Consider the following 57,671-nt stretch of genomic DNA (forward strand, 5'->3'; position numbering starts at 1 on the left):
GCGCCGCGATCGGGATACGACAGGTAGCCAATCCAGCCGCCGCCCACCGCGTGCGGTTCCAGCGTCCGCGATCCCGGCAGTGTCGTGAACACGTCGTCGACGTGCACCGGCCGCACCGACAGGCTCGGCGCGATCACCGCCAACGCACCGAACCATTCGCCGGTCAGCGCGGCCGGCGGCGGGAGACCGAGCCGGGTCGTGGCGTCACCGACGGCGCGCAGCACCTGGGGTGCGGCGCCAAGATCGCCGAGCCGGTCGATGCGCACAGCCCTAGCTTGACAGAGCGGCGGGCGTTCGCATCCCCGGTATCGTTCGCCGGTGAGATGGTGGCGACCCGCTGCACCCGGCTACGCCGCGTTTGCGATCGCCACGGGTCCGATGGTGGCGACCCGCTGCACCCGGCTACGCCGCGTTTGCGATCGCCACGGGTCAGCCGCGGCTGATGTCGCGGGCGGTGGCCAGCGCCGCCAGTTTGCGCGGGTTGCGCATGACGTAGAAGTTGGTGATCTTGTCGTCGGCGATCTCCACCGTGATCACGCCTTCGAGTTGGTCGCCCAGGTAAAGCAACACCGCCGGGGCGCTGTTGCAGGTCACCATCTCCACCCGCAGCGCCCCCATGCCCACGGCTCGGCGCATCAGCCCGGCGAACGCCCGGGCCACCTTTTCGGCGCCGACCACCGGACGACGCGCCGCGCTCACCAGACCGCCGCTGTCGGCCGTCCAGGTGGCGTCCGGGGCCAGCATCGTCATCAGCGCTTCCACGTCACCGCCGGCCGCCGCGGCCAGGAACTGCGTGGTGATCTCGGCGGTGCGCTCCGGGTCTACCGCGTCGAAGCGCTTGCGCCGGGCCCGCACGTGCTCGCGGGCCCGGTGCGCGACCTGTCGCACGGTGGGGGCCGGCTTGCCCACCGCCTGAGAGATCTCGCCGTAATCGAAGCCGAACACCTCGCGCAACACGAACACGGCCCGCTCGTCGGGACTCAGCGTTTCCAGCAAGACCAGCATCGCCATCGAAATCGACTCCGCAAGAACGACATCGGCGGAGGGGTCCTGCTCGTCGAGCAGCAACGGCTCGGGCAGCCACGGGCCCACGTACTCCTCGCGCCGGCGGGCGTCGGCCCGCAGCGCGTTGAGCGCCTGGCGGGTGACCAGCTGGGCCAGGTAGGACTTGGTGTCGCGCACCGTCGCCAAGTCGACGGCCGACCATCGTAGGTAGCTGTCCTGCAGCACGTCGTCGGCCTCGGTTGCCGAGCCCAGCATTTCGTAGGCGATGGTGAACAGCAGTGGCCGCAGAACGGTGAACCGTTCTGCGTGCTCACTGCCGCTCGGTGTGTGGGTCATCGCAGCGCGGCCTGCTCATCGGCCGGCGACTGCGCGGGCCGCTTGCCACCCTTGAGCCAGAGATACGAACCGGGCTTGGCCGCCTCGCGCCGGATCGCCCACAGCGTGCCCTTGCAGATCGTCTCCTTGAGCGACGCCGCCGCCCGGCCACCGAGGAACATATTCACCGGCGTGTCATCGGTGCGTGCCAGCTGGAACGTGGCGTGCGAGCGGCCCAGGCTGATGCACTGTCCGACGAACGCCTGGCTCAGCGCCGCGGGCGCGTCCCCGGCGATGCGGCTGAGCACGGTGTTGGCCGCCTGGGCGCCCATTGGCCCGGCGGCCTGGCAGCTCATCCGCAACGGCTGACCGGACGGCGCGGCGGCGTCACCGGCGGCGACGATCCGGTCGTCGTCGATGCTGGTGAGGGTTTCGTCGGTGAGCAGCCGGCCCAGCGGGTCGGTGCGCAGCCCGCTGCGTGTGGCGAGATCGGGCACGGTGAATCCGGCCGTCCAGACGGTGGCCGCGCTGGGCAGTACGGCGCCGTCGGTGAGCACGACGTCATCCCAGCGCACCTCGGCCACGGCGACGGACTCCAGCACGGTGACCCCCAGGCGGCGCATCCGCTTGGCCACCGAGCGCCGGCCCCGCCTGCTCAGCGACGGACCGAGAACGGGATCGCAGACCAGGGTCACCGGGCGTCCCTGCTCCGCCAGCTCGGAGGCGGTCTCGATGCCGGTCAGGCCGCCGCCGACGACGGTGACGGGTGCGGGCAGCGGCAGATCGGTGAGCGCGTAGTGCAGCCGCTGCGCGCTTTCCAAGTCGGCGACCGAATGAGCGAACTCGGCGAAGCCCGGCACCATCGAGGGCATCGCGCCGGTGCTGCCCACGGCGTAGATCAGGTAGTCGTAATTCAGCTCGGCGCCCGAGGTCAGCAGGATGCGCCGGCCGGCGGGCTCGATGACCTCGACCGTGTCGACGATCAGCCCTATCCCGGCGCCGAGCAGCGTTGTGTAATCGGCGGTCGCCGTGCCTGTGTCGGCGACCAGCTGGTGCAACCGGATGCGTTCCACGAAGACCGGCCGGGGGTTCACCAACGTGATGTCGATGTCCGGCCGTTGCCGCAGATGGTTAGCGGCCAGCGTTCCGGCGTATCCGCCGCCGACAACGACGACATGCGTTTTCTTGGGGGCCACCTCGGTCATGGCTGTCTCCTATTCGTGAGGTCCTGTGCCCTTGAGACACCGCGGGCCGGCCGAGCGTGACAGCGTCGCCCGCAATTGTGACCCGTCTCACTGCGCTCGCGTCGGCGCAATGGGTTGGTTGCCCGCAGCACCCTCGCTGAGCTGCAGCGGAGCGATGCCGGGGCGCGCGTGATACGCTGCGCTACGCCAATTCGTGGCCCGGCCCCGAGCCGGATACACGCACCAGACAACCCGTGAAACGTGGGCCACTTCAGTGCGCATCGGTGTGTATTGGGAGAAGCAACCTTGACGACGACCATTTCTGCGAGCAGCCGCGGGCCTTCGTCGCGGGGCGTGTCGTCGGGCGCGATCTGACGCCGTGACGATGTTGTGCTCATTGAGGACAAGCGCGCTCGCCGCTGTCGTGTGCGTGGCGCTGGTGTTGAGTGGATGCGGCGGCAAGAACGACCCCGGGCCACTGTCCGCGATGGTCAGTCCGGCCATCCCGCCCACCGCCCAGGAGATACCCAACCCCCTGCGCGGCCAGTACGAAGAAATGATGAATCCGCTTTTCCCGCAGGGGAATTCGGCGCAGCAGCGATACTCGTCCTGGCCCGCCTCCTACGATGCCAGCTTGCGCGTCTCGTGGCGGCAGCTGCAGCCGGTCGATCCGCGCACGCTGCCCCCCGATGCGCCCGACGACCGCAAGTTCGATTTCAGTGCGATCGACGACGCGCTGGCCAAGCTCGGGGCTCGGAACATGCGCCTGACCCTCGGCGTGTACGTCTACAAGTCCTGTTGCAACGACACCTATTCGGACAACACCAACATCGCGATTCCGGACTGGATGCGCCCCTTTGCCGCCAGCTATCCCGCCCCGGCGAAAGGCTCGGCCCCGGGCGTCACCCAGGTGGTGCCGAACTTCAACGACCCCGACTACCTCAACGGCGTCAGTCAACTGCTGGCCGCCCTCGGTCGTCGCTATGACGGCGACGAGCGACTCGGCGTGTTCGAGTTCTCCGGATACGGCGACTTCGGCCAGAACCACGTTGCGTACCTTCGCGATTCGCTGAGCGCGCCGGGACCCGCGCCGGACGACAGCGTGGCAAAGCTGGGCTATTTCAGCCAGTTCCGCGACCAGAGCATCACCAAAGCCTCCATCGCGCAGTTGGTCGCGGCGAACGCGAACGCTTTCCCGCACACGCAATTGGTGGTGGCCCCGCAGAATCCGGAGATCGTCCGCGAATTGTTCGCCGGCGACGTCACCAAGAAACTGGCCGCGCCCGTTGGCATCCGCGCGGATTGCCTCGGTGTGCAGGCGCCGTTGCCGGAATGGGCCGACGCCAGCGACTCGCATTACGTGCGCTCCAACGATGCCGTCGTCAACGCGATCAAGCAGCGGCTCAGCTCCGCGCTGGTGATCAGCCAGTGGTGCCGGTTGCCCAACGGCGCCGACCCCCGGTCCTACTACGAGAAGGGCCTGCACGACGTCATCAGGCATCACGTGTCGATGACCTCGAGCGCCGACTTCCCCGACCGGGATGCGACCTCGGCAATGGATCCCAAGCTGTTTCTGCTGTGGGCCAAGGCCAATACCTCCGCCGGCTACCGGTACTCCGTCGAGGCGAAGCCGGGATCGCAGTCCATCGGGGGCAAGGTGGCGACGATCTCGGTGGCCTGGACCAACTACGGCGCGGCGGCGGCAACCGAGCACTGGGTCCCCGCCTACAAGCTGGTGGACTTCTCCGGAGCGGTGGTCCGCACCCTGCCCGCGACGGTGAATCTGGCGAAGCTGGTGCACGACGAGACCAGCCAATCGCGCGAGGAACCGGTGCCCGAATCGTCGAGCGAGTCGGTGCACGTCGACGTGACGGGGCTGGCGCCCGGTCACTACACGTTGCGGGCCTGTGTCGAATGGCAGCAACACAAACCGGGCGCCTCGCACGTCGTCAACTACGCGCCCATGGCTTTGGCCCGGGACGGCCGCGACGGCTCCGGGCTGTACCCGATTGCCACACTTGACATCCCGAGCGACTCGGCTTCAGCAAACGCTCAGTGACGTCTTCGCGACGTCGCGATGTTCGTTCGCTGCGCGTTTCATAACCCCGGATGGGCGGGGCCGTGCGTGATACCGTTCTCGAACGGATTTCGGCCTCCCGAGCTGGCGGGTCGGAATTCAACCAGCAAACGACCGAGCGAACCGTCGAGAAATGCGCGGGCACCCCAGCGGGGACCCACACAGGTTAGTGTCCCGTATCGGAGGACTCCGTGCCACGCAGCCTGAACCTGGTGGTCACCTCCGTCGCCACGCAGCTGATGGAGGCCACGGCATCCACGGCCGCCGCGGTCAGCGAAAAGGTGCTCGCGCAGCTCGTCGAGCAGTTCGATGTGGACGCCAGCTTCCTGCGCCGCCACGACAACGATGCTGCGGCGTCGGTGTTGGTGGCCGAATGGCCGCGGCGCACCGACGGCATGGATCCGGACTTGACGGCCGCTCTGCACTGGGACGGCGTCGAGTCGGTGCTCGCCCAATGTGAGCGAGACCGGAAACCCGTGGTGACGCGGCCGGATCGGCCCGACGGGCGGGTCCGCCGGTCGCTGAGCCGGGGCAAAGCACCCGCGTCGCCCTCGGTGGCCGCCGCGCCACTGGTGTCCAGCGATGCGTGCACCGGCGTGCTGGGCTTCGTCAAGGTCGGTGCCCGCAAGTGGAAGCAAGAGGAGATCAACACGCTCGAGGCGGTAGCCGCCCTGTTCGCGCAGCTCCAAGCGCGCATCGTTGCCGAAGAGCGGCTCCGCTATCTCGCTGAGCACGACGACCTGACCGGTGTGTACAACCGCCGGGCGCTGGTCGCGCACCTGACCGAACGCCTTGCCGCGGGCAGTCCCGGTCCCGTCGCGGTCTTCTACCTCGACCTGGACCGGCTCAAGCCGATCAACGACTACCTCGGTCACGCCGCGGGTGACTGGTTCATCCGGGGCTTCGCCCAGCGCATCGAGGAGTGTGCGGGAACGTCGAGCATGATCGCCCGGCTCGGTGGCGACGAGTTCGTGGTCATTCCCGACCAGCCGATGACGTCGGAGGCCGCCGAGGCGTTCGCGCGTCGCCTCTCCACGATGCTCTGCGATCGGCTGACCATCGGCGGCCACCTGATCAGCAGGACCGTCAGCATCGGCCTGGCGGTGGGCACACCCGGGTCGGACAACTGCGCCGATCTGCTCCGCCGAGCGGACGAGGCCGTGCTGACGGCCAAGCGGGCCGGCGGCAACCAGACCGCGGTGTCCACCGATGACATGGCGCTCAAGCGGGCCTTTCGCAACGACATCGAGCTGCACCTGCAAGGCGACATCGAAAGCGAAGGCCTGCTCCTGCATTACCTGCCCGAGGTCGACTTGTGGACCGGCGCCATCGTGGGTGCGGAGGCGCTGGTGCGCTGGCGGCACCCCGTCTGGGGGCTGCTGCTGCCCGACTCGTTCATCGGTGTGGCCGAATCGACCAACCTGGCCGCGGAGTTAGGCGGGTGGGTCATGCGCAGCGCCTGCGCCGAGTTCAGCCGGTGGCGCGCCAACGGCGTCGGGCACGGCGCCATGCTGCGCATCAACGTGTCGCCCATTCAGCTGATCAGTCGTGGCTTCGTGGAAAGCGTCGCCGACACGATCGGCGAGTTCGGTATCGATGCCGGATCGGTATGCCTGGAGATCACCGAACGCGCCGTGGTGCACGACATCGAAACCACCCGAAACACCTTGTCGGAGCTCAAGGAAGTCGGCGTGCAGATCGCCATCGACGACTTCGGCACCGGCTATGCCGTTCTGTCCCACCTGAAGTCCCTCCCGGTCGACATGCTCAAGATCGACGCCGGGTTCGTGCGTGACGTGGGCACCGACGCCGGCGACCTGGCCATCGTCCGCGCCATCATCGGGCTCGCCGAGGCGTTCGGCCTGGAAGTGGTCGCCGAAGGCGTCGAGACGCCCGCCGCCGCATTGACTTTGATGCAACACGGGTGCCACCGCGCGCAAGGCTTCCTGTTGTCGCGGCCGCTGCCCGGCAACGCGATGGAAGCGTTGCTGTCCGCGCGGTGGATGCCGATGCCGTTTCTCGCCGATCGCGAGTCGTCGTCGCTGGGCTCGATGTAGCGACCGCACAGATCGCGGTCGCCGCTCAGAGATCCCTGGGCAAGAAGACGAAGTTGTTGACGTAGATGCCGTGGCCGGCCCAGCCGTCCTCCCGGCTGCCGACGTTGGCCGGATCCTGATGCCGGGCCGGGTCGAAGTCCGTTATGGTCCGCCGAACGCCATCGAGATCGAAGTAGCCGGCGTAGCCGAGTCCGGCCAGCAGCCCGGTGATCTCGGCGATGGCGTGGGGATGGTGGCGTTCCTCGGCTTCGACGACAATCGCCGGTCGGTTGCGTGCGAGCGTCTGTGTGGCGCCTTGCAATACTGCGAGTTCGTGGCCTTCGACGTCGATCTTGATCAGGCCGATGTCGTCGAGACGCAGGTCGTCGAGGCGCTCGACCGGGACGTCAAGGCTGCGAATTTCGTCCCCACTGACGTCGGTGAGTTCGTTGCCGGTGTCGATAGTGCTTCGGCCCGGCTCGGATTCGACCACCCGCATGGCGATCCTGCCGGGTTTGTCGGACAGCGCCACCGCCTCCACCTGGACCGGGGCGCCGACGGCGCCGAACATCGATGCCAGATCGTGGGCCTGCGCCGGCCGGGGCTCGAACGCGATCACCGATCGCGACGACGCCAACATCGCGATCGTGAATTCGCCGAGATCGGCTCCGATGTCCAGCGAGATCCGGCGTGGATCGCACAACGACGCCACCAGCTGGATGTCGGGCCGCGATTGACCCAGACGTTGCAGGATGCGGAATCTGCGCTGCCAGAACAGGCGCGGTGCGAGTTTTTTTGCCGCGGGCGCGAGCCGACGTTTGGCCGAGCGTGCGACAGACATCTGCGACGATCTCCTGCCCGATATGCGGAGCCATCAGCTTAGTCGATGCCGGGCGCGCACCACGCGCCACGCACGGTGGGTGCCAAGTTTCACGGTGACGACGTTTTGGATGGGAGCCCGGATTTGCCGATGCGCTCCGGGGTTGGGCGCTACCCTGTTGTCACCCTTGATATCCCGCGACGACGTGATGTCAGGCGACGGCCGATGACCGCCGCGAAACGCGAACCGCCAGAGAGGTAACAGTCGATGCATGTGATGGACACGGTGCTTTCTGGGCGGCGCATGCCGACGCGGTTCATCACCTGCCGCGAGCCGGTGCGGCCGGACGCGGTTTAGCGCGCACTATGGTCCGGACAATGAGAAAGAACGTATTTGTCGTTGGCGTGTGCGTGGCGCTGGTGCTGAGCGGGTGCGGTCATCGCGGTGGCTTTGAGCCACTGACCGCGATCGTCAGCCCCGCCATAGGGATGTCTGTGCAGGACGTACCGAATCCGCTACGCGGCCAGTACGAAGATCTCTTGCAACCGCTGTTCCCGCAAGCCAATCCCGCGCAGCATCGGTATCCGGCGTGGCCCGCGTCGTCTGACGCCAGTCTGCGCATCCCCTGGCGGCAGTTGCAGCCGACCGATCCGAGCACCCTGCCGCCCGACGCTGCTGACGATCGCAAATTCGATTTCAGCGCGATCGACGATGCGCTGACGAAACTGGCCGGTCGCAATATGCGCCTGACGCTGCGGGTGGTCGCCTACAACTCCTGTTGCGACGCCGTCTATCCGAACAACACCAACATCGCGATGCCCGACTGGATGCGCTCGGCGGCCACCAACTACACCGGTCCACAACGATATTGGTGGACAGCCGGTGTGACGCAGGTCGTTCCGAACTGGAATGACCCGAATTACCTGAACGCGTTCAGCCAGCTGTTGGCCGCGCTGGGCCATCGTTACGACGGCGACGAGCGGCTGAGCATTTTCGAGTTCTCCGGTTACGGGGATTTCAGCGAGAACCACATCTCGTATCTGCGTGACACGCTGGGCGCACCGGGGCCCGCCCCTGACGAGAGCGTCGCAAAGCTGGGGTATTACAGCCAATTTCGTGACCAGAACATCACCGCCGGATCTATTCGGCAGCTGGTCGCGGCGACGGTAAACGCCTTCCCCCACACCCAATTGGTGACGACGGCGCTGAACCCGGAGATTGTCCGTCAGTTGATCGCCGACGACGTCACCAAAAAGCTGTCCGCGCCGGTGGGTATCCGCGCGGATTGCCTGGGAGTCCAGGATCCGCTGCCCGCGTGGGCGGAACGGGATGGTTCGCATTATGTGCAGTCGAAGGATCCGCTAGTCGGCGCACTCAGAAACCGCATGGCCTCGGCGCCGATGATCACCGAATGGTGCCAGCTCCCCCAGGGAACCGATCCGCGGTCCTATTACCAAAAGGGCCTCAACGACGTCATCAAATACCACGTGTCGATGACATCGAGTTACAACTTCCCGGCCGTGGATGCGACCGCGCCGATGGACCCGGCGCTGTATCTGCTGTGGGCGCAGGCCAACGTGGCCGCCGGATACCGGTATTCGGTCGAGGCGCGGCAGGGCTCGCCATCGGCGGGCGACGGGAAGGCGACGCTGACCGTCAACTGGACCAACTACGGCGCCGCCGCCACCACCGAGAACTGGGTCCCGAGCTACCGGCTGGTCGACTTCCTGGGGACGGTGATCCGGACATTTCCGTCGACCGTGGCGCTGAAATCCCTGGTCCACGAGCAATCCGCCGACGGCTCCCATGAGCCGGCCCCCGCCTCGTCCACCGAGTCCGTTGACATCGACCTGGCGGGCCTGGCGCCCGGGCACTACACGCTGTGCGCATCGGTGGACTGGCAGCAGCACAAGCCCGGCGCGTCACACGTCGTGAACTACCCGCCCATGCGGCTCGCGCGCGACGGGCGCGATGGCGCCGGATGCTATCCGGTCGCAACCCTCGACATGCCCCGCGATGCTCCCCATCGCGCCCCCTGACCTTGCACAACAGGATCAACAGGCACACCAGGTCACCGGCACGGTCCTCGACCACCTGCCCGGTAAGGCGCGACGCCGATTCCGGCAAAGCCTGAGTGAAGATGCTGCATAATCTGCATTGGGTATGCGCGTCCGGCGCGAGGAAATCTAAATGACGCTATTCGCGCCATAAGCTTGGAGAAAGGTTGCCAGCCGATGGATTTCCGTACCTTTGTCCGGATTCTCGGGGCGCACTGGAAACTCGCGATCACCGCGCTGCTGGCCTGTACGGTCGGCGCCGCCTTCGTGACGGCCCTGCAGACGAAGCACTACCAGTCCTCGGCCACGGTCCTCATCTCGTTTTCCGGCGCAACCGACCTCAACGAGTTGTACAGCGGCACGGAGGCTGCCCAAGAACGGCTGTCGTCCTACGCCCAGATCGCCGGCGGACATATCGTGGCCGAGCGCGCGATCCGCCAGCTTCAACTTCCGATGCGGACCGATGATCTGCTGAGTCAAACCCAGGTGAAGTACACCCCGAAATCGGTGCTCTTCACGATCAGCGTCAAAGACACCGACCCCGCCCGCGCCGCCGCCTTGGCGGGCGCCATGGCCAATCAGTTCAGCGCGGTCCTGCCGACGCTCAGCCCGGCTCAGGGTCCGAGCGGTGTGGTAGCACCGGTCACCGCGGGAGGCAGACCCGATGCTGGCGAGGCGACGACCCCACCGGTTCCGCCGACGGGGGTGCCGGGCGCGTTACAACCAAATGGCAAGCCGGTGCCTGGCGCCCATGCGACGACGGTCGAGCCGCCCCGCGTGCCGTCCATTCCGGTTTCGCCGGTACCGATGCGAAACATGTTGATCGGGTTCATCGCCGGTGTGCTTCTTGCCATCGCGGTCGCGCTGACCCGCGAGGCCGGCGATCGCACCGTGCGCACCCGCGCGAAGCTCGAAGAACTCTCGAACTTGTCCGTTCTGGCCGAGCTGCCCGGAAAGCGCGGTGGGACTCCGCGGTTCGGCACCGACAGCGCCTTCGACGACGCCGTGCGGGGCATGCGTGCCCGGTTACTGCGGGCGGTGGGACCCGATGTCCGCCGGGTGCTGGTGACGGGGCCGTTCGGTGGCGAAGGAACGACGACGACAGCGATGAACCTCGCGCTTGCGCTCGCCGAAATAGGCGAAGATGCCCTGCTCGTCGAGGGCGACAGTCGCCGACACGTGATCGCCGGTCTGCTCAGGGTCGAATCGGGGGAGGGGCTTGCCAGCGCGCTTGCCAATCCCGACGCCGCCGCTCAGGTTGTGAAGCCGACGCCGATTTCGAAGCTGTACGTTCTCGCGTCTCGGTCCGCTCGTCGCGAGAGTTTGCCGCCCAGCGCGTATCTGCCGGAAGTGATCGACCGGGTGCTGCAGGGATTGTCGTCGCGGTTCGATCGGATCGTGGTCGACGGACCGCCGGTGCTTGCGACGGCGGATGCGGGCCTGCTGGCCGGCGCCGTCCAGGCCACGGTGCTGGTGGTTCGGGCCAAGCGCACGACCGCCGACGAACTCCAGGACGCATTGACGGCCTTGCGCGCGGCCGGCGCACAGGTTGTCGGCACCGTGCTGACCGATGCCCGCCAGTCGCTGCACATCAGGGCCGCGGACCGCGCCTACCGGTCGAAGGTCAGCAGGCCGGCGTGATCCCCTACCTGCGGGCACGTCATCGCCTGGCAGTGGATGGGGCCCTGCTGGCGATGTTCGTGTTCGGGTGCTTCGTGTTCGGCATTCTTGCCGTGCGTCGAACCACCGAGGGGGTGCTGCTGACGGCCGCGTTGTTCTGCGTGGTCGTGTACTGGGTGAAACCCGAAGGGATGGTAGGGGTCACGCTGTTCGGTGCCTTCGCGGCATTGCCGGAAGGCCTGCACGTCGGCAAAGTCTTTGGCCCGCTGACGATTTACGCCTACCACCTGGCTGCGATCCTCGCGATCTGCTACCTGATCCAGTCCGCGCGACCACGGTCTTCCGATTTCCTGCTGCCGGGGATCCTGGTGGTGGCGGTGCTGTGGTCCGCTGCCACCGGGTTCGCCACCGGAAATCCGGACCTGACGGTGACCCGTGAAGCGACCACCATGCTCGAGATGGCCCTCGGCTTCGTCCTCGCGTTGTTGGTCGTCTACAGCGGCCACGTCAAATGGTCGATCCGGGTGATGATCGTCATTCTGTGGTTTTCGGCGGGCATGGCGATCGTGAGTTCGCTGTATGCCATCCGGTTGGCCGGTCGGGCGGAAAGCCTGGAGGGGACAACGGGTGCCGGCCAGGCCGTGCGCATCATCCTCTCCACCCAGACGCCGGCCACCGCGGTCCTGAGCGCGCTCGTCGCCGCGCCGATCGTCGGCCGTGTCAGGCCTATGGCGTATCTCGCCTTAGGCCTTCCCGCGCTGAGCATTTCGCTGCTGTCCTTCTCCCGTAACACGCTGATCTCCATGGGGGTGGCGGCCCTGGTCGCATTGCTGGGCAGCATGAGTTGGGCGGCCGTGCGGCGGGCGGTCGCGGCCGCCACGGTCGGCGCGGCCTTTGTCATTGTGACGGTGCCCGGGTCGCTGTTTTTGCTACAGCGATCGAAGACCGGGGCATGGCTCGCCGACCAGTACGTCGCGTTCAATCAGCGAGTGCTCGGCGGGGTCACGTCGAGCGCACTCGCGGTCGACGATTCGGCCCTGGAACGACTCCGGGAAATCAATCTCCTCAAGGAGACCATCGCCCAGGCCCCGTTCTTCGGCCATGGCCTGGGCTACGTGTATCAGCCGCCGACCGGGGACGACGAATTCCACCGGTACCTCTATCCCGCCTATTCCCACAACTTCTACCTGTGGTGGTTGGCCAAGGCCGGGACGGTGGGCATGGCGGCCTTCGTCCTGTTCGCGCTCACTCCGGTGATCCTGGCGCTGCGTTGTGCCCCGGCACCGGCGAAAATCAGTGCGGCGGTGGCCGCGGGCCTCTTGGCGATATCCGCCGTGTGGCCATTGCCGGAGATGCCGATGGACGCCTTGGGGTTGGGCATGGCGCTGGGGGCGGCGATGGGGTACGCCGGCCTACGGCGCCGGGGTGTGGAGGGCAGCCGGCTCGAGGACAACCCAGCGCCGGCACCGACCACCACGCCCGACCCAACTCGTGACGCCAGGGCCGGCGTGGTCACTTCCCCTTAGACGAGCTTGGCCAACATGATCGCAGTGACACACGTGGGGCCCGACATGTACAGCATCGGCGGGACGCAGTCCGTGATTCGGGTGATACGCGACAACAAGATTGGCGCCGACGACATCCGCGTCCTGTCGACGTGGAACGGGGACCGCCACCTGAAGAACCTGTTTCTCACAGCACGCGCGGGGATTTCACTGGCCCGGACCCCTCGTCGCACCATCGTGCACTTCCACATCTCCAATGGCGGGGCCTGGCTGCGCGAAGGACCGTTGATCCGCTTGGCCAGGGCCAAAGGCTTGCGGGTGATCGTCACCCTCCATGGCCCCGACTTTCCCGACTTCGCCAGGTCGCGGCCCCGCTTCGTGGGCGCGACGTTGAAGCGGGCGGACCATGTGATCTTGTTGTCGGAGGAAGCGCGCGCCGCCGTCGCCGAGGTGGCGCCCACGGTGCGGACCGCCGTGGTGCCGAACCCGATCGCGGTCGACCGTGATGCGCCCGGGGCTGGCTCTACACCACCGGTCGCGCTCTTCGCGGGCACCGTTGGCCTTCGGAAAGGTGTCGACAAACTTGTCGCGGCCTGGCGGCTTCTTCTTGCCGAGGGCATCGAAGGCCGTTGTCGGATAATCGGTCCCATCGACGACTATGCGCCGCCCGAGACGGAACGGCTGACCGTCGAAGGCCCGATCCACCCCGACGCGGTCCGCGCGCTGCTCCGCTCGGTCCGGGTGGTCGTGCTCCCGTCGTTTGCGGAGGGGATGCCGATGATCCTGACCGAAGCCCTGGCCGGCGCGCGCCCGTTCGTGGCTACACCCGTCGGCGGTACTGCCGAGATTGCGCCCGACCCGGGCATGCTCGTCCCGGTCGATGACGTGCCCGCGTTGGCGCAGGCGATCGGTCGATACCTGCGCGATCCGGCGCTGGCCGAGCGTGATGGACTACGCGGTCAAGAGCACGTTGCGGCGACACGGAGCCCCGAAGTCATCGACGCCGAGCTCCGCCGGATCTACCTGGGCTGCGACATTGCGGCGGGTTGAGCTCCAGGGACCGCAATTGGCGGTCAGCGCAATCGGTTTCGGATGCGGCGCACTGATGCAGTCGCCGTCCCGCAAGGAACGGATGGCGGTGCTCGCCGGCGCGGTGGACAGCGGCATCACCCACTTCGACACCGCGCGGATGTACGGGCTCGGGATGGCCGAGGCGGAGCTGGGGTTCTTCCTGCGCACACTCGACCGCGGCAGCGTGACCATTGCCACCAAGTTCGGCATCGATGTCGGCGGCGCGGCGCGGCGCCTCGGCCGGTTGCAGGGCCCGGCACGCGCACTGCTGAAAAAGGCGCCCGCGCTGCGCCGTATCGTCAAGCGGCAGCAGGCGCCGTCGGCGACTGCGCGGGCGTATGACGTGGCCGTCGCGGCACGCAGCCTTGACGAGAGTCTGGCGGCGCTCGGCGTCGACTACGTCGACATCCTTTTCGTCCACGCCCCAAGGCCTCAGGACACTGTCGCCAGCGACGAACTCCGCGAATTCTTTGAGCGGGTGAGCCAACAGGGAAAGATTCGCGCCTGGGGCGTCTCGCAAGACGAGGGGCTCGAGGTCGACTTCGTCCGCGCATTCGCGCCGCGGGGAGTCAGCCAGCTCCGCAGCGACTTGCTCAATCCTTCGCCGCGACCCGCCGATATCGCATTCGGTGTGCTCGACGGGCCGTACCGGAGGCTTTCCGGCGCCTTACTTTCGGACCCTGGATTGGCAGGACGCTGGCGCGAAGCCCTGCAGATCGATCCGCTGGCGCCCGGTGTGCTGCCCAGGCTGATTCTCGCGTCGTCGGCCACCGCAACGGGTTGCCGCGCAATGCTGTACAGCACCACCAGGCCGCAGCGGGTCGCCGAAGCCGCGACCGCCGTTTCCTCGCCACCCGATGCCGAGACGGTGACGCGGTTCCTCGCGCTCGTCAGGGAGTTTCGAGAGGGTGCGGCCGCGTGATTCGCGACACGAAGGACTTTGCCACCGGCACGACGATCGAGACGGACGTGGTGGTCATCGGGGCCGGCCCGATCGGTATCGCGACCGCGCTGGAACTCGTGGGTTCGGGCGTGCAGGTGGTCCTCATCGAAAGTGGTCTCGAACGCAATGACCCTGCGGCACAAGCGTTGTCGATGTTCGATTCGCGCCACGACGACTACTTCCATTCGCGTAGCGAGCTGACGGTCCGCCGCCAGGTCGGGGGAACCTCAGCGCTGTGGGGAGGACGCTGCCTCAAGTTCGACCGGGTCGATTTCGAGGCTCGACCCGTTACCGCGCAGGCGCCGTGGCCGATCGGGCACGACGATGTCGAGCCGTATCTTCAGCGGGCCTGTGACTGGGCCGTGTGCGGCCGGGCCGCATTCAATGCGCGCGAGATTCCCGAGATTGCGCATCGCGATTTGGTCGGGGGCCTCCCCGACGGCGACGTGCGCACGACCGACCTTGAACGCTGGTCATTACCAACCCGTTTCGGACGCCACTACCGCACGCGGTTGCGAAACACGTCCCTTCTCACACTGTGGACCGGCCTCACCTGCACCGAGATCGTGACGACTGCGGCCGGTGACTCCGTCGACCACCTGGTGGTCAAGGCACTGAACGGCGATGAGGGGAGGGTGGTTGCGACCGACTACGTCATCGCGACCGGGGGTTTGGAGGCCACCCGTTTGCTGCTGGCTTCTGATCGCCATCACCCCGGGGGGTTGGGGAATGCGGGCGGGCACCTAGGGCGATGGTACATGGCGCACGTCGAGGCCCGGGTCGCGCGCGTGCAGTTCACCACGGACGCTGTCATCCATGGATACGAGCGGGACGGGGAGGGGGTCTATGTTCGCCGGCGCTTCACCTTCGACCCACACCTGCTGCGCGAAGCCGGAATGCCGAACGCCGCAGTCTGGTTGGTGAATCCACCGATCAGCGACCCGAGTCACGGAAGCGGAATCCTGTCGGGTGTTTATTTGACGCTGATCTCGCCGGTCGGCCGTTTCCTGCTCGCGGAGGCGATCCGCGAGGCGCACACGAAGACGGACGGTTCGCCACGGATCCTCGCGCACCTGGGCAACATCGTGCGCGACGCGTTCGCCTCGATCCGGTTCGCCATCGCGTTCTGCTACGCACGGTTCGTCCGCGGGGGCCGCAAGGCGCCCGGGTTTTTCGTGAAGAGTGCCGACAATCGCTACCTGCTGCAGTACCACGGCGAGCACCTTCCGCACTGGGAGAGTCGGGTCGAGCTGACCGACGAACGAGACGCCCTCGGCATGAGGAGGATTCGCACGCGTATGCACTTCTCCGACGCCGATTACGCGAGTGTGCGCAGGGCCATCGGCGCAATCGATGAACACCTTCGCCGCCACGGTGTGGGATGCGTGGAATGGCTGGTTGACGATGTCGAGGCCTCGGTACGTGCCTACATGCAGAAGCGAACCGGTTTCCACCAGGCGGGAACCACCCGGATGTCGACGTCACCGGAAGGCGGCGTCGTGGATCCGCACCTGCAAGTCCACGGCGTTCGCGGACTCTACGTTGCGAGCACCTCGGTTCTGCCGACATCGAGCCAGGCCAACCCGACACTGCTCGGGATCGCGCTGGGTGTGCGGCTCGCGGAGCGTTTGGCCAAAACGCGGATCGCCTGTCCGTCAACGGATTCAAGATAGCCGGGCGCACAGATTACGCCGGGACCTGCCAGAGCTCGTCGATCAGGGACTTCGTCTGCCGGATGTTCGCACGGCTGGATGCGCCGAAGACGATCGAATGGATCTGCGGCTGGCCGCAGACGTACTCGATGGCCTCGCGGGGCGGGATCGCGCCCGAGGCGAGCACCGACATCGCGACCAGTCGGCAGCGGCGCTCTCGGATGGTCCTCTCGTACAGCTCTATGCCGCCACACATCCGGAAGCCGATCTTGTTGAAATTGGCGCACACAACCGGATTCTCGATCCCCTGGCCATCGAGGGCATCGAGGAGGCGCGGCAGATTCATGGTGATGAAGCCCGGCTCGGCGCCGTACTTGAGCTTCACGTGGTCAGCAAAGAACCGGAAGGCCTCGTTCATCCCGAGGCCGAGAAGCAAGTCGGTGACGACGTTTTGGATGAAGATGACGGGCGTGGACAGTCCGGCGAACATCTTCATCTCGGCATCGACCAAAAGCTGCATGATCGGCTCGATGTCCTTGCCGGCGATGGCCACCCCGCCCTTGAACATCGACTTGACCGCCCCATCGTCGGGCAGGAACTTTCGGAGCGCCTCGACCATGCCGAACTCGGTCACGGCGTTGGCGTACTTGTGGGCGTACGGCATGCACGGATAGAAGACATAGTCGGGGTATCGGATTCGGTTGGCGCGGAAATGATCGCAGATTTCGGCGACGCGATCGTGCGTCGTGCACACGAACGTGCGGATGCCTTCCTGGTACGCCGCGTCCAGCGTCGCCAGCACCGGCGGGAGGTGCTGAAACCGTATCGCCTGGGTGCGCGCTTTCTCCTCGGACATGTGGTTGACGCCGAAGAACTGGTTGTCGCCGAAAAGCACACGGTCCATGGTCACGACGCCCTCGAGGTGGCAAGCTTCCTGATGCGCGCAACGATCTCGCGCCGCAACGAGCCGCGCGGTGATCCATTCACGGCCGCCGGTGGCGGTAGGGGGCCCGCGCCGGCTGCGCCACCGGTGATCATGTCGACCACCCGATCGACGTCGAGCGCCGAGCGAAACGTGTTCTCGCCATTCACCCGGTTGTTCTTGATGCTCTGCGCGAAATAGTCGATCTGCGCCGAATACTCTTCACCCCGAAGGTAATACCAGACCTCGTCGGTGAGATCGGTGGTGTACCGGATCGTCCAGCCCGCCCCCAGATCGGGAAGCCCGGGGTGCGTCTCGCGCAGATAGATCTGGCATTCCTGCCGATCGGCGACGACGCGGCCGTTGGTTCCCCACACCGAGACCTTCGTCGACATCTTGCGAAAGCTCTCGTCGCTCCAGTTCACGCAGAGCTGGCCGCTTGCGCCGTTGTCATAGCGCATCGTGCAGTAGACCTCGTCGTCGACGTCGCGCGAGAAGACGCTGTGGCGGACGACTCCGTCGACCGAATGGGGCACGCCCGCGATGAAATTCATCAAATCGATGGCGTGGCAGGCGTAGTCGTAGAGGGCGCCACCGCCTTCGGCTTTCACGCCGCGCCACGTGCTTCCCTTCGGGCGAAGGACCACTGGGCCGTACGCCTCGGCGCGCACGTGGTGCACCTGCCCGAGCGCGCCCGACGCGACGATTCGTGCCGCCTCCTGGAACGCGCCGATGAAGCGGCAGTGATAGCCGACCTGCGTGACGAGCCGATTGCCCTCCGCCAGTGTCACCAGGCGCTCGCCGTCGGCGACATCGAGGACGAACGGCTTCTCGCAGAAGACGTGTGTGCCTCGGGCAAGGGCCTTTTCGACCATCGGCGCATGCAGCCGCGACGGAACGGCGACGACAACCGCATCAACCTTCGTCTGGGTCAGCATCCGATCGAAATCGTCGTAGCAATCCAGACCGGTGTATTTGGCCAGGATGTCGCGCATGTAGCCGGCGGAGTCACACACGCCGACCACGTCGAGGTCCGGGTGCGTACGAAGGATGGCAAGGTGCGAAAGACCCATCTTGCCCAGGCCGACTATGGCCGTTCGAATCATCGTCCGTGCCTTTACTCACTCCGAGTGCCGCATCGGCAACGTGTACGGCCCGCCAACAAGGTGGACGTTAGCATCCGGTCGCAGCATCATCGCGAAATCTGCTCGATCTCTTTGCCGTCGGCAACCGGGCGGCGGCCACGACGGGAGTTAGTCTTTTCAACACGGTCTCGGTTATGCCGTCGGCCGCTGCACAGCACGACACTTGACATCGGGACCGTCGCGACGTTGCCGGGAGATTGGCACGCGCCTCAAGCGAGGGAAGACATGGGCCGGCTGCTCCTCATCGCGTCCTCCGGTGGGCACATTTACGAAATGTTCTGCCTGCGGGAGTTCTGGCAGGACAAGGATCGGTTTTGGGTGAGTTTCGGGACCGCCGACGCGCGCTATCTGCTGCGCGACGAGCGGGAGGTCTATTGGGCCGCGCACCCGACGGTCCGTAACGTGCCCAACCTGCTGCGCAACCTGGTGCTGGCGCTACGCCTTCTGATCCGCCACCGCCCCGCCATGATCTTGACGACCGGATCGGGCGTAGCCGCGCCCTTCCTCTGGTTGGCCTGGCTGCTGCGGATTCCCGCCGTGTTCGTCGAATCCATCACCCGCATCACCGAGCTTTCGCTCACCGCCCGCATGGTGAAGCCGTTCGCCTCCCGCTTTCTGGTGCAGTGGCCCGAGTTGGCCGACCGGATTCCCCGCACCGAATATCACGGGAGGATCGTGTGATCTTCGTGATCATGGGGATGGAGGTCCATCCCTTCGACCGGCTGGCGCGCGCGGTGGACGAGCTGGCGCGCACGAATAGGGTGGGGGAGGACTTTTTCGTGCAGCTCGGAACCTGCAAGTTCGAGCCGCGCCACGCCGCGTTCGAGCGCTTCCTGTCCTTCGGGGACGTCTGCACGCATATCCGGCGGGCCTCCGTCGCCATCACCCACGCGGGCGCCGGATCGGCACTGTTGTGCATCGAGCAAGGGAAACATCCCGTGCTCGTGCCGCGTCGCTCGTCGCGCGGAGAGCACGTCGATGAGCACCAGCTGCCGTTCGCCGAGAAGTTGGCGGGTGCCGGGCTGGCGACCGTGGTTCGGGAAACAGGCGAACTCCCGGCGGCCATCGCGGCGACGCGGTCTCGATCGGCGCCGCCCGATGCGCTGGGCCGGGCCCGCGAGCTGACCGGGTGGCTGGAGACGTTCTGGCAAGGCCTCGCCTGAGCAGCCCGTCACCGCCGACGATCCAGCACCTCCGCGATGACGTCCAAAATGCGCACGGCGACAAGGTCAACGGCGCATCGGTGCGCGTAGTGGCGTGCCGCGTCGGCCCCCAGCCGCGCCGCGGTCACCGGATCGGCCAAGAGGTCGAAGGCGGCGGCGAGCCCGGCGACGTCGTCGACGCCGACCGGGGCCAGACCCGGCGGCTGGTATTCGGGCAACGCGCCGGCGGTCGACACGATGGGCATGACGCCCAGCTGCATCGAAAGCGACTGCACGCCGCTCTGTGAGGCGCGCCGATAGTGGGCGAGCGACCCTTTGGCGGCGGCCAGCGTGGGGATCACATCGGCGTAGCGGAAGCTGCCGTTACGCCAGCGCGTGTGTTTGGGCAGGGCTTCGGCGTCCAGCGACCCGCCGCCGACGAGCACCAGGTTGTCGCCGCGCCAGCCACCGCCCACCACGTGCCGCTGCCAGGCCGCCAGCACGACATCGACGTTCTTGTACGGGTTGAGCCGGCCGAACATGACGAAATCCCGGCGTTGTTCGGCCCCCACGAACGGCGGAACGCGGTCGAGATCGAGGTCGCTGGCCAATGGCACGACATGCACCGGCGTGCCCACGACATCGCGGCGAGCCGAGACCGCGGCCGCGACATAGTCGCTGTAGGTGATGGTGGCGGCCGAGCGTGCGGCCCAGCGGTCGAACACGGCACGTTCGTAGGCCGGCGTCAGCTCGTGGGGGTCGTGCGGCCGATCGTCGTGCACCACCTGGATACGCGGCGTCCGCCCGGCCAACGCGATCCAACGTGGATCCCGCACCAGTTCGGCGATCACGACGTCCGGCCGGAATCTGCGCACGCGGCGCCAGGCTTTCAGGGCCGGCGGCCAAGACGCTGCCGTGCGAAAGCGCGGGTCGAGTACCAACTCGTACTCGCGCGCGGCGTCGGACTCCGGATGCTGATCGGAGGTCACCAACAGCACGTCGGCGCCGTGGCGCAGCAGCGCTTCGGCCTGCACCCGCACCGCCGGTCGCGTCCACGGCGAAAGCCACAGCACCCGCGGCGAATTCACAGTATCGCCCCGATCGCATCCAGGTAGGCATCGGCCATCGCCTCGACCGTGTAGTGCTTGCGCATGCGCTCGTAACCGCGTTGTCCGACCGACGGCAGCGCATCGGGGTCGGCCATGATCCGGGTCAAGTGTTCTCGCCATCCCGACACGGAGACGGGCTCGACGAGGAATCCCGCGCCTCCGAAATCCAGCATCTGCGGAACGGCGCAAATCGCCGACGCCGCAACCGGCACCGCCCGGGCCATCGCCTCGAGGATCACCACCGGGAAGGCCTCGGAGCGGCTGGGAACACACAGCAGGTCCGCGTCCGCCAACGCGGGGCCCGGCCCTGCCGACCATCCGCGCCACTGGACACGATCGCCCAACTCCGCGGGTGTGCGCGCCTGCAGCCTCTCCCGATCGGGCCCGTCACCGAAAATCGACAACCTCCATGGCATTCCGGCAAGCCCGCTGAGCGCCTCGATCAGCAGGTGCGGGTTCTTGTGCTCGACGATGCGCGAGAGCATGACCAAGTGCAGCGGCTCGCCGGCGCTGCGACGCCGAGGGCTCGGCTCCCCGATGTCGGTGACACCGTTGGGCGCGACGAAGCTCCGCCCCCAGAGTCGATGCTGTTTGGTCAGCATGTCCCAATGCCGTTGCGCCAGAACGATGAAACCGTCCGCTCGGCGCATCGCGGCGGTCAGTGGCCGCGAGTAGATCGGCCGGTCCTCTTCGGGAGGGACGTGCGGTGCGACCATCCATCGACGGCTCCTGCCGGCGGCGCGCCACAACGTGCCGAAGCCGACCTCGGTATTGGTGTCGCCGGTGATCAATACCGCCGGGCCCTTGGCAATGTCGACCATCGGCGCCCACCACGGCTGGCGAATCACCCGCACCGTGTCCGGGATTTCGGCGATCAGCGGGCCGAACCGCTGCACGCAGACGATGGTGACCGCGTAGCCGCGGCGGCCCAATTCCGCTGCCAGGAGCGCCTTTTGCCGCTCGGCGCCGCCATAGACCAGGCGGTTGGTGGCAATGACGATCGATGGCAGGTCGGTACGCCGACGCGCGTGTTTCGGCCGCCGCAGTCGCTGTAGCGCGGCCGTGCCGGCCAGGTATACGTCCGCGTGGTGAACGCTGTTTTGATGTTCGAGCAACAGCGCGGTGTTGGTGCGCGCCAAGTCCCGATTGCGGCGCTGTCGGAGGCCGTCGTTGCTGACAGGATCGCGGCGCTCGACGCCGAGCTCGTCGGCGAGCAGGATGCGCCAACCCGCCGCGCGGGCCCGGGCCTGCCAGTCGGCCGCCTCGCCGTAGCCGAAGTACTCCTCGTCGAACCCGCCGATGGTGTTCCAGGCCGCGCGGCTGATCGCCAGGCAGACAGGCTCCAAATCACCGTCGACGCCTCGTGATTCGGGGGGCTGGCGAGAGTACCGCCGCGAGGGCGGCGTGCGGCGGGAAGGGCCGGAGCGGCCGGCGGCCGCGCTCAGCGCCCGGGTGACGGTGTGGCGGCGGGCGGCGACGTCCCACGGCGCCCCGCCCGGCTCGGCGGCGTCACGCGCAAGCGGCGAAACCGCCGCCACCCTGGGCTCGCCCAGCAACTCGCGGGTCCGGTCCAGTGGCCCGAGCAGGCGGGCATGGGGGTCCAGCAACAGGAGGTCGGCATCGGCGGGAATGTGCTCCACCAGGGCGTTGCAGGCTGCGGCGAAGCCGACGTTCATCTTCCCCGGAAACCAGTGAACCGCAGGGTATTTCGTGACGAGCTCGGCGTGCTCCGTGTCATTGTGATCATAGGCGTGAACCGGCAGCCCGGGTAAATGCTCGGCGACGCTGTCGAGGCAGACCTCAAGCGACTCGCGGCCGCAGTGGCTCACGATCAGCACGGCCAGTGAGCGCGTCGACGGCAACCCGGCGGTGTCGCCGACTGGGCGCTTCAGATATGCCCGGTCCGTCTCACGGGTCATGCCGTCGTCTGCTTCTCGCGCAGCGTGGCCCGCAAGGACGCCAGGCTCGACCAGCTGATCGGACCGAATGTCGCGCTGGTGGCCAGGTAGGCAGCGGCCGCCGCGGTCAGCACCAGGATTACGTGGTGGCCCGAGAGTAGCAGTGTCACAACGACACTTGCGCCCGTCGGAACCAGCAAGCGCAGCACGAACATCACGGGCGTGCGATAACCGCAGCGGCGGCGCAGCCACCAGCTGGAGATCGTCATGTTGAACAGTTCCGTACACACCAGCGCCACGCCGGGACCGACGGCGCCGAACCGCCCGGCCAGGGCGAGGTTGAGCGCGACGTTGAGCACGAGGGTGGCCACAGTCAACCAGAGCAGGACCTGTTGCTGATGGGAAGCCACCAAACCCTGGCCCAGGGTGCCGCCGACGAACCGCAGGGCCGCGGCGACGAACAGCAACGCCAGTGTGGGTGTCCCACGTTCGATGAACGCGCTCTTGCCGAACAAGCCGATCAACGGTCCGGCCAACAGCACGCCCACAACGGCGATCGGGACCGCCACGAAGTACATCAATTCGACGCTGCGGCGCAGAAAACGGGTGAATGCCGCGACATCGCGCGAGAACAGTTCGGTGGCGGTCGACAGCGTCGACTTGTGGAAGATCAGCGAGACCACGATCGTGTTGAACGAGATCGTGAGGGCCAGGCCGTACACGCCGACCTCGGAGTGGGTGCTCAGCAGCGACAGGATCACGCCGTCGGCGCGGCAGTACAGGAGCCCGACGATCATAAATCCGATCAGCGGCAAGCTTTCTCTTAACAGGTCGGCGGCTTCCCGCGGGGCGAACAGCGGCCGCACCGAGATGTGCCGCAACGCGGCGGCGCCCTGGATCACCAGCTGCACGGCAGGCGGGATCAGCTGGGCGACCGCGAACCAGATGACATCCGAGTGGACCGCGACCAGCCAGGCAACCATGGCCAGCGTGCTTACCCGGGCGGCGACGTCGGAGATGGCCACCGCGAAAAACCGGACGGTGGCAAGGAACACCGGTTCGAATCGCGTCGTCATGGTCTGCAGCAGGAGCCCGCCCGACAGCACGACGAGCATCACGCGCACCTCGGCGTCGTGATAGATGAGCAACCCCGACCCGGCCGCCAGCACCGCAAGGGGACCGCAGTACAGAAGGGCGAGGCCGCTGTTGATGCGCACCAGCCGTTCGAGTTCGCCACGCCCGGAGGTCACCCGTCGCACGATGACGGTGGCAATGCCCAGATCGGCGAAGCTCGTCCACATCGCGACGAACGCCACCGCGATGGTGAGCTGGCCGTAGCGTCCGGGTCCCAGGTAGCGGGCGGTCATCGCCACCGAAACCACCGAAGCGAGCATGCCCAGGGCCCGGCAGATCAGCTGGATCGAGAACGCGTGAGCCATCCGGGCGAGCGGCACCGAGGGCACCACCGCGGCGGGTGCCGTTGGCTCAGTCATGGCTCGCGAGCCTAGTAGGCTCCGTGGCTCGTCAACACCGCTTTCACCGTCTTGGCAACAATCACGAGATCACCGGACATCGACCAGTTGTCGACGTACGACAGGTCCAGCCGCACCGACTCTTCCCAGGAAAGGTCCGACCGGCCGCTCACTTGCCACAACCCGCTGACTCCGGGCTTCACCAGCAACCGCCGCTTCACGTCGCCGTCGTAGTTGTCGACTTCGCGGCGCAGCGGGGGGCGCGGCCCGACGACGCTCATGTCCCCCTTGAGGACGTTGATGAACTGCGGCAGCTCATCGATGCTGTATCGGCGAAGAATTCTGCCGATGGGGGTCACCCGGGGGTCTTCGCGCACCTTGAAGAGCACGCCGCCCGCACCTTCGTTGACGGCCCGCAGGTGCTCGAGCTGGGTGTCCGCACCGTCGACCATCGTGCGGAACTTCAGCATCGTAAAGGGTTTTCCGTCGATGCCGATGCGTTCCGACGGGTAGAAGACGGGCCCCTTGCTGGTCAGCTTGATGGCGATGGCGGCGACGATGAGCAGCGGTGCTGTGGCGACCAGCGCCGCCAGCGAGAACAGGAAATCGAAGGCCTGCTTCTGAAAGTGGTGCGCTCCTTCGTATTGCGGCTTGTCGACGTGCAGCAGCGGAAGCCCGCCGGTGAGGCGAAGGGTCAACCGCGCCTCGGTCACGTCCATAACCCCGGGGGACACCACCAGATCGACGTCCATCGTCTCCAGCTGCCACAGCAGCTCCCTGATCCCGTGCATCCCAAAGTGATCCGTCTGCGTCACGGCCACGGTGTCCGCGCCGCAGCTGCCGATCGCAGTAGCCACGTGGGTTTGGTCGCCAAGGATCGGGACCTGTCGGCCCCCGATGGTCAGGGTGTTGCCGCGGGCGGGCCCGTAACCGGGAATGCAGACGCCGACCACGACGCACCCGGCCAGCGGATTGCGGGCCAGCTCATGCGCGAGGTGCGCGACCGACTGCCGGTCTCCGATCGCCAGAACGCGGGTCTGGCATTCGCCCTGAACTCGCTTGCGGAAGATGTGCTTTCGCCACACGCTTCGGCTGGCCAGCAACCCCAGAGTGCCGACCGGAAGCGCAATCGCCAGATAGCCGCGGGCCAAGTCGACCTTGGCGAGCAGCGTCACCATGGCGATGATTCCGAATGTCCAGAAGGACGCGGTGCCGATCCGTCGATACTCCTCGATGCCCGCCCCGATGATTCGCGTTGAGCGCGTTTGGAATACCGCGAGGGCCGACAGCCACAGCGCCGTGAACAGGAAGGAAAACAGCGTCATCATCGGGTCCGAGTAACCCGAGGTGTTCGCGATGTCCCCGAACCGGACGTACTGGGCGAGCATCACCGACGCGAAGACGATCACCGAGTCGCTGATGCGCAGCTGCTGCGAATATTTGTCCTGCCAGCGCCGAAAAGCGTTGCCGGTGGCAGAGACCACCGGAAGAGCGGGCACGGGCCGACTGCCGGTTTCGTTGCGATGCAACGCGGTCATGCCGTCCGGCCAGGCCTTGGGCTCTCGCCGCCTGGGCTGCACGACATCCACCGTGGGGGGAACGATCACCGACTGACGCATGACGCCACCTGCTCTACTGGTGCCAACCTGGATTTGCGCGAGGGCCAGCTCGCGTCCTGCTCGGAGATGACCGTGACCGGCAGCGGCCACGAGATACCGAATTCGGGGTCGTCCCAGCGGATCCCCTGCTCGTCGGCCATCATGTACTGACCGCTGACGTGAAAGGCGACCTCGGTGTCGTCGACCTGCGTCTGGAAGCCGTGAGCGACATACGGCGGCAGGAACAACGTCCGGTGGTCATCGGCGTTCAACTCGACCATCACGTGGTCGCCGTAGGTCAGCGAGTCGGGGCGGACGTCGACGGCGGCGACGGCGATGGCACCGCGGGTGCAGCGGACCAGGCTGGCCTCGGCGTGGGGCGGCACCCGGCGGTACAGGCCACGCACCGTGCCGCGGGTGTAGTTGAAGAAGATGTTCGTCTGCGCGACTTCGAAATCCAGCCCGTGGTTGGAGAAGTCGCGCGCGCAAAAAGAACGTGAGGAATACCCGCGGTGATCGCGGCGCAGTTCCAAGTCGATGATTGTCACCCCGGCGACCTTGGTGGGCGTGTACTTCACTTACCGCTCCTTCTCCTGCACCGGGCCGTCACAAATACCTGTTCGCGCACGGGATCGCCTACGCGTATCCGGCGGAGAGCGGCCGGGTCATCACGGTCGGGATCACGCCGTATCGGGGTCCGAGCGACTTGCCCGAGGTGGCTGCGACGCGGGGCAGCGAGCCCATGACGCTGGGCGGCACATGTGCGCCCGCGAGGTTGATGGCCGGCAACGCCGAAACGGCGCTGTTGGCGGCCGGAATCACGCTCGTCCAGCTGGCCGGCACCGCCAGATGCCCCAGCGAGGCCGCGCTGCCGAGGCTGCCAAGCACTCCCGATCCGAGCGAGCCCATCGATCCGAGCGCTCCCGCACCCGAACTGGCCGCACTCGCCGCTCCCGAGGCAGCGGCCATGACTCCGTCGCCGGCGGCTTTTGCCAAGCCTTGGGCAGTCTGGGCTATGCCGAGGACGGAGGACATCCCATACAGGGGGGTCGCTGCCGCGGAGAAAGCGCTGGGAATGGCGCCGGGCAGACCCGACGCGAGGCCCGTCATGAGTGATGAGGTGGCCGCGTCGCTTGCCCCGGCGCCGATGGTGCCCGTCGTCCCGCCGGCATCGGTGACCGTCTCGCCCGCAACGGACATTGGCGAAGAAAGCTGGTTCAGCGTGGTGGGGACTTTGGACACCACGCTGGCCAGGTTCGCCTGCTCACTTTCCGAGGTCGCCCGTCCAACCGCGGCTGCCTGCTGGGTCACCCCGCTGTCATTGGTCACGTTCGGCGCCGGGTTGAAGGGTGTCACCTCGCACGCGGCCGCCGAGCCCGCGGCGTACTCATACATCGCCGCGGCGTCTTGCGCCCACATCTCGCCGTACTCGGCTTCCGTGGCCGCGATCGCCGCCGCGTTCTGGCCCAAGAAATTGGTCGCGACCAGCGTCGCGAGCTGTGCCCGGTTGGCGGCGACCGCCGGGGGCGGGACGGTCATCGCGAAGGCCGCCTCGAAAACCTCCACGGCGAGTCTGGCTTGCCCGGCCGTCTCCGCGGCCCGGGCGGCGGCTCCGGCCACCCACGCCATGTATGGCGCGTAGGCGGAGGCCATGGTCAGCGACGAGGGGCCCAACCAACGTCCGGTGGTCAAGCCCGCGATCACTGTCCGGTAGCAACTTGCCGTGGCGTGCAGTTCGGCGGCCAAGGCGTCCCAGGCCACGCCCGCGGCCATAAGCGAGAAAGGGCCAGGGCCGGCGTACATGCGCGTGGAGTTGATCTCCGGGGGAAGCGCTCCGAAATCGATCACTTCAGGCCCGCCCCGTCTCGAATCGCGTCACTGCCAGCGTCGCGAGCGAAGCACCCGCGACATTCTCCAAGACCAGTGCAGGCCCGAGCGCCATACCAAAAGTATTGGAAGCTGATGTCATCAGACCAGGGGTCATTGACGCCTGCCTGAAGGCATTTAGTCCCACCTCGTGGAAGCTGGTGGACCCCAGGAAGGCCGTGGGCCTGCGCACCGTGCCCATGTCCCCTCCCGCCACGCGGCCCGAATAAGGCGTGGTGAGAGGGGACATGTGCGTTCTCCTTCGTGCGATACGGACGGTCGAGACGATCCAGGGGCCTAACCAGACTGACGTACGCACAATAGCGTATAAAACATACTATAGGTTTGACAACACGCTGTGACATAAACCGTAAGTATTTACACTGGCGTCAACCGGGACAGCCGTATGACTGCTAACCTCAGAAGTGGGCGAGAAATCTTGAGCGACGCGGATGCGTGTTCGCTCCCAATCCCTGAAGAACCGAGGTATGTGTGCCCTGCATGAGCAAGGCGTCTTTCGACATCAAGGCGGGCGGTACCGCCCGCGGCCTCAGCCTCGGCGGCGAGACTTGCGCGACAACTCCCGCCGCGGGGAACTGAGCTCTCGATTGCGATGACGACACACTCGACTGACGGACGCGCGGATGCGACCCGGCAACAGATTCTGCGGGCCGCGTCGCACCAGTTCGCCCGACGGCCCTACCACGACGTCGGTCTCGACGACATCCTCGCCGAGGCCGAACTGACCAAGGGCGCAATGTACTTCCACTTCAAGTCGAAGCACGCCCTGGCGGTCGCCATCATCGAAAGCCAGGTCGAGGACGGCGCGGCCGGCGTGCGTGAGCTGCTGACGCGCGGGCTCTCGGGCCTCGAGACGCTCATCGACTTCTCGTATCTGATCGCCATCCGGGATATCAAATTGGACCTCGTCAGGTCGGGACTGAATCTGATGGAGTCGGTCGGCCTGCCCGACGGCAGCCAGGCGAAGTTGTTCGACCGCTGGATCAAAAACTTGGGCAGAGTCGCCGAGCAAGCCAAGGCCGAGGGCGACATCAACGAGCAGTGCGACCCGCAGGACATCGGCCGCATGATGGTCTCGCTGCACATGGGACTGCGCAAGACCAGCAACCTGGATGACCCGGAGCGCTTCCTGCTCGACCTGGAGAAGTGCTGGTTGTTGCTGCTCACCGGGATTCTGCAACCCGACCGCAGCGACTATTTCCGCCAATTCCTCAGGCGGCGTGCGGCGCTCGCGGTCAACACCGGTTCAGACGATGCCGACTCGCAGTAAGCGCGACGGCAGGCGATCTGTACCGACGAGACCCGGGAGGTGCAGCGGTAATGCCGCGCCAGGTTCGGTCTGAGGCCACTCGGCGAAAGATTCTCGATTCCGCGATCGAAGTGTTCGGCGAGGTCGGCTATGCGGCCGCCGGATGGAGCACGATCATCGAGCGGACGGGAATGACCAAGGGCGCGCTCTATCACCACTTCGACTCGAAAGAATCGTTGGCCTCCAACATCATCGAAGAAGGCTCGGACACGCTGCTCGGCGCTTACCGAAATGTCTGCAAGTCGTCATCGCCGGGCCTGGAAAATATTGTGCACGGCTCATTCACGATCGTCGACGTGTTGGGCTCCGACAAAATGGCCCGGGCCGGGGCGCAATTGGCCACCGCGTTAAGCGGATTCAACGAGGCTGCCTCCCGCTTCTACGCCAACTTGGTGCTGGAGACGGCTCAGGAGGCGCACCGCGCGGTCAAGGAAGGCGACCTGCGGAGCGACATCGAACCCGACGTGCTCAGCGCGTCGATCGTGGGCACCATCGCCGGGACGCGGTTGATAGCGACCGCGATATCCAGTCACGGCAGGATCGGGGACGTCATCGGCGACCCGTTCGCGCGGTTGCATCAGATATGGGAACTGCTGCTCCCCGGCATTGTCTCGGAAGCGTCGCTGCCCTACTTTCAGCAATTTCTGCGCCGCGAAGTGATGCGGCATACCGGGGCCAACGCTCCCCGTGCCGATGCCGCTGAGGCGCCGGAAACCGATTAACTTTCGGTGAGAGCCGTCGCGGGACACCTTTTCGCGGTTGCCGCAGCGGCGTTTGCGTTATTGGGGTTGAAGCGCTTTCAACAATGCATACTGTTGCGGTGACGTTCCGGAAATCCCTCCGCCGCGCAATTGCGTTGGCCGGTGTCGTCGGTTTCTTGGTGATGAGCGCTCCGGCATCATGGGGTGCGCCCGCCGACCCCACCGCCCCGTCGGACTCGACGACTACGACGACTACGACGACGACTGCGACCACGACGCTGACGCTGACCGACCTTGGATCCGCGCCCGCGTTGGAGTTCTGGGGCCTGACAAGCAACCAGCAGCTGAGCCTTCCGGTGCTGCACGGGCTGACGCCGGCGGCGCTGAACGTGACCGCCGAACTACCGATCAATCTTCGGTCCGGGTTGATCACCGTGACTCAGGGCGAACGCACGATCGCGAGGCTGAACCTGCCCACCGGTGATCAGGCGCCGCTCGTCATCCCTTTGGCCGGAGCGGACGTGGCCGACAACTGGTTGACGGTGACGGTGCATGCGTACCTGGTGCCGTTGGACGGATATTGCTTGTATCAGGAGAGCCCGCTGCGTTTGACCAACGGGTCGGTCAGCTACGCCGGGATAGAACTGCCGCCCACCACCGTGGCCCACTTCCTGCCGCCGGTACTGCGGAAGCTGACGATATATCTGCCGCAATCGCCGTCGACAGCCGAGTCCGACAGCGCAATTCAACTGGCCGCTTCCGCGGCCGCGCATTACGGCAAACAGAACCCCGAGATCGTGGTGGTTCCGTTGCAGGAAGGGCAGTCGGCGCCCCCGGCGCCCCCGCAATCGCTGGAACGCCAGGTCGTCATCAAAGAGGGACCCGATAACGGCCTTTCCCTGCAGGGCTCCTCGGGTGTGCCGTGGCTGCTGATCTCCGGACCCCTCAACCGAACTGACGAATCAGACACGGCTCTGTTATTCAGCGACCTGTCGGAGCTGGCTTTTTCATCCAAGGCCGCGGTGGAATCGCGGAAGCCCAAAGTGCAATTGCCCGGCGACACCGCCACGCTGCGGGAGCTGGGGCAGTCCTTCGCCAACTCGACTTCTCTGCAACCGCGGGTGTCGATCGGGCTGGACCAGACCCGGTTTGGCAGATCCGTCCACGCGGTTCGGGTGCACCTGCAAGGTTCTTACACCCCGACTCCCGGCAATATCGGTGGCCGCATCGCCGCGACAATCGGTCCGGAGACCGTCGACCACTGGCCCACCGACGGCAGCGGAAACATCGACCGCTGGGTCGATGTGCCGGACCGGCTGTTACAGCGCTACACCAACCTTGATTTGGTACTCGACGTCGCGAGCAACGTCGGACATTGCGGAGATTTCTACACTGCTGGACCCGGCAACCAGCTGCTCACGTTGAACGTCAACGGCGACAGCGTCGTTCAGAGCAGCCCCGCCGCCCCGCCGGTGCCGGACGGCTTCCAATCGGTGCCGCAGACACTGATGCCCCGCGTCCAGGTGGGCATCGCGGAGCACTCGTTGGTTGACACTGTGCGCGGGCTCGACATCATGGTGGGCCTGCAACGAATGAGCTCGATCCCGATCAGTACCACCGTCACGAGTGTGAAACAAGCCATCGATTCGTCCGATCCCGCACTGCTGATTGCCGCCGACGGGTGGAACGACTCCGACGTCGCGCTTCCGGTGTCGGCGGGGCCCAGCGGTCCGATCACCGTCAACGCCGTCGGGCCCGGCGACAAGCCGGCCAAGCTCACGTTGGACCCGGTCCTGCGGTTCGCCTCTCTTCAAACGGTTTTCAACCGCGGCCGGTCACTGCTGATCGCGACGTCCAATGGAGCACCCGGGCAGCTTGATGAACTCATCAGGTGGCTCAAGAGCGACAACAACAAGCACTGGCAAAGGCTCAAAGGCGTTGCGGCAGTATCGGTGCCCGGACAGGACCCGGTGACCGTCGATCACCCGCCGTTGGCCGCCGGTGCGGTCGGCGCGGGATCCGGAAGCCATTCGGACCTCGACTGGCTGTGGTGGTTCGGTGCGGGCTGGGTCGCCGTGGCCATCGTCGGTGCCGGGGTGATCGTGTGGCGCGTCAGGCGCGAATCATGGCGGCGCCGATAGAGTTTGACTCCGCGGCGCGCCGCTGAGGGCGCCCGCTAGCGCGCTTCTTCCCAGAGCTGCTCGGTCAGATCCTGGAACGCGGCAAGGGCGAACTGGTCATCCACCCGCCGCACCGCGGACTTGCTCATCATCGCGCGCACGACCGAGCCGTCCTTATGCGCCAGCTCGACGACCATGTTCGCGAGAGCATGGACGGTCGCCAGCAGCGATTCCGACGCGGGTGCGTGATGGAAGATCTGTTCGAACCGCAGCGACAGGGTCTCCTCCGGCTCGTAGCCCATCATGTCAGCAAAAGCGGTGTTGGCGAACAAGATACTGCCATCGTCGCCGATGGCCAGCACCGGAACCGGAATGCGTTCCAGCACCACCAGTGCTGGTAGCTCCTTCAAGGTCGTCATCGGCGATTGGCTCTGTTGCCGGTTCTGGCGTCGGTCCACAGCCCGATTATGGTCTATGGCAGAGGATATGTTGGGCGCTTTCCCCGACGGAGTTGCCGGTGTCGTTGAACTGGGTTGATCCGCAACCGAATTGTTGGGGTTCCAACCGCCGGTCATCGGGCGATGACCGGTCTGCTCACTCGGCTTCGGAAACCGGCTGGCCGTGGGACGCGTTCGCGGCAAGCCTCACGTCATCGGGGTGCTGGTGCCGCATAATCCGTCGATCAGGATGTCGACCCGGGCCGCGTGATGGTCCGGGCGTAACCGGGCGCTGCGGCCCAGGCTGACCAATCCGTGCAGGGCGGCCCACACCACTTCGGTCAACGTGTCGGGGTCCCGCAGGCCTGCCACCAGGTCCACCGCCGCGCGCAGTTCGGCGAAGGCCTCGGTCAACTCGGCCGGGGTGTCCGCCGCGGCGAACGGCAGCGTTGTCGCCCGGGTGAACATCGCATCGAAGAGTGCGGGATTGTCACGAGCGAACGCGATGAACGCGTGGGCAACCTGCGCCAGGGCGGTCCGGCCGTCGGTGGCGCCGCCGCGGGCGGCGCGGAGCGCGTCCGCGAGTTCACCGAATCCCTCGATGGCCACCGACGCGGTGATGTCTTCCATGCCCGAGAAGTGTTTGTAGAGCACCGGCTGGCTGTATTCGATTTCGGTGGCCAGCCGACGGGTGGTGACGGCGTCCCAGCCCTCGTCCTCGGCCAGCTTGCGCGCCGTCGCGGTAATCAGCCGGCGACGGGCGGCCCGTTCGCGTGCCCGGCGGTCTTCGATGGCCATCGGGTAATGCTAGCGCCGATACAAGTGCTAGCGCCGCTATTGACACGCCCCGGGGCTGGGGGTTAGCATTGCTAACACCTGCTGGAGACGAGGGAGTGTGCATCATGATCGCCACGTTGTTCGGGGTCGTCGCGGTGCTGGGCGCGGCCGTGGTCTACGGCACCGACGTGTTCTGCGCGGTGGTGCAGCGGCCGGCGCTGGCCCACATCGACGACCCGGCCCTGCTCGCGGTGATGGGCAACGTCCACCGCTACGGAGACCGCCGCATGCCGGTGCCGGGAGCGATCGGTCTGGTGGCCGCGGCAATCTGTGCGGTGTTCGCCGCGACGTCAGGCCGCTGGGTGCAAGCCGGAGCGGCCGGCGCCTCCGTCGGCCTGCTGCTGGTGTGGCTGCTGGTCTACCTGCGAGTGAGCGCGCCGATCAATCGGCAACTCATCGCCGGGGTCGCCCGGCCCGAACTGCCCACCAATGCTCGGGCGCTGCAACGTAATTGGGACAGGGCGATCACCACCAGGGCCGTCCTGCAGGGCCTGGCAGTCGCGGCGCTGTGCCTGGCGCTGGTGACCTGACCACGAAGGGACACGGAAGGGGTATCGAAACGATGACCATGGGCAAAAACATCGGGCGCCTGTTGATGCGCGCGGCACCGCTCTTGAACGCACCGGTCGCGGCGATAGCGGCCTCGCCGCGTTTGGGCGCCGGCATCGGGCGCAGCATCACGCTCATCACCTACACGGGTCGACGTTCGGGGCGCACGTTTTCGATGCCGGTGGCCTACCGCCGCCGCGGCGACGATATCGAGATCGCCGCGAACATGCCTGACGCCAAGACGTGGTGGCGCAACTTCGTCGGCGACGGCGCCCCGATGTCGCTGACACTCGATGGCGCCGAGCGGGCGGGACATGCGATCGCGCATCGAAGCGCCGACGGGCGGGTCACCGTTCGCGTTCGGCTCGCACGTAGCTAGTCCACCTGATAGCGGGGGAACACGCCCGTCGGGGGCGGCAGCGTCGTGCCGGGTACCAGCCGCGCGCCGACGGCGGCAAACGTTCGTTGGTCGTGCGCCTGCCCGAGCAGATCCAGCAGCTTGCCGGCCGATTCGGGCATGACGGGCTGGACCAGCAGCGCTGCGATGCGAACCGCCTCGCAGGTGACGTAGAGGACCGTGCGGAACCGGTCCTGATCGGCCTTTGACTCGCTCTTGCGCAATACCCACGGCTGTTGTGCCGAGAAGTACTTGTTGGCCTCACCGAGCATCAGCCAGATCGCTTCGAGGGCCAAGTGCATCGCCTGCGAGGCGAAACTGGCGCGCAGACGCTCCAACAAACCGTCGGCCGTCGTCAACAGGTCGGTGTCGGCGGCGGTGAACTCACCGGGTTCGGGCAGCACCCCGCCCAGGTTCTTGGCGATCATCGACAGCGACCGCTGGGCCAGGTTGCCCAGCTCGTTGGCCAGATCGGTGTTGATCCGGGTGATGATGGCCCCTTCGCTGAAGCTGCCGTCCTGGCCGAACGGAACTTCGCGCAACAGGAAATAACGCACCTGATCCACGCCGAACGTGTCGATCAGCGTCACCGGGTCAACGACGTTGCCCACCGACTTGCTCATCTTCTCGCCGCGGTTGAGCAGGAACCCGTGCGCGAAAACCCTTCGCGGCAGCTCGATTCCGGCCGACATCAAAAACGCCGGCCAGTACACGGTGTGAAACCGGATGATGTCCTTGCCGATCATGTGGAGGTCGGCCGGCCAGTAGCGGCGAAACATCTCCGAGTCCGTGTCCGGGTAGCCGACCCCGGTCAGGTAGTTGGTCAGCGCGTCGACCCAGACGTACATCACGTGGTCGGGATGGTCGGGCACCTTGACACCCCAGTCGAACGAGGTGCGCGAGATGGACAGATCGCGCAGGCCGCCCGCCACGAAACTGACGACCTCGTTGCGGCGCACCTCGGGCGCGATGAAGTCCGGGTTCGCCTCGTAGTGGGCCAGCAGCTTGTCGGCGTACGCCGAGAGCCGGAAGAAGTAGGTCTGTTCCTCAGTCCACGTCACCGGGGCGCCGGTCTCCACGGCCGCCCGCGTTCCGTCGTCGAGCAGTCTGGTTTCCGATTCCACGAAGAATCGTTCGTCGCGCACCGAGTACCAGCCCGAGTAGGTGTCCAGGTAGATGTCGCCGGCCGCGGCCATCCGGCGCCAGATCTCCTTGGACGCCTCGTGGTGGTCGGGGTCGGTGGTGCGGATGAAGCGGTCGAAGGAGATGTTCAACCGCTCCTGCAGGCGCTGGAACACATCGGAGTTGCGCCGCGCCAGCTCGGCCGTACCGATGCCCTCGGCCGCCGCCGTCTCGACCATCTTGAGGCCGTGCTCGTCGGTGCCCGTCAGAAACCGCACATCGAACCCGTCGAGCCGCTGGAACCGGGCGATCGCGTCGGTGGCGATGTATTCGTACGCGTGCCCGATGTGCGGATCGCCATTCGGGTAGGTGATTGCGGTGGTGACGTAATACGGCCTCATCGCAGTTCACCCTATTGTGTGCGCGTGAGCTCCAAACGCCAGCCGCCCCCGCCTCCCGAACCCCTGAGCCCCCTCGTCGACGCGCACACCCACCTCGACGCGTCTGGTGCGACCGACGCCGAGGGAGTGCGGGCCATCGTCGACCGCGCCGCCGCGGTCGGGGTGGGCGCGGTCGTCACCGTCGCCGACGATCTGGACTCGGCGCGCTGGGTCACCCGCGCCGCCGAGTGGGACCCGCGGGTTTATGCCGCGACGGGGCTGCACCCGACCCGCGCCGACGCGCTCACCGACGCCGCCCGCGCCGAAATCGAGCAATTGGTGGCCCACCCCCGGGTGGTGGCGGTCGGCGAGACCGGCATGGACATGTATTGGCCCGGGCGGCTGGACGGCTGCGCCGAGCCCGCCGTGCAGCGGGAGGCCTTCGCCTGGCATATCGATCTGGCGAAGCGGTGCGGCAAACCGCTGATGATCCACAACCGGGACGCCGATACCGAGGTGCTCGACGTGCTGGCGGCCGAGGGTGCCCCGGACGTCGTGATCTTCCACTGCTTTTCCTCGGACGCCACCATGGCGCGGCGCTGCGTGGACGCCGGATGGGTGCTGAGTCTGTCCGGCACCGTCAGCTTCCGCAACGCGCGCGCCCTGCGGGAAGCGGTTCCGTGGATACCGCCGGAACAGCTCCTGGTGGAAACCGACGCGCCGTTCTTAACCCCGCATCCTTATCGAGGGACGGCGAATGAGCCCTATTGCCTTCCTTATACTGTTCGGGCGATCGCCGAACTGGTGGATCGTCGCCCGGAAGAGCTGGCTCAGGTCACCACGAGCAATGCTCGACGGGTGTACGGATTGGCCATTCATTGAGGTGACTGACCAGGCGATTCTGTTGACAACGCCGGATTTGAGCCGCGTCAGAGTTGCCCAACATTGGCCAGTTCGTTACCGTCTTGTGATCGAAACGGTTGGGCCTACGGGCCCTTAATTTGTGACCTGCTGCTGAATGAGTGGTCGTTGAGGGTTGGGTAACGCGCGTTGACTGTAATGACAAAACTTCATCAGAATCCTTCGCCGATGTTGCGACTCGTGGTCGGAGGGCTGCTGGTAGTCCTGGCATTCGCGGGCGGATATGCGATCTCGGTATGCAAGACGGTGACGTTGACCGTCGACGGCGTCGCCATGCAGGTGACCACCATGAAGTCCCGGGTCATCGACGTCGTCGAGGAGAACGGCTTCGTCATCGACGACCGTGACGACCTGTACCCCGCCGCCGATGTCGCGGTCCGCGACGCCGGCAAGATCGTGCTCCGGCGCAGCCGCCCGTTGCAGATCTCGCTGGACGGCCACGACACCAAGCAGGTGTGGACCACGGCGTCCACCGTGGACGAGGCGCTGGCCCAGCTGGCGATGACCGACACCGCCCCCGCCGCGGCCAACCGCGGCAGCCGCGTTCCGCTGGCCGGGATGGCGTTGCCCGTCGTCAGCGCCAAGACCGTCCGCATCACCGACGGCGGTGCCGTCCGCACGGTGCACCTGGCCGCCCCCAACGTCGCCGGCCTGCTCAGCGCCGCCGGCGCGCCGCTGCTCGAGAGCGACCAGGTGGTGCCCGCCGCGACGATGCCGATCGTCGACGGAATGGAAGTCCAGGTGACCCGTAACCGGATCCAGCAGGTCACCGAGCGAATCCCGTTGCCGCCCAACGCGCGTCGGATCGAAGATCCGGAGATGAACATGAGCCGCCAGGTGGTCGAGGACCCGGGCAGCCCGGGCACGCAGGATGTCACCTTCTCGGTGGCCACCGTCAACGGCGTCGAAACCGGTCGACTGCCGATCGCCAACACCGTGATCACACCGGCGCGTGAATCGGTGGTCCGCATCGGCACCAAGCCCGGCACCGAGGTACCTCCGGTCAGCGACGGCTCCATCTGGGACGCGATCGCGGGCTGTGAGGCCGGCGGAAACTGGGCGATCAACACGGGTAACGGGTATTACGGTGGTGTGCAGTTCGACCAGGGCACGTGGGAGCGCAACGGCGGGTTGCGGTTCGCCTCCCGTGCCGACCTCGCCACCCGCGAGGAGCAGATCACCGTTGCCGAGGTGACCCGAGAGCGCCAGGGTTGGGGTGCGTGGCCAGTGTGCAGCGGAAGAGCTGGTGCGCGCTGACCGTCCGGCTACTCGGGCGCACCGAGATCAGGCGGCTGGCCAAAGAACTTGAATTTCGGCCACGGAAATCGCTCGGCCAGAATTTCGTCCACGACGCCAACACGGTGCGCCGGGTGGTCTCGACCTCCGGGATCAGTCGGTCTGATCACGTCCTGGAAGTCGGGCCCGGCCTCGGGTCGTTGACGCTCGCGCTGCTGGACCGCGGCGCCCCCGTCACCGCCGTCGAAATCGATCCGGTGCTGGCCGAACGGTTGCCGCGCACCATCGCCGAGCACTCGCATAGCGAAATCCAGCGCCTGACCGTGCTCAACCGCGATGTCTTGACCCTGCGCCGCGACGAGTTGGCCGTGCAGCCGACCGCCCTGGTCGCGAATCTGCCCTACAACGTCGCGGTCCCGGCGCTGTTGCACCTGCTCGCGGAGTTCCCGTCCATTCGGGTCGTGACGGTCATGGTGCAGGCCGAGGTCGCCGAACGTCTGGCCGCCGAACCCGGCGGCAAGGAATACGGTGTGCCCAGCGCCAAGGTCCGCTTCTTCGGCGCGGTTCGCCGTTGCGGCACGGTGTCCCCGACCGTCTTTTGGCCGATTCCCCGCGTCTACTCCGGACTGGTTCGCATCGACCGGTATGCGACGTCGCCGTGGCCCACCGACGAGGCTTTCCGACGGCAGGTGTTCTCGCTGGTGGACATCGCCTTCGGGCAGCGCCGCAAGACCTGTCGCAACGCGTTCGTGGATTGGGCCGGCTCGGGTAACGAGTCGGCGGATCGGTTGCTGGCCGCCAGCATCGATCCGGCCCGCCGCGGCGAGACGCTCTCCATCGACGACTTCGTGCGGTTGTTGCAGCGCTCCGCCGACCGGGCCGACAGCGCGGCCGCGACGAGCCCCCGCACCGCCTCCGCCGGCTGACCGCGGGACGTCCGGGCGCCGCTACGTGTGGTTGGCCGGCAGCAGCGATAGTCTGCTGCGGTGGCTAGCAATGTCTGACGGCAATACCGCCGCGCAGTGGGTGCCCACCGGGTCGGTCACCGTCCGGGTGCCCGGAAAAGTCAACCTCTACCTGGCGGTCGGCGACCGTCGCGAGGACGGCTATCACGAGCTGACGACGATATTCCAGGCCGTCTCGCTGCTCGACGAGCTGACGGTCCGCACCGCCGATGTGCTCTCGCTCGAGATCGTCGGCGAGGGGGCCGACAAACTGCCCACCGACGAACGCAACCTTGCCTGGCAGGCCGCCGAACTGATGGCCGAACACGTCGGTCGCGCGCCGGATGTGTCGATCATGATCGACAAGTCGATTCCGGTGGCCGGCGGCATGGGCGGCGGCAGCGCCGACGCGGCGGCGGTGCTGGTTGCCATGAACTCACTGTGGGAACTCAACATGCCCCGACGCGACCTGCGCACGCTCGCCGCGCGGCTGGGCAGCGACGTGCCGTTCGCGCTGCATGGCGGCACCGCGTTGGGCACCGGGCGCGGCGAGGAGTTGGCGACGGTGTTGTCGCGCAACACCTTCCACTGGGTGTTGGCCTTCGCCGACAGCGAGCTGCTGACGCCGGCGGTCTTCGCCGAGCTGGACCGGCTGCGGGAGGCGGGGGATCCGCCACGGCTGCCCGCGCCCGGGCCGGTGTCGGCCGCCCTGGCCGCCGGCGACGCCGAGCAGCTGGCGCCGCTGTTGGGCAACGAGATGCAGGCGGCCGCGGTGAGCATGAACCCCGGTCTGCGGCGCACGCTGCGCGCCGGCGTGGATGCCGGCGCGCTGGCGGGGCTCGTGTCCGGCTCGGGCCCGACGTGCGCCTTCCTGTGCGCGTCGGCGGCCGCGGCCGTCGACGTGGGCACCGAGGTGTCCGGGGCGGGGGTGTGCCGCACGGTTCGGGTTGCGAGCGGGCCGGTGGTCGGTGCGCGCGTGGTCCCGGCGCCCACCGAGGTGTGAAGATTGCCCAATTTGCGCATCAGTTTGGTGCTTCCCTAAGAGGAGTTTAAGATAATCCGCGGTGACGGGAAGCGCTGAGCAAGATCACTTAATTCCATCGTCCGCCGGGCGTTCCGGCGGGCGATTAATGCATCCGGCCCGACAAGATTTGTCGGGCCCGTTTTGCGCTTGTCGCGCGACCGGGCGCCGTCGTGGTCCGGCGGGCCGGGGCGCATCACCGATCCGAGACCTAACCGCCGCCCAACCGTGTTTGCGTGCTTGCGGCGAAGTATCACCCAGCCGGCGGAACATGGGATTCCGGGCGTTGGGACGAGGGCTGGAACCGAGGAGGATTTTGTGAGCAGGTTTACCGAGAAGATGTACCGCAATGCCCGGTCCGTGACGACGGGCATGGTCACCGGTGAACCCCACGAACCGGTCCGCCACACCTGGGGCGAGGTCCACGAGCGCGCGCGCCGCATCGCCGGTGGCCTGGCCGCCGCGGGCATCGGGCCCGGCGACGCGGTCGGCGTGCTCGCCGGTTTCCCGGTGGAGATCGCGCCGACGGCGCAGGGCCTGTGGATGCGCGGCGCCAGCCTGACCATGCTGCACCAGCCCACGCCGCGCACCGACCTGGCCGTGTGGGCCGAGGACACCATGAACGTGATCGGCATGATCGAGGCGAAGGCCGTCGTCGTCTCGGAACCGTTCCTGGTGGCCATCCCGGTGCTCGAGGAGAAGGGCATCAAGGTCGTCACTATCGCCGACCTGCTCACGGCGGAGCCGATCGACCCCGTCGAGGTGGGGGAGGACGCGCTGGCCCTGATGCAGCTGACGTCGGGCTCGACCGGGTCCCCCAAGGCGGTGCAGATCACCCACCGCAACATCTACTCCAACGCCGAGGCGATGTTCATCGGCGCCCAGTACGAGGTCGACAAGGACGTCATGGTCAGCTGGCTGCCCTGCTTTCACGACATGGGCATGGTCGGCTTCCTCACCATTCCGATGTTCTTCGGTGCCGAGCTGGTCAAGGTCACCCCGATGGACTTCCTGCGCGACACGCTGCTGTGGGCCAAGCTCATCGACAAGTACAAGGGCACCATGACCGCGGCGCCCAACTTCGCCTACGCGCTGCTGGCCAAGCGGCTGCGGCGGCAGGCCAAGCCCGGCGACTTCGATCTGTCGACGCTGCGGTTCGCGCTGTCCGGCGCCGAGCCCGTCGAGCCCGCCGACGTCGAGGACCTGCTGGACGCCGGTAGGCCGTTCGGCCTGAATCCCTCGGCGATCCTGCCGGCCTACGGCATGGCGGAAACCACGCTGGCCGTGTCGTTTTCGGAGTGCAACGCCGGCCTGGTGGTCGACGAGGTCGACGCCGATCTGCTGGCCGCCCTGCGCCGCGCCGTCCCGGCGACCAAGGGCAACACCCGCAGGCTGGCCACGCTCGGTCCGCTGCTGGCCGACCTCGAGGCGCGCATCATCGACGAGAACGGCGAAGTGATGCCACCCCGCGGCGTCGGGGTCATCGAGCTGCGCGGCGAGTCGCTGACACCCGGCTACCTGACCATGGGCGGTTTCATCTCGGCCCAGGACGAGAACGGCTGGTACGACACCGGTGACCTCGGCTACCTGACCGACGAGGGCCACGTGGTGGTGTGCGGGCGCGTCAAGGACGTCATCATCATGGCGGGCCGCAACATCTATCCGACCGACATCGAGCGGGCCGCCGGCCGCGTCGAGGGGGTCCGGCCCGGCTGCGCCGTGGCGGTCCGCCTGGATGCCGGCCATTCCCGGGAGACGTTCGCCGTCGCGGTGGAGTCCAACGCCTTCCAAGACCAGGCCGAGGTGCGCCGCATCGAGCACCAGGTCGCCCGCGAAGTGGTGGCCGAGGTCGACGTGCGGCCGCGCAACGTGGTGGTGCTCGGCCCGGGGACCATCCCGAAGACGCCGTCGGGCAAGTTGCGCCGATCCAATTCGGTCACGCTGGTCACGTAGCCCGCGCTACCAGGCGTGGACGCGGTTCTGCGCGGGCTCCAACCCCAGTTCGATCAGCAACTCGGTGGCGTCGGCGGCCTGCTCGCAGATCGTCGGGACGTCGGCGCGCTCGACGGCAGTGAAATTTTCCAGCACGAACGCTGCCGGGTCTTTGCGTCCCGGCGGACGACCGATTCCGATGCGGACCCGCTGAAAATCCTTGCTGCCCAAGGCATTAGCGAGCGAACGCAGCCCGTTGTGGCCACCCTCGCCGCCGCCGATCTTGAGCCGGATGCGGCCGAACTCCAAGTCGAGATCGTCGTGGATGACGATGATGTCGCCCGGCGTCACCGAGTAGAACTTCGCCAACGGGCCGATTTGGCGGCCGGATTCGTTCATGTAGCAGCGCGGCTTGGCCAAGACCACCGAGTGCCCGGCGAGGCGTCCGCTGACAATCTCGGCCCCGGAACGCTTGTGCGCCTTGAACTTCGAAGCCATCCGCGCCGCGAGCAGGTCGGCGACCATGAACCCGACATTGTGTCGGGTGCGGGCGTAGTTGTCTCCGGGATTGCCCAGGCCGACGACCAGCAGCGGCTCGGCCATGTTGCGATCCGCCTACTCGGACTCGGTTTCGGCGGCCTCTTCCTCGCCGGCCTCTTCCGCTTCGGCCTCGGGCGCCGCGGCCTCCTCGGTGACCTCGCCCGCACCCTCTTCGGCCAGCTCCTCGGCCGTCGGTGCGTTAACCACGTTGACCACAAGGATTTCCGGGTCGGAGATCAGGTTGACACCCTTGGGCAGGGCGACCTGTCCGGCGGTGAACTGGGTGCCGGGCTCGATGCCCTCGACGGACACCGTCAACTGCTCGGGGATCGACATGGCGTCAGCCTCGACCTCGATGGTGCTGGTTTCCTGGGTCACCAGGGTGCCGGGTGCGGCGTCGCCCTCGATGACGACCCGGACCTCGACGACGACCTTTTCGCCGCGACGCACGACCAGCAGGTCGGCGTGCTGAATGGTGCGGCGGATGGGGTGGACGTCGAGCGACTTGGTCAGCGCCAGCTGTTCCTTGCCCTCGATGTCGAGGGTCAGCACCGCGTTGGTGCCCGCGTGCCGCAGCACCGCCGCGAAGTCATGGCCGGGCAGTTCGAGGTGCTGAGGAGCGGCGCCGTGGCCGTAGAGGACGGCCGGGATCTTGCCGTCGCGGCGGGCTCGCCGGGACGCACCCTTGCCGGTCTCGGCCCGCACCGTGACCTTCAACTGGTTGAGTGTTTTTGCAGCCATCGTGTCGCTCCTGTGTGTGCTCTGTGGTTCGGGCACGGCCGGGATCGCGACAGTTCGTCGGTCTCCGTCGATAACGGTGCTGGCCAGCCAGCCACCCTCGCCGTGACGCCCGGTCAGGGTAGCGCATGTGCACCTCAGAGGTGAAATTTGATGCCCGCTGCGGTGGGCTCGTCACACCCGTCACTCGGCCAGGAGATGTTGCAAATGCCCACCTTCGCGCGACAACGGCGGCCGCGGGTCGCGGCCCGGGTTGCGCTGGGGGCGATCGCCGTTGTCGCTCGAAGGTGGGCAAACCGTCCACCGCCTCGCCCAGGGACTGCTGTGACGAGCGTGGCCCTAGTGACTTCAGAGGGGAAATTGCGTCTTCGTGAGCTGCTCCGACAGCGCCCACAGCGCCGCCGCGGTGGCCGCGTCCTTGGCCCGCGGGCTGCGCCCCACCGGTTGGGTGCGGCCCAGGTAGCCGAATCGGGGTCCGACGAAGGTGTCCCCGGGCAAATCCTGGGACACCGCGTACAGGGTTTGCCGAGCGCCGAAATCGGCGTCCGTGGCGACCACTCGGGTCGCGGCCGACATCAGCGCGTCGCCCAACTTGCGGCCCGAGGCCCCCTGCAGGTTGGTGTGCGAGTAGCCCGGGTGGGCGGCGATGGCGCGCAGCGAGGATCCGGCCGCAGCCAGGCGTCGCTGCAGTTCGCTGGTGAACAGCAGGTTGGCGAGCTTGGACTGGCTGTAGGCCAGCCACGGCGAGTACCGCCGCGTCTGCCAGTTCAGGTCGTCGAAGCTGATGCTTCCCGGCCAGTGCGCCATCGACGACACCGTGACCACCCGGTCGGTGAGCTTAGGCAGCAGCAGGTTGGTGAGCGCGAAATGACCCAGGTGGTTGGTGCCGATCTGGCGCTCGAAGCCATCGACGGTCAGCGAGAACGGGGCCGCCATGATGCCGGCGTTGTTGATCAGCACGTCGGCCTTGCTCACCCCGTCGGCGAACCGGCGCACCGAAGACAGGTCGGCCAGGTCGAGCTCGCGTACCTCGACTTGACCGGCCATCGTGCGCGCGGCGGTCTCGCCCTTACGGATGTCGCGCACGGCCATGACGATCGTGGCCCCGCGTCGCGCCAGCTCGCGGGCGGTCACCGCGCCCAGCCCGCTGTTGGCGCCGGTGATGATGACGGTTCGTTCGGCGAACGACGGGAGATCTGCGGCGGTCCAGTTCGTCATGGCTGAACAGTACCGACATCGAACGCCACCGGCAGGGTCGTGGGTCCGGTGATGCCGCTGACGGCTTTCCACGGTGCGGGGCCGGTGCGGCGGGGGTTGGGCATGCGTCGGGTGATCACCCGAAGAGCTTCGGTGAGTTCGAGGCGCGCGAGGTGGGCGCCGAGGCAAAAGTGCACGCCCCCACCGAAGGTGAGCATCGCCGGAGGGTCTGCGCGGGTGATGTCGACACACTCGGGCCGGTCGTACACGCATGCGTCGCGGTTGGCCGCGGCGGTGTTGGCGACTACCAGGGTGCCGGCGGGAATGCAGACGTCAGCCAGCTCGACGTCTTCGACGGTTTCACGGATGGTGCCGAGAACGATTGGGTAGTAACGCATCAGCTCGTGAACCGCATTGGCGGCCAGCTCGGGGCGCTGGGCGAGTAACGCCCATTGATCCGGGTGGTCGGCCAGCACCTGCACCGCCGCGGCGAGCTGGTTGCGGGTGGTGTCGGTACCGGCGCCGAGCAGCGTCGCGCACAGCATGAGCAGTTCGTCGTGGGTGAGCCGGTCACCGTCGTCTTCGCTTCGGATGAGTTCGGAGATCAGGTCGTCGGACAGCGACGCACGCCGCCTGGCGATCAACTCCTCGAGGTAGGCATCGAGTTGATCCCATGCGGCCACGATCGCCGGGCCGTCTTCGGCGACGTTCCAATCGAAGATCTTCTTGATGTCATCGGTCCAATCGCTGAACAGGTGCCAATCTTCCGGCGGCGCGCCCAGCAGCGCGCAGATGACCGGCGTGGGATAGCGGCGAGCGATGTCGACGACGATGTCGCAGTGTCCCGCTTCGGTGAGCGGGTCGACCAAGCCGTCGATGATCTCGACAACGAGCGTGCGCAGCCGCTCTGCGCCGCGAGGCGCGAAGGCCCTGGACACCAGGCGGCGCAGCCGATGATGCGCGGCGCCGTCCAGGCCGAGGATGTTGCTGATGGCTCTGTCCCACAGCGGGCCGGAGGTGACGCCTTGCAGGCCGAGCCCGAGGCCGCGCGCGGTGACGAATCGGCTGTCGCGCAAGACCGTCCGAACCAGCTCGTAACTCAACACCTCCGGCCCGTGCGGCCCGACCGCGATCGGGGAGAGCTCGCGAGCGTCGCCGATGATGCGGTGCGCTTCGTCGGGGTCGGTGAGGTGGTCATAGGCAATCACGGGTAGGCCGGCTTCGAAAACGCTCGGGCTTCCGCTGGTGAGAGTGGACATGGCGTCGACTATCCGGCGCCACGCGCCCAAGACCATCCGCCGTGGCGCGTAGATCTGCGCGGTGGGGGTCGTAGACCCGCACGCCGCGCGAAGGCGATCTGCGCGCATTGGCCGATGTTTTGCCTAGTCGGTGCCGGCGATGCTGACTAACATGAGCCAACATGCGGAAATTCCGTCGCTAACCTGGGACGATTTGGGCGTGGTCGAGTTGCTACCGACCGGAACGGTGACGTTGCTGCTGGCCGATGTCGAGGGTTCGACACGGCTGTGGGAAACGCGGCCCGAAGAGATGACGGCAGCGCTGGTCCAGCTGAACAAGACGGTGAACGAGGCGATCGCCGCGCACGAGGGGGTGCGCCCGCTCGAACAGGGCGAGGGCGACAGCTTTGTGGCCGCCTTCGCGCGGGCCTCCGACGCGGTGGCGTCTGCGCTGGAGCTGCAGCGGGCGCCGCTCGCCCCGATTCGGCTGCGCATCGGAATCCACACCGGTGAGATCCAGCTGCGCGACGACGCCAACTACGCCGGCCCGACGATCAATCGCACGGCGCGACTGCGCGACTTGGCGCATGGTGGACAGACGGTGTTGTCGGGGGTGACCGAATCATTGGTCGCCGACCGACTCCCCGAGGACGTCTGGCTGATGGATCTGGGCAGCTATCCATTGCGGGACCTTCCCCGCCCGGAGCGGGTGGTGCAGATGTGTCACCCAGACCTGCGCAACCAGTTCCCACCGCTTCGTGTCCGCACTGCTGTTGCGTCGCAGAACCTTCCGGCCCAGTTGACGAGTTTCGTTGGGCGCCAGACGCAGATGGTCGAGCTGCAACAGATCGTTACCGACAACCGGCTGGTGACGTTGACCGGAGCCGGCGGCGCCGGAAAGACCCGGCTCGCCGTCGAGAGCGCGGCACGAGTGGCCGCTGACTTCTCTGATGGGGTTTGGTATGTCGACCTCGCGCCGATCACCATCCCGGAAGTGGCGCCCGTGACCGTGGCCCGCACGCTGGGCCTGCCCGATCAACCGGGCCGCTCGACGATGGACCTGCTCGTACGCTTCTTCAGCGAAAAGCAGATACTGCTGTTACTCGACAATTGTGAGCACCTGCTCGATGCGTGCGGGGCCATGGCCGTCGAATTGCTTGCGGCCTGCCCGCGATTGACGATCCTGGCCACCAGCCGTGAGCCGTTGGGCTTACCCGGTGAGTTGAGCTGGCGGGTGCCGTCGTTGTCTCTTGTCGACGAGGCCGTCGATTTGTTCACTGACCGGGCGAGGCGCGCCCGACCCGAATTCGTTGTGGGGGAGGATAACCAGGCGCTGGTCGAGCAGATATGCGAGCGCCTGGACGGCATGCCGCTGGCGATTGAGCTTGCCGCGGCGCGGGTTCGGGCGCTGTCGTTGCGGCAGATCGTGGACAGCCTGCATGACCGATTCCGCTTGCTCACCGGGGGCGCGCGCACTGCGGTACGGCGTCAGCAGACGCTACGGGCCTCGGTGGATTGGTCGCACGCGCTGCTCACCGAGCCGGAGCAGGTATTGTTTCGACGGCTGGCGGCGTTCGCCGGCGGCTTCGATCTCGACGCCGCCCAAGCCGTCGGATCCGACCGTGATGTCGAGAGCTACCAGCTGCTGGATCAGTTGAGCTTGCTGGTCGACAAATCCCTCGTCGTCGCCGACGACACCGCCGACGGGATGCGCTACCGCCTGTTGGAAACCGTGCGCCAGTACGCGCAGGAAAAGCTCGGCGAATCCGGTGAGGCCGACGAGGTGCGTACGCGACACCGCGACTATTACACCGCCACGGCGATCGACCTCGAGACGCAGGGACTGAGTGGTGTTGACGCGCTGTTGGATTGGGCGCAAGCCGAGATCGACAACCTGCGAGCCGCCTACAGCTGGAGCCTAGAGAAGTCCGAGCCGGAGATTGCGCTGGAGCTGGTGTCCGCGGTGCAGCAGGTCTGGATCCGCTGTGGGCGGTTCCGGGAAGGACTGGCGGGGTTCGACGCGCTTTTGACCGACGAAACGCGATCGCAAGTCACGCCCGCGGCATGGGTGCGCGGGGTCGCCCACCACGGTGTGCTGTGCGCGTGGGCGGGGGCCCAGGGGGACGTGGACCGTTCCGGCCAGGCGTTAGCGATCGCTCGTGAGCTCGGCGTCCCGGCGTTGCTCGCCCTGGTCCTGGTGGGAAGGGGCGCGTTGGCGCTCTACGAGATCGACAAGCTCGAGTCCTACGTTGACGAGGCGATTGACCTGATTCGTTCGATAGGTGACCGGTGGAGTCTGTGTCAAACTCTCGCCTATCTGGCGGTGACGAATTGCTATGCAGGTGAACCGATTCCAATGCGGGCGGCGGCGGAAGAAGGACGCGATCTCGCCGACGCGCTCGGCGACAGGTTTTTCTCCCGGAACTGCCGGACGTGGTTAGGCCTAGCACTGTGCATGCAGGGCAATCTCACCGAGGCGCAAGACGTCCTGCATGCGTTGGCCGAGGAAGCAGAGGCCGCCGGCGATCTCCCGATGACAGTGTTTGGCCAAGTGGGCTATGGACAGGTGCTGGCCTTCCAGGGGCAGGCGGCTACCTTGCATGCCTCGGCGCAATCCGCCCGCAATGCCGCCGAGGCGATGGGTGGACTCTACGGGGACACCATGTATGCGATGTTTGCGCATGTTGCTTTGATTGCCGGCGATGGCGTCGGCGCTCGGCAGGCGGCCGAAGAGGCCTGGCGGCATACAGTTCCGGCGCGCGAACTTTACGCGAGGTGTTTCAATCCCATGGCTGAGGCCGCGCTGGCGTGTGGGGACGTCGTCGCCGCCCGCCGATGGGTCGATGACACCGTCGCGGTGGTCCCGGGGTGGCACCAAATGGGAGCGCGGACGGTGCGCGCGCACATCGCGTTAGCCCAGGGCGATTTCGGCCAGGCCGAGCGCGACGCACATGAAGCCCTCGTGATCGCCGCCCGCACCCAGGGATATCTACGGGTCGCCGACGCGTTGGAATGCCTAGCCCGGTTGGCGGCCGACGCCGGCACCCATTCATACGGGGTGCGCTTGCTTGGCGCGTCCGCCGCGATGCGCGAACGCATGGGGCATGCCCGCTTTCCGGTGTATCAGGACGGTTACGACTCAGCGGTAGAGTCTCTACGAGAGGCGCTGGGACAGAGCGGCTTTGACGCTGCATGGGCCGAGGGTGCCGCGCTGCCCACCGAGGGGGCGATCGCTTACGCGCAACGTGGCCGCGGTGAGCGTAAGCGTCCCAGTTCCGGCTGGGCATCGCTAACCCCCATGGAGAACGACGTGGTGCGGCTGGTCGCCGAAGGCTTGGGCAACAAGGAGATCGGCGCGCGGCTCTTCATCTCGCCGCGCACGGTGCAAACGCACCTCACCCACGTCTATTCGAAGCTCGGCCTGGCCTCCCGCGTCCAGCTCGTTCAAGAAGTGGGACACCGCGAGTGAGTCGATGCGCCGCGAGAACCAGACGATTACTTGGCGGCGACGACGAATCCACGGATGATCGCGTCGATGTCTGTCGACTCCGCGGCGGCCTGGTTGGCCAGGCTGGTGATGGTCAGCTGCACCAGATAGCGCCGGTGTTCCGGCGGTGGGCCGGTGGGGATCACGATGCGGTTCCAGCTGTGCAACCGCATCCCGTCGAGGTTGTAGCTGCCCTGGATCATCGACGACGGGAAGCCGTTGTAGGGCGCGCCCGAGGCGTCCAGCTTCTTGAAGTCCTCGAACAGTTGCGCATCGTCGTTGCCGTGCTTGATGACTTGCGCCGGATCGAAATCTCCGTGCAGCTGGAACACCACCAGCCTCGCCGTCGGAAACTTGCCGCCCTTGGAGATGATCAGGGTTTGGGGGGTGATGTTGGGACTGGTGAACGGCGCCCAGCCCTGCGGCGTCGGGATCGAGACCGTCAGATCGGGCACGGATCCCGGCGCCACCGGTTGCCCGGTGACCCCGATGTTTTGCAGGTACTGCGACAGGGGGACTGGCTTCCCCGTCGGGGTCGTTGTCGAGGTCGTGGGCGTCTTCGACAAGATCGATTGATAGTCAGGAGCTTTCGGGGCGCACCCGACAGCCGACACCGCCAGTGCAACTATCGCGGCGGCCGCCGCGCAGCTGCCGAACGGATTCACAGAATCTCGCGGACCGCGTCGATCGGACGGGCCAGCCGGGTGCCCTTCGGTGTGACGACAAAGGGTCGTTCGATGAGGATGGGATGTTCGGCCATGGCGTCGAGTAACTGCTCGTCGGTCGCGTCGGCGAGATTGAGCTCCTCGTACAGCGATTCACGCTTGCGCACCGCGGTACGCACGTCGATACCGGCGTCGCGGATCATCTTCACCAGTTCGGCACGCGACGGCGGGTTTTTCAGGTATTCGATGACGGTGGGTTCAAAGCCGCTGTCGCGCAACAAGTCCAGTGTCTTGCGGGATGTACTGCACTTGGGGTTGTGGTAGATGGAAGCGTCACGAACCATTTAGGCGTCCCCGTCGAATAGTCCAGTGACCGAGCCATTTTCGAATACGGCGCGGATGGTGCTGGCCAGCAGCGGCGCGATGGACAGGACCGTCAGCTGCGGGAAACGCTTCTCCTCGCCGATCGGCAGGGTGTTCGTCACGATCACCTCACGCGCCCCGCAGCCGGCGAGGCGCTCGGCGGCCGGGTCGGACAGCACACCGTGGGTCGCGGCGATGATCACGTCGGCGGCGCCGTCCTCGCGCAACAGATTCACCGCGCCGGCGATGGTGCCGCCGGTGTCGATCATGTCGTCGATCAGCACGCAGGTGCGGCCCTCGACCTCACCGACGACGCGGTTGGACACCACCTGGTTGGGCACCCGCGGGTCGCGGGTCTTGTGGATGAAGGCCAGCGGGACGCCGCCCAGCGCGTCGGCCCATTTCTCGGCGATGCGCACCCGGCCGGAGTCCGGGGAGACGACCACCATGTTGCCGTCGGGGTAGTTGTCCCGGATGTACCCGGTCAGCAGGTTCTGCCCGCGCATGTGATCGACGGGCCCGTCGAAGAAGCCCTGGATCTGATCGGTGTGCAGGTCGACGGTCACGATCCGGTCGGCGCCGGCGGTCTTGAGCAGGTCGGCGACCAGGCGTGCCGAGATCGGTTCGCGGCCCCGGTGCTTCTTGTCCTGGCGGGCGTAGGGGTAGAACGGCATGACGGCGGTGATCCGCTTGGCGCTGCCCCGCTTGAGCGCGTCGATCATGATCAGTTGTTCCATCAGCCAGCGGTTGACCGGCGCCGGGGCCGACTGCAGGACGAACGCGTCGCAGCCGCGCACCGATTCGTGGAAGCGCACGAAGATCTCGCCGTTGGCGAACTCGCGCGCCGTCTGCGCGGTGACGTGGACGTCAAGCTCTTTGGCCACCTGCTCGGCCAGCTCCGGGTGCGCCCGACCGGAGAAGAGCATCAAATTTTTGCGGTTATCGGTCCAGTCGTGGCTCACCGTGCTGCCCTTGCCGTTCGGATCCAAATGGAAGTGCCCATCGTACGAAGCGAATGGTACGGAAATGCGGCCGGGTTGCCAGCTACCACCGTCACGGTGTCTGGTCGGCTTCCGCGGCGGGGGCCTTCTCGGCGGCCTTCTTGGCGGCCTCGGCCGCCTGCGCGGCCGCACTGCCGGGCCGCTTGCGGTGTACCCAGCCCTCGATGTTGCGTTGCGGACCTGCGGAGACCGCCAGCGTTCCGGGCGGGACGTCGTTGCGCACCACCGTGCCCGCGCCGGTGTAGGCGCCGTCGCCGACCGTTACCGGGGCCACGAACATGGTGTCCGATCCGGTGCGGACGTGCGAACCGATCGTGGTCCGCCGTTTGGACTCGCCGTCGTAGTTGACGAACACGCTGGACGCGCCGATGTTGCTGTGTTCGCCGATATCGGCATCGCCGACGTAGGTCAGGTGCGGCACTTTGGAGCCGGTGCCGATCGTGGAGTTCTTGGTCTCGACGAACGCGCCCAGCTTGCCGTCGTCCCCTAAGACCGTGCCCGGCCGCAGGTAGGTGAACGGTCCGACGGTGGCGCCGGCGCCGATGGACGACGAGGTGCCGTGGGTGCGCACCACCGATGCCCCGCCGCCGACGCTGACGTCGGTCAGCGTGGTGTCCGGGCCGACGACGCAATGCTCGCCGACCTGGGTGCGACCGAGCAGCTGGGTGCCCGGGTGGATGACGGTGTCGCGACCGATCGTGACGTCGACGTCGATCCAGGTGGTGGCGGGGTCGACGACGGTGACACCCGCCATCTGGTGGGCGGCGACGACGCGGCGGTTGAGTTCGGCGCCCAGCTGTGCCAGCTGGACCCGGTTGTTGACACCGGCCACCAGCGCGCTGTCGTCGACGTGACGGGCATGGATGGCCAGACCGTCCCCGCGCAGGATTGCGATGACGTCGGTCAGATACAGCTCCTGTTGGGCGTTGTTGGAGCCCAACCGGTTCAGCGCCGAGCGCAACGCCGCGGTGTCGAAGGCGTAGACGCCGGCGTTGACCTCCCGGATCTCGCGCTGGGAGGGGGTGGCGTCGGCGTGCTCGACGATCGCCGTGACCTCGTTGTCCTGGGTGCGCAGGATGCGGCCGTAGCCGCTGGGGTCGCTCACCGTCGTGGTCAGCACCGTGGCGGCGGCCCCCTGACCCGACCCCGCCGCGCTGTGGGTGGCGATCAGGTCGGCCAGGGTGTCGGCGTCCAGCAACGGGGTGTCGCCCGAGGTGACGACGACCACCCCGGCGTAATCGTCGGGCAGTGCGGACAGGCCGCACAGGACGGCGTCGCCGGTGCCGCGCGGCCGGTCCTGCAGCGCCACCTCGATGGGGCGGCCGAGGGCATCGGCCCAGTCGGCGACCAGCGGGGCGATGCGCTCGTGATCGTGGCCCAACACGACGGTGAGGTGCTGCGGCGCCACCTTGGCGATCGCGTGCAGGAGATGGGACAGCATGCTGCGACCGCCGATGGTGTGCAGCACCTTCGGGGTGTCCGACCGCATCCGGGTGCCGGGCCCGGCCGCTAGCACCACGACCGCGGTATCACCAGGAGACGACATCAACCCTCCTTTTCGGGTGTGCCCCGCGCGGGCTGCGCGCGGAAGCACCGGCACGCCGTCAAGCGTGTCATCTCATCTGCGGTGAAGGCAAAAAATGATCAACTCGTCGGCCGTGGGCCCTAGGGGTGGAACCTGCCTCGAATTCGTGCAAAGGCCCCACACTCGCGAAGTCCGGCGGTGGTCCTGCAGTGCTCCGTCGCCAGGACTCGAACCTGAACTATCTGAACCAAAATCAGAGGTGCTGCCGATTACACCACGACGGATCGCCAAGAAGACTTTAGTCGGACGACGATGCGGGCCGCTTGCGGCCCGAGGAGGAGTGCGACACATTTCCGCCTATCGGACGACGATGCGGGCCGCTTGTCGGCCGCTGAACCGCCCGCCGCCCGATACGCTGGTCGACGTGGCCGTGCTGGACCCCCAAACGCAAAAGGAACCCGACAAAGAGGTGCGGGCGCCGCGTGCGCGGATGACCGGCACCGAGCGCCGGCAGCAACTCATCGGCATCGCGCGTTCGCTGTTCGCCGAACGCGGGTACGAAGGCACGTCGATCGAGGAGATCGCGCTGCGTGCCAACGTGTCCAAGCCGGTCGTCTACGAGCACTTCGGCGGCAAGGAGGGCCTGTACGCCGTGGTCGTCGACCGGGAGATGTCGGCGTTGCTCGACGGCATCACCTCGTCGCTGACCAACAACCGGTCCCGGGTGCGGGTCGAGCGGGTGGCTTTGGCCCTGCTCACCTATGTCGAAGAGCGCACCGACGGCTTCCGGATCATGATCCGCGACTCGCCGGCCGCGATCAGCTCGGGCACTTACTCCAGCCTGCTCAACGACGCCGTCAACCAGGTCAGCTCCATTTTGGCCGGTGACTTCTCCCGCCGCGGCCTCGATCCCGGGCTGGCGCCGCTGTACGCCCAGGCGCTGGTGGGCTCGGTGTCGATGACGGCGCAGTGGTGGCTCGATACCCGCGAGCCCAAGAAAGAAGTGGTCGCCGCGCACCTGGTCAACCTGATGTGGAACGGGCTGATCGGCTTGGAAGCCGACCCCCGGCTGCAGGACGAATAAACAGCTTCGCGAGCGTAACCGTACGGCGAAAATCGACGGCAATTTTCGCCGTGGCGTTACGCTCGGCGACCCGCCCGCGACGAGCTAACCGCAGTCGCGGGCCAGCAGGTCCGCAACGGTCTCGCGGCGAACCAGTTCGCGGGCCCGGCCGTCCTTGACGGCCACCAGCGAGGGGCGCCCGACCATGTTGTAGTTGGACGCCATGCTGTGGTGGTAGGCGCCGGTGCAGGCCACGGCCAGCAGGTCGCCGGGACGCAGATCCGCCGGCAGCTCGATATCGCGGGCGATCTCGTCGCCGGCCTCGCAGTGCCGGCCGGCCACGGTGACGCGCTGCTTGAGGCCCAGTGGATGCCGGTTGGCCAGCGCGACGGCGTATTGCGCGCCGTACAACGACACCCGCGGGTTGTCACTCATCCCGCCGTCGACGGCGACGAAGGTCCGACCACCGAATTGCGTCTTCACCGAGCACACCCGATACAGGGTCACGCCGGCGCGGCCGCTGATGGCCCGGCCCGGCTCCACCACGATCTGCGGGCGCGGGAAACGCTCGGCGGCGCAGGCCTCGTCGACGGCGTTCTCGATCACCTCGGCCAGCGCGTCGAGATCCAGCTCCCGATCGCCGGGGACATACGGGATCGCATGTCCGCCACCGATATTCAGCTCGGTGAGGATGACGCCGTGCCGGGCCCGGATATCGGCCATCGCGGCGATCATCCGGCGAATCGCCTCGCCGTACAGCGTGGGGTCGCTGACCTGCGAGCCGATGTGGCAGTGCAGGCCCACGAGCTCGAGGATGGGGTGCGCCAGGACGCGCTGCGCCGCGTCGGCGGCGTGGTCGCCGGCGAGGGTGAACCCGAACTTCTGGTCGCTGACACCGGTCGTGACGGCGCGGTGCCCATGGATGTCGATGTCGGGGGTCACGCGGATGAGCACCGGCTGGCGGCGACGTGCCAGGCCGGCGAGGTAGGCGATCTCCATGCAGGAATCCAGCACGATGCGCCCCACCCCGATGCGCACGGCCTCACGCAGCTCCTCGGGCGATTTGGCGTTCCCGTGCATGACGATGCGCGCCGGGTCGACGCCACCGGCCAGGGCCGTGGCCAGCTCACCGACCGAGCACACGTCGATGCCGAGCCCCTCTTCGCGGGCCCAACGGGCGACCGCCGTGCTCAGTAGCGACTTACCGGCGTAGACGACCTCGACCCCGCGCAGCGCCCGGCGATAGCGTCGCGCGCGATGCCGGAAGTCGGTTTCGTCGATGACGTAGGCCGGGGTGCTGAACTCGTCGGCGATATCGGCCAGCGCGACACCGCCGACGCACAGCCTGCCCTCCTCGTCGGGGTGGGCGGTGATAGGCCAGATCGCGGGGTCGAACCGCGGGGGAGCCGCGTGACCGAGAGACGGCAGAATGTCCAGCAATGTCATGAATCCAACCTGCGCCCGCGGGTAATCGGGTGGTGTTTTCTTGACGATCCCTTGACGATGCCGACCTCAATATTGACGCGGTTCGGCGTGTCCGGCGGCCCCCCTAGAATGGAATTCATCATGACCGCACCGGGGGCTGCTCGCCCAGAAACCCCGATCGCGGGGCTCGTTGAACTGGCGCTCACCGCGCCGACCTTCCAGCAGCTGATCGACAGCGCGGCCGCGTCGCCGGCCGAATTGAACCTGGTGGGTCCAGCCAGCGCACGGCTGTTCGTCGCCAGTGCGCTCGCGCGGTTGGGCCCTTTGCTGGTAGTCACCGCGACCGGGCGCGAAGCCGACGACCTGACCGCTGAACTGCGCGGCGTCTTCGGCGACGCCGTGGCCGTCTTCCCGTCCTGGGAGACGCTGCCGCACGAGCGGCTCTCGCCCGGCGTCGACACCGTCGGCGCGCGGCTGACGGTGCTGCGCCGGCTGGCCCACCCCGACGACGCGCGCCTGGGTCCGCCCCTGCAGGTGGTGGTGACCGCGGCCCGCTCGCTGCTGCAGCCGATGACGCCGGAGCTGGGCCAAGTCGAGCCGGTCACGTTGAGCGTCGGCGCGGAAGTCGAATTCGAGGGCGTGATCGCCCGGCTGGTCGAGCTGGCCTACACCCGGGTCGACATGGTCGGCCGGCGCGGCGAGTTCGCCGTGCGCGGTGGGATTCTCGACGTCTTCCCGCCGACGGCCGAGCACCCGGTGCGCATCGAGTTCTGGGGCGACGAGGTCAGCGAGATGCGGATGTTCTCCGTCGCCGATCAGCGTTCGATTCCCGAGATCGAGGTCGACACCCTGATCGCGGTGGCCTGCCGCGAGCTGCTGCTGACCGAAGAGGTGCGGCAGCGGGCCGCCGAGCTGTCGGCGCGTCACACCACGACCGAGCCCGCCATCACCGGCAGCGTCACCGACATGCTGGCCAAGCTTGCCGAGGGCATCGCGGTCGACGGCATGGAGGCGCTGCTGCCGGTGCTACGGCCCGGCGAACACGTGCTGCTGACCGACCAACTGGCGCAACGCACCCCGATCCTGCTCTGCGACCCGGAGAAGATCCGCACCCGCGCCGCCGACCTGATCAAGACCGGCAGTGAATTCCTCGAAGCCTCCTGGTCGGCGGCGGCCATGGGCACCGACGCTCCCGTCGACGTCGCGCAATTCGGCGGCTCGGGATTCGCCGAGCTGGACGAGGTGCGGGCCGCGGCCGCCCAGGGCGGGCACCCGTGGTGGACGTTGAGCCAGCTGTCCGACGAGTCGGCCGTGGAGCTGGAGGTCCGGGCGGCGCCGTCGGCGCGCGGGCATCAGCACGACATCGACGGCATTTTCGCGATGCTGCGCGCGCACGTCACGACCGGCGGCTACGCCGTCGTCGTCGCGCCCGGCGCCGGGACCGCGCATCGCGTGGTGGAACGGCTGGCCGAATGCGACACCCCCGCCGCCATGCTCGATTCCGGCGCCGCACCCAAGCTCGGGGTGGTCGGGGTGCTCAAGGGGCCGCTGCACGACGGCTTGATAATTACGGGTCATCCCGGCCCACACCTCGTCGTGATCACCGAGACCGATCTGACCGGCAGCCGGGTCGCCGCAGTGGAGGGCAAGCGGCTGGCGGCCAAGCGGCGCAACACCGTTGACCCGTTGGCGCTCACCGCCGGTGATCTGGTGGTCCACGATCAGCACGGCATCGGCCGGTTCGTGGAGATGGTCGAGCGCACGGTCGGCGGCGCCCGGCGCGAATACCTGGTGCTCGAATACGCGTCGAGCAAAAGGGGCGGTGGGTCCGACAAGCTTTATGTGCCAATGGATTCGCTGGACCAGCTGTCGCGGTATGTCGGCGGGCAGGCGCCCGCGCTGAGCAAGCTCGGCGGCAGCGACTGGACCAACACCAAGACCAAGGCGCGCCGCGCGGTACGCGAGATCGCCGGCGAGCTGGTGTCGCTGTACGCCAAGCGGCAGGCCAGCCCCGGGCACGCGTTCGGGCCGGACACCCCCTGGCAGGCCGAGATGGAAGACGCATTCGGGTACACCGAGACGGTCGACCAGCTGACCGCGATCACCGAGGTCAAGGGGGATATGGAAAAGCCGATCCCGATGGACCGGGTGATCTGCGGGGACGTCGGCTACGGCAAGACCGAGATCGCGGTGCGGGCGGCGTTCAAGGCGGTCCAGGACGGCAAGCAGGTGGCCGTGCTGGTGCCCACCACGCTGCTGGCCGACCAGCATCTGCAGACCTTCACCGACCGGATGACGGGGTTCCCGGTGACCGTCAAGGGCCTGTCCCGGTTCACCGATTCCACCGAATCTCGCGCCGTGATCGAGGGCCTGGCTGACGGATCGGTGGATGTCGTGATCGGCACGCACCGCCTGTTGCAGACCGGGGTGCGCTGGAAGGACCTCGGCCTGGTCGTGGTGGACGAGGAGCAGCGGTTCGGCGTCGAGCACAAGGAGCACATCAAGTCGCTGCGCACCCACGTCGACGTGCTGACCATGAGCGCCACCCCCATCCCGCGCACGCTGGAGATGAGCCTGGCCGGGATCCGCGAGATGTCGACGATCCTGACGCCGCCCGAGGAACGCTATCCGGTGCTGACCTACGTCGGCCCGCACGACGACAAGCAGGTCGCGGCCGCCTTGCGGCGCGAGTTGCTGCGCGACGGCCAGGTCTTTTACGTGCACAACCGGGTGAGCTCGATCGACCGGACGGCGGCCCGGATCCGGGATCTGGTCCCCGAGGCGCGGGTGGTCGTTGCGCACGGGCAGATGCCCGAGGAACGGCTGGAACGCACGGTGCAGGGGTTCTGGAATCGCGAATACGACATCCTGGTGTGCACCACGATCGTGGAGACCGGGCTGGACATCTCCAACGCCAACACGCTGATCGTCGAGCGCGCCGACACCTTCGGCCTGTCGCAGCTGCACCAGCTGCGCGGCCGGGTCGGCCGCAGCCGGGAGCGCGGCTACGCCTACTTCCTGTATCCGCCGCACTCGCCGCTGACCGAGACGGCCTACGACCGGCT

At 67.1% G+C, this 57,671-nt stretch carries 46 protein-coding genes, 1 tRNA gene and 1 pseudogene (1 of these 48 running past the window's edge); 23 read left to right on the forward strand and 25 right to left on the reverse strand.

Annotated elements, in window-relative coordinates; translation table 11 throughout:
- From A5775_RS03670 to A5775_RS03680, 3 genes and pseudogenes are all read right to left on the reverse strand, one after another.
- Positions 1-266, reverse strand: a pseudogene (locus A5775_RS03670) (aminodeoxychorismate synthase component I); the annotation flags it as partial.
- A 163-nt stretch (positions 267-429) separates the two neighbouring features.
- On the reverse strand, positions 430-1,341 hold the full coding sequence (locus A5775_RS03675; RefSeq protein ID WP_067247689.1) for an RNA polymerase sigma-70 factor: 912 nt from the start codon (positions 1,339-1,341) through the stop codon (positions 430-432).
- Entirely contained in the window at positions 1,338-2,525 is a 1,188-nt protein-coding gene (locus A5775_RS03680; RefSeq protein WP_067247692.1) for an NAD(P)/FAD-dependent oxidoreductase, read from the reverse strand. Before A5775_RS03680 ends, A5775_RS03675 begins: the two co-directional genes overlap by 4 nt.
- 364 nt (positions 2,526-2,889) lie before the next feature.
- Between A5775_RS03680 and A5775_RS03685 the strand changes: the two genes are divergently transcribed.
- Both A5775_RS03685 and A5775_RS03690 read left to right on the forward strand, forming a co-directional pair.
- On the forward strand, positions 2,890-4,563 hold the full coding sequence (locus tag A5775_RS03685; protein ID WP_067247880.1) for a hypothetical protein: 1,674 nt from the start codon (positions 2,890-2,892) through the stop codon (positions 4,561-4,563).
- Between the two features lie 209 nt (positions 4,564-4,772).
- On the forward strand, positions 4,773-6,638 hold the full coding sequence (locus A5775_RS03690) for a bifunctional diguanylate cyclase/phosphodiesterase (protein ID WP_067247695.1): 1,866 nt from the start codon (positions 4,773-4,775) through the stop codon (positions 6,636-6,638).
- Between the two features lie 25 nt (positions 6,639-6,663).
- On the opposite strand, the gene A5775_RS03695 is transcribed toward A5775_RS03690, so the two are convergent.
- Positions 6,664-7,458 carry an FkbM family methyltransferase gene (locus A5775_RS03695; protein ID WP_067247698.1) on the reverse strand — a complete coding sequence of 265 codons (795 nt, stop codon included), beginning with the start codon at positions 7,456-7,458 and terminating at the stop codon, positions 6,664-6,666.
- A gap of 344 nt (positions 7,459-7,802) precedes the next feature.
- Between A5775_RS03695 and A5775_RS03700 the strand changes: the two genes are divergently transcribed.
- The 6 genes from A5775_RS03700 (at position 7,803) to A5775_RS03725 (ending at position 16,306) form a co-directional block, all read left to right on the forward strand.
- Positions 7,803-9,476 carry a hypothetical protein gene (locus tag A5775_RS03700; protein ID WP_067247701.1) on the forward strand — a complete coding sequence of 558 codons (1,674 nt, stop codon included), beginning with the start codon at positions 7,803-7,805 and terminating at the stop codon, positions 9,474-9,476.
- A 195-nt stretch (positions 9,477-9,671) separates the two neighbouring features.
- Complete coding sequence (locus tag A5775_RS03705) at positions 9,672-11,135, forward strand: polysaccharide biosynthesis tyrosine autokinase (protein WP_067247705.1); 1,464 nt, start codon at positions 9,672-9,674, stop codon at positions 11,133-11,135.
- 53 nt (positions 11,136-11,188) lie between these two features.
- Positions 11,189-12,640, forward strand: coding sequence for an O-antigen ligase (locus A5775_RS03710; RefSeq protein WP_231995111.1), 1,452 nt, complete (start codon positions 11,189-11,191; stop codon positions 12,638-12,640).
- 15 nt (positions 12,641-12,655) lie between these two features.
- Complete coding sequence (locus A5775_RS03715; protein ID WP_067247712.1) at positions 12,656-13,669, forward strand: glycosyltransferase family 4 protein; 1,014 nt, start codon at positions 12,656-12,658, stop codon at positions 13,667-13,669.
- 16 nt (positions 13,670-13,685) lie between these two features.
- Entirely contained in the window at positions 13,686-14,612 is a 927-nt protein-coding gene (locus tag A5775_RS03720; protein WP_067247883.1) for an aldo/keto reductase, read from the forward strand.
- Positions 14,609-16,306: a GMC oxidoreductase gene (locus tag A5775_RS03725; RefSeq protein ID WP_067247716.1), complete on the forward strand. Its 1,698-nt coding sequence runs from the start codon at positions 14,609-14,611 to the stop codon at positions 16,304-16,306. Before A5775_RS03720 ends, A5775_RS03725 begins: the two co-directional genes overlap by 4 nt.
- 13 nt (positions 16,307-16,319) lie before the next feature.
- Here the strand turns inward: A5775_RS03725 and A5775_RS03730 are convergent, their stop codons facing one another.
- Positions 16,320-17,195, reverse strand: a complete 876-nt coding sequence (locus A5775_RS03730; protein ID WP_067247719.1) for a hypothetical protein — start codon at positions 17,193-17,195, stop codon at positions 16,320-16,322.
- On the reverse strand, positions 17,192-18,313 hold the full coding sequence (locus A5775_RS03735; RefSeq protein ID WP_067247722.1) for a Gfo/Idh/MocA family protein: 1,122 nt from the start codon (positions 18,311-18,313) through the stop codon (positions 17,192-17,194). Before A5775_RS03735 ends, A5775_RS03730 begins: the two co-directional genes overlap by 4 nt.
- Positions 18,314-18,577: 264 nt before the next feature.
- On the opposite strand from A5775_RS03735, the gene A5775_RS03740 reads away from it, so the two are divergent.
- Together A5775_RS03740 and A5775_RS03745 are read left to right on the forward strand one after the other, a co-directional pair.
- A complete protein-coding gene (locus A5775_RS03740; RefSeq protein WP_067247725.1) occupies positions 18,578-19,033 on the forward strand; it encodes a polysaccharide biosynthesis protein in 456 nt (151 codons plus the stop codon).
- Positions 19,030-19,515, forward strand: a complete 486-nt coding sequence (locus A5775_RS03745; protein ID WP_067247728.1) for a glycosyltransferase — start codon at positions 19,030-19,032, stop codon at positions 19,513-19,515. Before A5775_RS03740 ends, A5775_RS03745 begins: the two co-directional genes overlap by 4 nt.
- A gap of 8 nt (positions 19,516-19,523) precedes the next feature.
- Here A5775_RS03745 and A5775_RS03750 read toward each other — a convergent pair whose 3' ends face one another.
- Genes A5775_RS03750 through A5775_RS03775 form a run of 6 tightly spaced genes read right to left on the reverse strand, consistent with a single transcriptional unit; the run spans position 19,524 to position 27,419 of the window.
- Positions 19,524-20,567 carry a glycosyltransferase family 4 protein gene (locus A5775_RS03750; RefSeq protein WP_067247886.1) on the reverse strand — a complete coding sequence of 348 codons (1,044 nt, stop codon included), beginning with the start codon at positions 20,565-20,567 and terminating at the stop codon, positions 19,524-19,526.
- An 11-nt stretch (positions 20,568-20,578) separates the two neighbouring features.
- A complete protein-coding gene (locus tag A5775_RS03755) occupies positions 20,579-22,522 on the reverse strand; it encodes a glycosyltransferase (protein ID WP_067247732.1) in 1,944 nt (647 codons plus the stop codon).
- On the reverse strand, positions 22,519-23,994 hold the full coding sequence (locus A5775_RS03760; RefSeq protein ID WP_067247735.1) for a flippase: 1,476 nt from the start codon (positions 23,992-23,994) through the stop codon (positions 22,519-22,521). Before A5775_RS03760 ends, A5775_RS03755 begins: the two co-directional genes overlap by 4 nt.
- 11 nt (positions 23,995-24,005) lie before the next feature.
- Entirely contained in the window at positions 24,006-25,592 is a 1,587-nt protein-coding gene (locus tag A5775_RS03765; RefSeq protein ID WP_067247739.1) for a sugar transferase, read from the reverse strand.
- A complete protein-coding gene (locus tag A5775_RS03770; protein WP_067247742.1) occupies positions 25,577-26,149 on the reverse strand; it encodes a dTDP-4-dehydrorhamnose 3,5-epimerase family protein in 573 nt (190 codons plus the stop codon). Before A5775_RS03770 ends, A5775_RS03765 begins: the two co-directional genes overlap by 16 nt.
- A gap of 58 nt (positions 26,150-26,207) precedes the next feature.
- The gene (locus tag A5775_RS03775) at positions 26,208-27,419 is read right to left on the reverse strand and encodes a PPE family protein (RefSeq protein ID WP_067247745.1); all 1,212 of its coding nucleotides are present in this window, start codon (positions 27,417-27,419) and stop codon (positions 26,208-26,210) included.
- Between the two features lie 631 nt (positions 27,420-28,050).
- Between A5775_RS03775 and A5775_RS03785 the strand changes: the two genes are divergently transcribed.
- From A5775_RS03785 to A5775_RS03795, 3 genes are all read left to right on the forward strand, one after another.
- Positions 28,051-28,728, forward strand: a complete 678-nt coding sequence (locus tag A5775_RS03785) for a TetR/AcrR family transcriptional regulator (protein WP_067247752.1) — start codon at positions 28,051-28,053, stop codon at positions 28,726-28,728.
- Positions 28,729-28,778: 50 nt separating this feature from the next.
- Complete coding sequence (locus A5775_RS03790) at positions 28,779-29,489, forward strand: TetR/AcrR family transcriptional regulator (RefSeq protein ID WP_067247756.1); 711 nt, start codon at positions 28,779-28,781, stop codon at positions 29,487-29,489.
- Between the two features lie 83 nt (positions 29,490-29,572).
- On the forward strand, positions 29,573-31,609 hold the full coding sequence (locus A5775_RS03795) for a hypothetical protein (RefSeq protein ID WP_067247760.1): 2,037 nt from the start codon (positions 29,573-29,575) through the stop codon (positions 31,607-31,609).
- Positions 31,610-31,644: 35 nt separating this feature from the next.
- On the opposite strand, the gene A5775_RS03800 is transcribed toward A5775_RS03795, so the two are convergent.
- Positions 31,645-32,007: a PAS domain S-box protein gene (locus A5775_RS03800; RefSeq protein WP_067247763.1), complete on the reverse strand. Its 363-nt coding sequence runs from the start codon at positions 32,005-32,007 to the stop codon at positions 31,645-31,647.
- A gap of 225 nt (positions 32,008-32,232) precedes the next feature.
- Entirely contained in the window at positions 32,233-32,823 is a 591-nt protein-coding gene (locus A5775_RS03805; protein ID WP_067247767.1) for a TetR/AcrR family transcriptional regulator, read from the reverse strand.
- 95 nt (positions 32,824-32,918) lie between these two features.
- Between A5775_RS03805 and A5775_RS03810 the strand changes: the two genes are divergently transcribed.
- A complete protein-coding gene (locus A5775_RS03810) occupies positions 32,919-33,392 on the forward strand; it encodes a DUF1772 domain-containing protein (RefSeq protein WP_082952868.1) in 474 nt (157 codons plus the stop codon).
- A 32-nt stretch (positions 33,393-33,424) separates the two neighbouring features.
- Positions 33,425-33,790: a nitroreductase/quinone reductase family protein gene (locus tag A5775_RS03815; protein WP_067247770.1), complete on the forward strand. Its 366-nt coding sequence runs from the start codon at positions 33,425-33,427 to the stop codon at positions 33,788-33,790.
- Here A5775_RS03815 and metG read toward each other — a convergent pair.
- On the reverse strand, positions 33,787-35,331 hold the full coding sequence (gene metG / locus A5775_RS03820) for a methionine--tRNA ligase (protein WP_067247773.1): 1,545 nt from the start codon (positions 35,329-35,331) through the stop codon (positions 33,787-33,789). The two genes, A5775_RS03815 and metG, sit on opposite strands and share 4 nt — an antisense overlap.
- An 18-nt stretch (positions 35,332-35,349) precedes the next feature.
- On the opposite strand from metG, the gene A5775_RS03825 reads away from it, so the two are divergent.
- The 5 genes from A5775_RS03825 to A5775_RS03845 all read left to right on the forward strand — a co-directional run bounded on the left by A5775_RS03825 (position 35,350) and on the right by A5775_RS03845 (position 41,385).
- Complete coding sequence (locus tag A5775_RS03825) at positions 35,350-36,192, forward strand: TatD family hydrolase (RefSeq protein WP_067247778.1); 843 nt, start codon at positions 35,350-35,352, stop codon at positions 36,190-36,192.
- A 177-nt stretch (positions 36,193-36,369) separates the two neighbouring features.
- Positions 36,370-37,488 carry a transglycosylase family protein gene (locus tag A5775_RS03830; RefSeq protein ID WP_369827768.1) on the forward strand — a complete coding sequence of 373 codons (1,119 nt, stop codon included), beginning with the start codon at positions 36,370-36,372 and terminating at the stop codon, positions 37,486-37,488.
- Positions 37,452-38,393 carry a 16S rRNA (adenine(1518)-N(6)/adenine(1519)-N(6))-dimethyltransferase RsmA gene (gene rsmA, locus A5775_RS03835; protein ID WP_067247784.1) on the forward strand — a complete coding sequence of 314 codons (942 nt, stop codon included), beginning with the start codon at positions 37,452-37,454 and terminating at the stop codon, positions 38,391-38,393. The genes A5775_RS03830 and rsmA overlap by 37 nt, the downstream gene beginning before the upstream one ends.
- Positions 38,394-38,463: 70 nt before the next feature.
- A complete protein-coding gene (locus A5775_RS03840; RefSeq protein ID WP_067247787.1) occupies positions 38,464-39,414 on the forward strand; it encodes a 4-(cytidine 5'-diphospho)-2-C-methyl-D-erythritol kinase in 951 nt (316 codons plus the stop codon).
- Positions 39,415-39,750: 336 nt separating this feature from the next.
- Positions 39,751-41,385: a fatty acyl-AMP ligase gene (locus A5775_RS03845; RefSeq protein ID WP_067247791.1), complete on the forward strand. Its 1,635-nt coding sequence runs from the start codon at positions 39,751-39,753 to the stop codon at positions 41,383-41,385.
- Positions 41,386-41,391: 6 nt separating this feature from the next.
- Here A5775_RS03845 and pth read toward each other — a convergent pair whose 3' ends face one another.
- From pth to A5775_RS03865, 4 genes are all read right to left on the reverse strand, one after another.
- Complete coding sequence (gene pth / locus A5775_RS03850) at positions 41,392-41,967, reverse strand: aminoacyl-tRNA hydrolase (RefSeq protein ID WP_067247796.1); 576 nt, start codon at positions 41,965-41,967, stop codon at positions 41,392-41,394.
- 12 nt (positions 41,968-41,979) lie between these two features.
- Positions 41,980-42,645: a 50S ribosomal protein L25/general stress protein Ctc gene (locus tag A5775_RS03855; RefSeq protein WP_067247892.1), complete on the reverse strand. Its 666-nt coding sequence runs from the start codon at positions 42,643-42,645 to the stop codon at positions 41,980-41,982.
- A 345-nt stretch (positions 42,646-42,990) separates the two neighbouring features.
- The gene (locus A5775_RS03860) at positions 42,991-43,860 is read right to left on the reverse strand and encodes an oxidoreductase (RefSeq protein ID WP_067247800.1); all 870 of its coding nucleotides are present in this window, start codon (positions 43,858-43,860) and stop codon (positions 42,991-42,993) included.
- Positions 43,857-45,098, reverse strand: a complete 1,242-nt coding sequence (locus tag A5775_RS03865) for a cytochrome P450 (RefSeq protein ID WP_067247803.1) — start codon at positions 45,096-45,098, stop codon at positions 43,857-43,859. Before A5775_RS03865 ends, A5775_RS03860 begins: the two co-directional genes overlap by 4 nt.
- Before the next feature lie 139 nt (positions 45,099-45,237).
- Between A5775_RS03865 and A5775_RS03870 the strand changes: the two genes are divergently transcribed.
- Complete coding sequence (locus A5775_RS03870) at positions 45,238-48,546, forward strand: LuxR C-terminal-related transcriptional regulator (protein ID WP_067247807.1); 3,309 nt, start codon at positions 45,238-45,240, stop codon at positions 48,544-48,546.
- A 26-nt stretch (positions 48,547-48,572) separates the two neighbouring features.
- Here A5775_RS03870 and A5775_RS03875 read toward each other — a convergent pair whose 3' ends face one another.
- The 5 genes from A5775_RS03875 to A5775_RS03895 form a co-directional block, all read right to left on the reverse strand.
- Positions 48,573-49,229: an LpqN/LpqT family lipoprotein gene (locus A5775_RS03875; RefSeq protein ID WP_067247809.1), complete on the reverse strand. Its 657-nt coding sequence runs from the start codon at positions 49,227-49,229 to the stop codon at positions 48,573-48,575.
- Positions 49,226-49,573 (reverse strand): arsenate reductase (glutaredoxin), encoded by a 348-nt coding sequence (gene arsC / locus A5775_RS03880; protein ID WP_067247812.1) that lies wholly within the window; start codon positions 49,571-49,573, stop codon positions 49,226-49,228. The genes A5775_RS03875 and arsC overlap by 4 nt, the downstream gene beginning before the upstream one ends.
- Entirely contained in the window at positions 49,574-50,554 is a 981-nt protein-coding gene (locus A5775_RS03885; RefSeq protein ID WP_067247895.1) for a ribose-phosphate diphosphokinase, read from the reverse strand. It lies immediately after the preceding gene.
- A 91-nt stretch (positions 50,555-50,645) separates the two neighbouring features.
- On the reverse strand, positions 50,646-52,139 hold the full coding sequence (glmU, locus tag A5775_RS03890) for a bifunctional UDP-N-acetylglucosamine diphosphorylase/glucosamine-1-phosphate N-acetyltransferase GlmU (RefSeq protein ID WP_067247816.1): 1,494 nt from the start codon (positions 52,137-52,139) through the stop codon (positions 50,646-50,648).
- A 191-nt stretch (positions 52,140-52,330) separates the two neighbouring features.
- Positions 52,331-52,402, reverse strand: a tRNA-Gln gene (locus A5775_RS03895).
- 206 nt (positions 52,403-52,608) lie between these two features.
- Here A5775_RS03895 and A5775_RS03900 point away from each other — a divergent pair.
- Positions 52,609-53,202: a TetR/AcrR family transcriptional regulator gene (locus A5775_RS03900; RefSeq protein WP_008254212.1), complete on the forward strand. Its 594-nt coding sequence runs from the start codon at positions 52,609-52,611 to the stop codon at positions 53,200-53,202.
- Positions 53,203-53,286: 84 nt separating this feature from the next.
- Here A5775_RS03900 and lysA read toward each other — a convergent pair whose 3' ends face one another.
- Complete coding sequence (lysA, locus tag A5775_RS03905) at positions 53,287-54,627, reverse strand: diaminopimelate decarboxylase (protein ID WP_067247820.1); 1,341 nt, start codon at positions 54,625-54,627, stop codon at positions 53,287-53,289.
- A gap of 120 nt (positions 54,628-54,747) precedes the next feature.
- Between lysA and mfd the strand changes: the two genes are divergently transcribed.
- Positions 54,748-57,671: the 5' portion of a transcription-repair coupling factor gene (mfd, locus tag A5775_RS03910; RefSeq protein ID WP_197512340.1), read on the forward strand. Its footprint extends 736 nt past the window's final position; only the first 2,924 of its 3,660 coding nucleotides appear in the window; it begins with the start codon at positions 54,748-54,750; the stop codon falls past the right edge of the window.

The sequence above is a fragment of the Mycobacterium sp. 852002-10029_SCH5224772 genome (genome assembly GCF_001667315.1).
In the GTDB taxonomy this organism is placed as follows: Bacteria; Actinomycetota; Actinomycetes; order Mycobacteriales; family Mycobacteriaceae; genus Mycobacterium.

Excerpts from the sequence above, each read along its gene's own strand:
- A5775_RS03675 (WP_067247689.1), bottom strand. The coding sequence starts at position 1,341 with ATGACCCACACACCGAGCGGCAGTGAGCACGCAGAACGGTTCACCGTT.
- A5775_RS03680 (WP_067247692.1), bottom strand. The coding sequence starts at position 2,525 with ATGACCGAGGTGGCCCCCAAGAAAACGCATGTCGTCGTTGTCGGCGGC.
- A5775_RS03685 (WP_067247880.1), top strand. The coding sequence starts at position 2,890 with ATGTTGTGCTCATTGAGGACAAGCGCGCTCGCCGCTGTCGTGTGCGTG.
- A5775_RS03695 (WP_067247698.1), bottom strand. The coding sequence starts at position 7,458 with ATGTCTGTCGCACGCTCGGCCAAACGTCGGCTCGCGCCCGCGGCAAAA.
- A5775_RS03700 (WP_067247701.1), top strand. The coding sequence starts at position 7,803 with ATGGTCCGGACAATGAGAAAGAACGTATTTGTCGTTGGCGTGTGCGTG.
- A5775_RS03705 (WP_067247705.1), top strand. The coding sequence starts at position 9,672 with ATGGATTTCCGTACCTTTGTCCGGATTCTCGGGGCGCACTGGAAACTC.
- A5775_RS03710 (WP_231995111.1), top strand. The coding sequence starts at position 11,189 with ATGTTCGTGTTCGGGTGCTTCGTGTTCGGCATTCTTGCCGTGCGTCGA.
- A5775_RS03715 (WP_067247712.1), top strand. The coding sequence starts at position 12,656 with ATGATCGCAGTGACACACGTGGGGCCCGACATGTACAGCATCGGCGGG.
- A5775_RS03735 (WP_067247722.1), bottom strand. The coding sequence starts at position 18,313 with ATGATTCGAACGGCCATAGTCGGCCTGGGCAAGATGGGTCTTTCGCAC.
- A5775_RS03740 (WP_067247725.1), top strand. The coding sequence starts at position 18,578 with ATGGGCCGGCTGCTCCTCATCGCGTCCTCCGGTGGGCACATTTACGAA.
- A5775_RS03755 (WP_067247732.1), bottom strand. The coding sequence starts at position 22,522 with ATGACCCGTGAGACGGACCGGGCATATCTGAAGCGCCCAGTCGGCGAC.
- A5775_RS03760 (WP_067247735.1), bottom strand. The coding sequence starts at position 23,994 with ATGACTGAGCCAACGGCACCCGCCGCGGTGGTGCCCTCGGTGCCGCTC.
- A5775_RS03765 (WP_067247739.1), bottom strand. The coding sequence starts at position 25,592 with ATGCGTCAGTCGGTGATCGTTCCCCCCACGGTGGATGTCGTGCAGCCC.
- A5775_RS03785 (WP_067247752.1), top strand. The coding sequence starts at position 28,051 with ATGACGACACACTCGACTGACGGACGCGCGGATGCGACCCGGCAACAG.
- A5775_RS03790 (WP_067247756.1), top strand. The coding sequence starts at position 28,779 with ATGCCGCGCCAGGTTCGGTCTGAGGCCACTCGGCGAAAGATTCTCGAT.
- A5775_RS03795 (WP_067247760.1), top strand. The coding sequence starts at position 29,573 with ATGCATACTGTTGCGGTGACGTTCCGGAAATCCCTCCGCCGCGCAATT.
- A5775_RS03800 (WP_067247763.1), bottom strand. The coding sequence starts at position 32,007 with ATGACGACCTTGAAGGAGCTACCAGCACTGGTGGTGCTGGAACGCATT.
- A5775_RS03805 (WP_067247767.1), bottom strand. The coding sequence starts at position 32,823 with ATGGCCATCGAAGACCGCCGGGCACGCGAACGGGCCGCCCGTCGCCGG.
- A5775_RS03815 (WP_067247770.1), top strand. The coding sequence starts at position 33,425 with ATGACCATGGGCAAAAACATCGGGCGCCTGTTGATGCGCGCGGCACCG.
- metG (WP_067247773.1), bottom strand. The coding sequence starts at position 35,331 with ATGAGGCCGTATTACGTCACCACCGCAATCACCTACCCGAATGGCGAT.
- A5775_RS03830 (WP_369827768.1), top strand. The coding sequence starts at position 36,370 with ATGACAAAACTTCATCAGAATCCTTCGCCGATGTTGCGACTCGTGGTC.
- A5775_RS03840 (WP_067247787.1), top strand. The coding sequence starts at position 38,464 with ATGTCTGACGGCAATACCGCCGCGCAGTGGGTGCCCACCGGGTCGGTC.
- pth (WP_067247796.1), bottom strand. The coding sequence starts at position 41,967 with ATGGCCGAGCCGCTGCTGGTCGTCGGCCTGGGCAATCCCGGAGACAAC.
- A5775_RS03855 (WP_067247892.1), bottom strand. The coding sequence starts at position 42,645 with ATGGCTGCAAAAACACTCAACCAGTTGAAGGTCACGGTGCGGGCCGAG.
- A5775_RS03860 (WP_067247800.1), bottom strand. The coding sequence starts at position 43,860 with ATGACGAACTGGACCGCCGCAGATCTCCCGTCGTTCGCCGAACGAACC.
- A5775_RS03865 (WP_067247803.1), bottom strand. The coding sequence starts at position 45,098 with ATGTCCACTCTCACCAGCGGAAGCCCGAGCGTTTTCGAAGCCGGCCTA.
- A5775_RS03870 (WP_067247807.1), top strand. The coding sequence starts at position 45,238 with ATGCTGACTAACATGAGCCAACATGCGGAAATTCCGTCGCTAACCTGG.
- arsC (WP_067247812.1), bottom strand. The coding sequence starts at position 49,573 with ATGGTTCGTGACGCTTCCATCTACCACAACCCCAAGTGCAGTACATCC.
- glmU (WP_067247816.1), bottom strand. The coding sequence starts at position 52,139 with ATGTCGTCTCCTGGTGATACCGCGGTCGTGGTGCTAGCGGCCGGGCCC.
- A5775_RS03900 (WP_008254212.1), top strand. The coding sequence starts at position 52,609 with ATGACCGGCACCGAGCGCCGGCAGCAACTCATCGGCATCGCGCGTTCG.
- lysA (WP_067247820.1), bottom strand. The coding sequence starts at position 54,627 with ATGACATTGCTGGACATTCTGCCGTCTCTCGGTCACGCGGCTCCCCCG.